At 51.1% G+C, this 51,989-nt stretch carries 49 protein-coding genes; 12 read left to right on the top strand and 37 right to left on the bottom strand.

Annotated features, from left to right (window positions below):
• Positions 1–193 precede the first annotated feature (193 nt).
• The 5 genes from narI to ACIPDS_RS05155 all read right to left on the bottom strand — a co-directional run bounded on the left by narI (position 194) and on the right by ACIPDS_RS05155 (position 8,641).
• Positions 194–871, bottom strand: coding sequence for a respiratory nitrate reductase subunit gamma (gene narI / locus ACIPDS_RS05135; protein ID WP_166513771.1), 678 nt, complete (start codon positions 869–871; stop codon positions 194–196).
• The gene (gene narJ, locus ACIPDS_RS05140; protein WP_166513770.1) at positions 871–1,581 is read right to left on the bottom strand and encodes a nitrate reductase molybdenum cofactor assembly chaperone; all 711 of its coding nucleotides are present in this window, start codon (positions 1,579–1,581) and stop codon (positions 871–873) included. The genes narI and narJ overlap by 1 nt, the downstream gene beginning before the upstream one ends.
• Complete coding sequence (gene narH, locus ACIPDS_RS05145) at positions 1,578–3,116, bottom strand: nitrate reductase subunit beta (protein ID WP_400733281.1); 1,539 nt, start codon at positions 3,114–3,116, stop codon at positions 1,578–1,580. Before narH ends, narJ begins: the two co-directional genes overlap by 4 nt.
• A complete protein-coding gene (locus ACIPDS_RS05150; RefSeq protein ID WP_400733284.1) occupies positions 3,113–6,856 on the bottom strand; it encodes a nitrate reductase subunit alpha in 3,744 nt (1,247 codons plus the stop codon). The genes narH and ACIPDS_RS05150 overlap by 4 nt, the downstream gene beginning before the upstream one ends.
• Before the next feature lie 393 nt (positions 6,857–7,249).
• A complete protein-coding gene (locus ACIPDS_RS05155; protein WP_166513767.1) occupies positions 7,250–8,641 on the bottom strand; it encodes a NarK family nitrate/nitrite MFS transporter in 1,392 nt (463 codons plus the stop codon).
• A gap of 310 nt (positions 8,642–8,951) precedes the next feature.
• On the opposite strand from ACIPDS_RS05155, the gene narX reads away from it, so the two are divergent.
• Both narX and narL read left to right on the top strand, forming a co-directional pair.
• Entirely contained in the window at positions 8,952–10,751 is a 1,800-nt protein-coding gene (narX, locus tag ACIPDS_RS05160; RefSeq protein ID WP_400733286.1) for a nitrate/nitrite two-component system sensor histidine kinase NarX, read from the top strand.
• Positions 10,744–11,394: a two-component system response regulator NarL gene (gene narL, locus ACIPDS_RS05165; RefSeq protein WP_052284392.1), complete on the top strand. Its 651-nt coding sequence runs from the start codon at positions 10,744–10,746 to the stop codon at positions 11,392–11,394. The genes narX and narL overlap by 8 nt, the downstream gene beginning before the upstream one ends.
• 41 nt (positions 11,395–11,435) lie before the next feature.
• Here the strand turns inward: narL and ACIPDS_RS05170 are convergent, their stop codons facing one another.
• Complete coding sequence (locus ACIPDS_RS05170; protein ID WP_400733289.1) at positions 11,436–12,836, bottom strand: YchO/YchP family invasin; 1,401 nt, start codon at positions 12,834–12,836, stop codon at positions 11,436–11,438.
• Positions 12,837–13,215: 379 nt separating this feature from the next.
• Here ACIPDS_RS05170 and ACIPDS_RS05175 point away from each other — a divergent pair, with 379 nt between their 5' ends.
• Positions 13,216–13,569, top strand: a complete 354-nt coding sequence (locus tag ACIPDS_RS05175) for a DsrE/DsrF/TusD sulfur relay family protein (RefSeq protein WP_400733292.1) — start codon at positions 13,216–13,218, stop codon at positions 13,567–13,569.
• A 271-nt stretch (positions 13,570–13,840) separates the two neighbouring features.
• The gene (locus tag ACIPDS_RS05180; protein ID WP_166513764.1) at positions 13,841–14,086 is read left to right on the top strand and encodes a DUF1883 domain-containing protein; all 246 of its coding nucleotides are present in this window, start codon (positions 13,841–13,843) and stop codon (positions 14,084–14,086) included.
• Between the two features lie 42 nt (positions 14,087–14,128).
• Here ACIPDS_RS05180 and ACIPDS_RS05185 read toward each other — a convergent pair whose 3' ends face one another.
• The gene (locus tag ACIPDS_RS05185; protein WP_166513763.1) at positions 14,129–14,791 is read right to left on the bottom strand and encodes a gamma-glutamylcyclotransferase; all 663 of its coding nucleotides are present in this window, start codon (positions 14,789–14,791) and stop codon (positions 14,129–14,131) included.
• A 365-nt stretch (positions 14,792–15,156) separates the two neighbouring features.
• Between ACIPDS_RS05185 and chaA the strand changes: the two genes are divergently transcribed.
• The gene (gene chaA, locus ACIPDS_RS05190) at positions 15,157–16,257 is read left to right on the top strand and encodes a sodium-potassium/proton antiporter ChaA (protein ID WP_166513762.1); all 1,101 of its coding nucleotides are present in this window, start codon (positions 15,157–15,159) and stop codon (positions 16,255–16,257) included.
• A gap of 145 nt (positions 16,258–16,402) precedes the next feature.
• On the opposite strand, the gene kdsA is transcribed toward chaA, so the two are convergent.
• From kdsA to hemA, 6 genes are read right to left on the bottom strand one after another with little or no spacing between them, the layout of a single operon-like run.
• Positions 16,403–17,257: a 3-deoxy-8-phosphooctulonate synthase gene (kdsA, locus tag ACIPDS_RS05195; RefSeq protein ID WP_112203972.1), complete on the bottom strand. Its 855-nt coding sequence runs from the start codon at positions 17,255–17,257 to the stop codon at positions 16,403–16,405.
• Between the two features lie 51 nt (positions 17,258–17,308).
• Positions 17,309–18,118 (bottom strand): invasion regulator SirB1, encoded by an 810-nt coding sequence (gene sirB1 / locus ACIPDS_RS05200; RefSeq protein ID WP_166513761.1) that lies wholly within the window; start codon positions 18,116–18,118, stop codon positions 17,309–17,311.
• A gap of 3 nt (positions 18,119–18,121) precedes the next feature.
• On the bottom strand, positions 18,122–18,514 hold the full coding sequence (gene sirB2 / locus ACIPDS_RS05205) for an invasion regulator SirB2 (protein ID WP_400733297.1): 393 nt from the start codon (positions 18,512–18,514) through the stop codon (positions 18,122–18,124).
• Positions 18,511–19,362: a peptide chain release factor N(5)-glutamine methyltransferase gene (gene prmC, locus ACIPDS_RS05210; RefSeq protein ID WP_400733503.1), complete on the bottom strand. Its 852-nt coding sequence runs from the start codon at positions 19,360–19,362 to the stop codon at positions 18,511–18,513. Before prmC ends, sirB2 begins: the two co-directional genes overlap by 4 nt.
• Positions 19,362–20,444: a peptide chain release factor 1 gene (gene prfA, locus ACIPDS_RS05215; protein WP_061281305.1), complete on the bottom strand. Its 1,083-nt coding sequence runs from the start codon at positions 20,442–20,444 to the stop codon at positions 19,362–19,364. The genes prmC and prfA overlap by 1 nt, the downstream gene beginning before the upstream one ends.
• A gap of 35 nt (positions 20,445–20,479) precedes the next feature.
• The gene (hemA, locus tag ACIPDS_RS05220) at positions 20,480–21,736 is read right to left on the bottom strand and encodes a glutamyl-tRNA reductase (protein WP_400733300.1); all 1,257 of its coding nucleotides are present in this window, start codon (positions 21,734–21,736) and stop codon (positions 20,480–20,482) included.
• A 209-nt stretch (positions 21,737–21,945) separates the two neighbouring features.
• Between hemA and lolB the strand changes: the two genes are divergently transcribed.
• The 4 genes from lolB (at position 21,946) to dauA (ending at position 26,379) form a co-directional block, all read left to right on the top strand.
• Positions 21,946–22,569 carry a lipoprotein insertase outer membrane protein LolB gene (gene lolB / locus ACIPDS_RS05225; RefSeq protein ID WP_166513758.1) on the top strand — a complete coding sequence of 208 codons (624 nt, stop codon included), beginning with the start codon at positions 21,946–21,948 and terminating at the stop codon, positions 22,567–22,569.
• Positions 22,569–23,417, top strand: a complete 849-nt coding sequence (ispE, locus tag ACIPDS_RS05230; protein ID WP_400733506.1) for a 4-(cytidine 5'-diphospho)-2-C-methyl-D-erythritol kinase — start codon at positions 22,569–22,571, stop codon at positions 23,415–23,417. Before lolB ends, ispE begins: the two co-directional genes overlap by 1 nt.
• Positions 23,418–23,625: 208 nt before the next feature.
• Positions 23,626–24,573: a ribose-phosphate diphosphokinase gene (prs, locus tag ACIPDS_RS05235; RefSeq protein ID WP_112203978.1), complete on the top strand. Its 948-nt coding sequence runs from the start codon at positions 23,626–23,628 to the stop codon at positions 24,571–24,573.
• Positions 24,574–24,696: 123 nt separating this feature from the next.
• The gene (gene dauA / locus ACIPDS_RS05240; RefSeq protein ID WP_400733303.1) at positions 24,697–26,379 is read left to right on the top strand and encodes a C4-dicarboxylic acid transporter DauA; all 1,683 of its coding nucleotides are present in this window, start codon (positions 24,697–24,699) and stop codon (positions 26,377–26,379) included.
• Positions 26,380–26,521: 142 nt separating this feature from the next.
• Here dauA and ACIPDS_RS05245 read toward each other — a convergent pair whose 3' ends face one another.
• Together ACIPDS_RS05245 and ACIPDS_RS05250 are read right to left on the bottom strand one after the other, a co-directional pair.
• The gene (locus ACIPDS_RS05245) at positions 26,522–27,985 is read right to left on the bottom strand and encodes a pyridoxal phosphate-dependent decarboxylase family protein (protein WP_400733305.1); all 1,464 of its coding nucleotides are present in this window, start codon (positions 27,983–27,985) and stop codon (positions 26,522–26,524) included.
• Between the two features lie 13 nt (positions 27,986–27,998).
• Positions 27,999–29,384 (bottom strand): diaminobutyrate--2-oxoglutarate transaminase, encoded by a 1,386-nt coding sequence (locus ACIPDS_RS05250; RefSeq protein WP_400733307.1) that lies wholly within the window; start codon positions 29,382–29,384, stop codon positions 27,999–28,001.
• A 612-nt stretch (positions 29,385–29,996) separates the two neighbouring features.
• Between ACIPDS_RS05250 and lysC the strand changes: the two genes are divergently transcribed.
• On the top strand, positions 29,997–31,358 hold the full coding sequence (gene lysC / locus ACIPDS_RS05255; RefSeq protein WP_400733310.1) for a lysine-sensitive aspartokinase 3: 1,362 nt from the start codon (positions 29,997–29,999) through the stop codon (positions 31,356–31,358).
• 85 nt (positions 31,359–31,443) lie between these two features.
• Here the strand turns inward: lysC and ychH are convergent, their stop codons facing one another.
• Positions 31,444–31,722, bottom strand: a complete 279-nt coding sequence (gene ychH, locus ACIPDS_RS05260) for a stress-induced protein YchH (RefSeq protein ID WP_400733312.1) — start codon at positions 31,720–31,722, stop codon at positions 31,444–31,446.
• Positions 31,723–32,079: 357 nt separating this feature from the next.
• On the opposite strand from ychH, the gene pth reads away from it, so the two are divergent.
• Positions 32,080–32,664, top strand: coding sequence for an aminoacyl-tRNA hydrolase (gene pth, locus ACIPDS_RS05265; RefSeq protein ID WP_062778722.1), 585 nt, complete (start codon positions 32,080–32,082; stop codon positions 32,662–32,664).
• Positions 32,665–32,822: 158 nt separating this feature from the next.
• Entirely contained in the window at positions 32,823–33,917 is a 1,095-nt protein-coding gene (gene ychF, locus ACIPDS_RS05270; RefSeq protein WP_166513752.1) for a redox-regulated ATPase YchF, read from the top strand.
• Positions 33,918–33,988: 71 nt separating this feature from the next.
• Here ychF and ACIPDS_RS05275 read toward each other — a convergent pair whose 3' ends face one another.
• The 21 genes from ACIPDS_RS05275 to ACIPDS_RS05375 form a co-directional block, all read right to left on the bottom strand.
• On the bottom strand, positions 33,989–34,543 hold the full coding sequence (locus ACIPDS_RS05275; protein ID WP_400733316.1) for a hypothetical protein: 555 nt from the start codon (positions 34,541–34,543) through the stop codon (positions 33,989–33,991).
• Between the two features lie 193 nt (positions 34,544–34,736).
• A complete protein-coding gene (locus ACIPDS_RS05280) occupies positions 34,737–35,660 on the bottom strand; it encodes a fimbrial protein (RefSeq protein ID WP_400733319.1) in 924 nt (307 codons plus the stop codon).
• An 8-nt stretch (positions 35,661–35,668) separates the two neighbouring features.
• Positions 35,669–36,223, bottom strand: a complete 555-nt coding sequence (locus ACIPDS_RS05285; protein WP_400733321.1) for a fimbrial protein — start codon at positions 36,221–36,223, stop codon at positions 35,669–35,671.
• Between the two features lie 10 nt (positions 36,224–36,233).
• Complete coding sequence (locus ACIPDS_RS05290) at positions 36,234–36,749, bottom strand: fimbrial protein (protein ID WP_400733324.1); 516 nt, start codon at positions 36,747–36,749, stop codon at positions 36,234–36,236.
• 9 nt (positions 36,750–36,758) lie between these two features.
• Complete coding sequence (locus tag ACIPDS_RS05295; RefSeq protein WP_400733326.1) at positions 36,759–37,256, bottom strand: fimbrial protein; 498 nt, start codon at positions 37,254–37,256, stop codon at positions 36,759–36,761.
• Between the two features lie 10 nt (positions 37,257–37,266).
• A complete protein-coding gene (locus tag ACIPDS_RS05300) occupies positions 37,267–37,899 on the bottom strand; it encodes a fimbrial protein (RefSeq protein WP_400733329.1) in 633 nt (210 codons plus the stop codon).
• A 5-nt stretch (positions 37,900–37,904) separates the two neighbouring features.
• Entirely contained in the window at positions 37,905–38,657 is a 753-nt protein-coding gene (locus ACIPDS_RS05305; RefSeq protein WP_400733331.1) for a fimbria/pilus periplasmic chaperone, read from the bottom strand.
• A gap of 80 nt (positions 38,658–38,737) precedes the next feature.
• Positions 38,738–41,236 carry an outer membrane usher protein gene (locus tag ACIPDS_RS05310; RefSeq protein ID WP_400733334.1) on the bottom strand — a complete coding sequence of 833 codons (2,499 nt, stop codon included), beginning with the start codon at positions 41,234–41,236 and terminating at the stop codon, positions 38,738–38,740.
• The gene (locus ACIPDS_RS05315) at positions 41,236–41,793 is read right to left on the bottom strand and encodes a fimbrial protein (RefSeq protein WP_166513744.1); all 558 of its coding nucleotides are present in this window, start codon (positions 41,791–41,793) and stop codon (positions 41,236–41,238) included. The genes ACIPDS_RS05310 and ACIPDS_RS05315 overlap by 1 nt, the downstream gene beginning before the upstream one ends.
• 51 nt (positions 41,794–41,844) lie before the next feature.
• Positions 41,845–42,378 carry a fimbrial protein gene (locus ACIPDS_RS05320; protein ID WP_400733339.1) on the bottom strand — a complete coding sequence of 178 codons (534 nt, stop codon included), beginning with the start codon at positions 42,376–42,378 and terminating at the stop codon, positions 41,845–41,847.
• 822 nt (positions 42,379–43,200) lie between these two features.
• The gene (locus ACIPDS_RS05325; RefSeq protein ID WP_400733342.1) at positions 43,201–44,748 is read right to left on the bottom strand and encodes a winged helix-turn-helix domain-containing protein; all 1,548 of its coding nucleotides are present in this window, start codon (positions 44,746–44,748) and stop codon (positions 43,201–43,203) included.
• 226 nt (positions 44,749–44,974) lie between these two features.
• Positions 44,975–45,580, bottom strand: a complete 606-nt coding sequence (locus ACIPDS_RS05330) for a hypothetical protein (RefSeq protein ID WP_400733344.1) — start codon at positions 45,578–45,580, stop codon at positions 44,975–44,977.
• Positions 45,555–45,710 carry a hypothetical protein gene (locus ACIPDS_RS05335; RefSeq protein WP_400733347.1) on the bottom strand — a complete coding sequence of 52 codons (156 nt, stop codon included), beginning with the start codon at positions 45,708–45,710 and terminating at the stop codon, positions 45,555–45,557. Before ACIPDS_RS05335 ends, ACIPDS_RS05330 begins: the two co-directional genes overlap by 26 nt.
• A gap of 31 nt (positions 45,711–45,741) precedes the next feature.
• Positions 45,742–46,455, bottom strand: a complete 714-nt coding sequence (locus tag ACIPDS_RS05340) for a hypothetical protein (protein WP_400733349.1) — start codon at positions 46,453–46,455, stop codon at positions 45,742–45,744.
• Entirely contained in the window at positions 46,436–46,975 is a 540-nt protein-coding gene (locus ACIPDS_RS05345; RefSeq protein WP_400733351.1) for a hypothetical protein, read from the bottom strand. The genes ACIPDS_RS05340 and ACIPDS_RS05345 overlap by 20 nt, the downstream gene beginning before the upstream one ends.
• Positions 46,965–47,837: an EscJ/YscJ/HrcJ family type III secretion inner membrane ring protein gene (locus ACIPDS_RS05350; RefSeq protein ID WP_400733354.1), complete on the bottom strand. Its 873-nt coding sequence runs from the start codon at positions 47,835–47,837 to the stop codon at positions 46,965–46,967. The genes ACIPDS_RS05345 and ACIPDS_RS05350 overlap by 11 nt, the downstream gene beginning before the upstream one ends.
• 2 nt (positions 47,838–47,839) lie before the next feature.
• Entirely contained in the window at positions 47,840–48,142 is a 303-nt protein-coding gene (gene sctI, locus ACIPDS_RS05355; protein ID WP_400733356.1) for a type III secretion system inner rod subunit SctI, read from the bottom strand.
• A 15-nt stretch (positions 48,143–48,157) separates the two neighbouring features.
• Positions 48,158–48,415 (bottom strand): type III secretion system needle complex protein, encoded by a 258-nt coding sequence (locus ACIPDS_RS05360; protein WP_400733359.1) that lies wholly within the window; start codon positions 48,413–48,415, stop codon positions 48,158–48,160.
• Position 48,416: 1 nt separating this feature from the next.
• Positions 48,417–49,637 carry a PrgH/EprH family type III secretion apparatus protein gene (locus ACIPDS_RS05365; RefSeq protein WP_400733361.1) on the bottom strand — a complete coding sequence of 407 codons (1,221 nt, stop codon included), beginning with the start codon at positions 49,635–49,637 and terminating at the stop codon, positions 48,417–48,419.
• 602 nt (positions 49,638–50,239) lie between these two features.
• The gene (locus ACIPDS_RS05370) at positions 50,240–50,482 is read right to left on the bottom strand and encodes an acyl carrier protein (RefSeq protein ID WP_400733364.1); all 243 of its coding nucleotides are present in this window, start codon (positions 50,480–50,482) and stop codon (positions 50,240–50,242) included.
• A 31-nt stretch (positions 50,483–50,513) separates the two neighbouring features.
• Positions 50,514–51,989: hypothetical protein (locus tag ACIPDS_RS05375; RefSeq protein ID WP_400733367.1), on the bottom strand; the 1,476-nt coding region annotated here is incomplete at its 5' end.

A 51,989-nucleotide genomic window follows, 5' to 3' on the forward strand; every position in this document is an offset into this window, starting at 1 on the left:
TTTTTTTTTTTTTTTTTTTTTTTTTTTTTTTTTCCATATGCGTCCGGGGGGGGGGGGGGGGTGTTTTGGCCACTAATTTTTTGCTTTTTTTGACGCGCCCCCCCCCCCCCCCCCCCCCCCCGCCGGGAAAGCCCCAATGCTCAGATATAAAAAAACCCCGCCGAAGCGGGGTTTAGAGCGTTATAGGACGTTATCAGTGACGCGCGCGAACAATCTGATACTTGCGGGTCAGATACTCGACCGGCACGCTCCAGATGTGAACCAGACGCGAGAACGGGAACAGCAGGAACAGCGTCATCCCCAGCACCAGGTGCATACGGTAGATAAACGCCACACCGTCCAGGTGTGCGGAAGCGCCACCGTGGAAGGTCACCACGGACTGCGCCCAACCCACCAGTTTCATCATCTCGCTACCGTCCATATGCTGAGCAGAAAATGGAATCGTCAGCAGACCCAGCGCACACTGGATAACCAGAATAGACAGCACCAGAATATCAGCACCCGTCGTCGTGGCACGCACGCGAGGGCTGAATAGACGGCGTTTTAAAAGCAGCACACCGCCGACCAGACACATCAAGCCAGCCGCGCCACCGCCAAACATCGCCATCTTCTGTTTTACTTCCAGCGGCAACCACGCTTCATACATCCAGTGCGGGGTTAACATACCCAGGAAGTGACCGGCGAACACCCCCAGGATCCCAATATGGAACAGGTTAGACGCCAGGTTCATCCCCTTACGATCCAGCATCTGGCTGGATGCCGCGCGCCAGGTGTACTGACCGTAGTCGTAGCGCAGCCAGCTGCCAATCAGGAAGACAGCACCCGCAATGTACGGATAGATGTCGAAGAAGAACATATTCAGGAAGTGCATTATTGCTGTCCTCCGTTAGAGATATTCAAATATTGCGGGGCAACGGCTCCGGCAAAACGACGCTGGTGATTCGAAATTTCCGACTCACCGCAGCCCTGGTCAGCAAAGAATTTGACCTGCTCTTCTTCCCAGACCGCATCGAGCGCCTGTGGCGTATCATCACGGGCTTCATCCGCAATTTTTTCCGCCACCTTCGCTTCATCAACCGCGCTATTGGCAAGCTTCAGCAACTGCTCAAACAGCACCGCATAACGGCTCTCACGCTGTTGCAGACGGGCACAGAGCAACGCCAGAATCGGCGCGATATCCTGCAAACCGCCAATCGCTTCGCTCTCCGGCAGCTGCGCCAGATATTCCAGATACAGCGGCAGGTGATCCGGCAGCTCGCGGCTGTCGAGCACCAGACCGTGCTGCTCATACTGGTTCAGCAGATCGACCATCGCCTGACCGCGGTCACGAGACTCGCCGTGAACGTGTTCGAACAGCAGCAGTGAGGTTGCACGGCCACGGTCAAACAGTTCGCTGTAGGCGGCCTGTGCATCCAGCGGATCCTGCGCGATTAATTCGCGCAGGAACATGCCCAGCATCTGGGCATCCCCTTTATCCAGTTTCTCTGATGAGGCCAGAACGTCGAAGAGTTCGTCCTGATGCTCCCACAAGGCAGCATCAGGGTACTCAAGCAAACGTGACACAATCACGAGTTCAATCATGCGTGCGGCTCCGTTTTGCTGCTCACATCCACAGAATCAATACGGCGGCTGTTGAACAGATTAAACTTAGTATCCGAACCGTGGCAGCCATCACCGAAGCTAAAACCACAACCGTTTTTCTCCGGGAACGCATCGCGCGCCTGCTCGCGGTGACTGCTTGGCACCACGAAACGGTCTTCGTAGTTAGCAATCGCCAGATAGCGGTACATTTCCTGCGCCTGTGCTTCGGTCAGACCGACCTCTTCCAGCGCACGGGTATCGATAACGCCATCGACGGTTTCGGTACGTTTGAAATGACGCATCGCCAGCATACGTTTGAGCGCCAGTACCACCGGCTGCGTGTCGCCTGCGGTCAGCAGGTTCGCCAGGTACTGAACCGGGATACGCAGACTTTCAACGTCCGGCAGGATACCGTTGCTGCCCAGCTCGCCCGCATCGGCTGCGGACTGAATCGGAGACAGCGGCGGCACATACCAGACCATTGGCAGCGTGCGGTATTCCGGGTGCAGCGGCAGCGCCAGCTTCCAGTCCATCGCCATTTTGTAGACCGGCGATTTTTGGGCTGCGTCAATCACGCTCAGTGGAATACCGTCTTTCTGCGCCTGCTCAATCACTTTCGGATCGTTTGGATCGAGGAACACGTCGAGCTGACGCTGATACAGGTCTTTCTCGTTCTCGGTGCTAGCTGCAGTTTCAATCGCATCCGCGTCGTACAGCAGCACGCCGAGGTAACGAATACGACCTACGCAGGTTTCTGAACACACGGTCGGCTGACCCGCTTCGATACGCGGATAGCAGAAGATGCATTTTTCAGACTTGCCGCTCTTCCAGTTGAAGTAGATTTTTTTGTACGGGCAGCCGGTGATGCACATACGCCAGCCACGACATTTATCCTGATCGATCAGCACAATGCCGTCTTCTTCACGTTTGTAGATGGCGCCGCTCGGGCAAGTCGCCACACACGCCGGGTTCAGACAGTGCTCGCACAGGCGTGGCAGATACATCATGAAGGTGTTTTCGAACTGGCCGTACATCGCCTTCTGCATGTTTTCGAAGTTTTTGTCTTTCGACAGCTTCTCAAACTCGCCACCCAGATCGTCTTCCCAGTTCGGGCCTTTGGTGATCTTGTCCATACGCTTGCCGGTAATCAGCGAGCGTGGACGGGCAATCGGCTGTGCTTTGCTATCAGCCGGTGCGTTGTGCAGCGTCTGATAGTCAAAATCAAACGGCTCGTAGTAATCATCCAGACCCGGCAGATGCGGGTTAGCGAAGATTTTACCCAGCAGCAGCGCTTTGTTACCCATGCGCGGCACCAGTTTACCGTTGATCTTACGGATCCAACCGCCTTTGTATTTCTCCTGGTCTTCCCAGTCGGTCGGGAAACCGGTACCCGGTTTGGTTTCAACGTTGTTGAACCATGCGTACTCGGTCCCTTCACGGCTGGTCCAGACGTTTTTACAGGTGACCGAGCAGGTGTGGCAACCGATGCATTTATCGAGATTCAGCACCATGCCGACTTGTGAACGAATTTTCATTTTACGCTCTCCTGTACCTGGTCATTGCCTTCGCCGTCCAACCAGTCAATGTTCTTCATCTTACGTACCACCACAAACTCATCACGGTTCGACCCTACGGTACCGTAGTAGTTAAAGCTGTAGGCCAGGTGCGCATAGCCGCCGATCATGTGAGTCGGTTTAGGCGTAATGCGGGTCACCGAGTTATGGATACCGCCGCGTTGACCGGTAATTTCTGAACCCGGCAGGTTAACGATACGTTCCTGCGCGTGGTACATCATGGTCATCCCGGCCGGTACACGCTGGCTTACTACCGCACGCGCGGTCAGTGCACCGTTGTTGTTGAAGACTTCAATCCAGTCGTTGTCTTCAATGCCGATCTCTTTGGCGTCTTCTTCGCTCATCCACACGACCGGGCCACCGCGACCTAAGGTCAGCATCAGCAGGTTATCGCTATAGGTTGAGTGAATGCCCCATTTCTGGTGCGGCGTCAGGAAGTTCAGCGCCTTCTCTGGGTTGCCGTTTGATTTCTTGCCCATCACCTCTTTCACCGAACGGGTGTCGATAGGTGGGCGGTAAACCAGCAGGCTTTCACCGAAGTCACGCATCCACTGGTGGTCCTGATACAAGGACTGACGACCAGACAGCGTACGCCATGGGATCAGCTCATGAACGTTGGTATAACCCGCGTTGTAGGAGACGTGTTCATCTTCCAGACCTGACCAGGTCGGGCTCGAGATAATCTTGCGCGGCTGCGCCTGAATATCACGGAAGCGAATTTTCTCGTCTTCTTTATTGAGCGCCAGATGCGTGTGATCGCGACCGGTAAACTCGCTCAGCGCCGCCCAGGCTTTCACCGCCACCTGACCGTTGGTCTCCGGCGCCAGGGTGAGGATCATTTCTGCCGCATCAATCGCGGTATCCAGCATCGGCTGGCCTTTTGCCGGGCCTTCCGCTTTGGTGTAGTTAAGCTTACGCAGCAGATCCATTTCGCTCTGGGTGTTCCAGGCAATGCCTTTACCGCCGTTACCGATTTTTTCCATCAATGGCCCGATGGAGGTAAAGCGCTCGTAGGTTGCCGGGTAATCACGCTCAACCGGAATAATATGCGGTGCGGTTTTACCTGGGATCAGGTCACATTCGCCTTTTTTCCAGTCCTTCACGTCTAACGGCTGCGCCAGTTCGGCCGCCGAGTCATGCTGGATTGGCAGCGTAACAATGTCCGTTTCCTGACCGAGGTGTCCCACGCAGACTTCAGAGAATTTCTTCGCGATGCCTTTGTAGATTTCCCAGTCGCTTTTCGATTCCCATGCTGGGTCGACAGCGGCAGACAGCGGGTGAATAAACGGATGCATATCCGAGGTATTCATGTCGTCTTTTTCGTACCAGGTTGCCGTTGGCAGCACGATATCGGAATACAGGCAGGTGCTCGACAGACGGAAGTCCAGCGTTACAACCAGATCCAGTTTGCCGTCGAGACCGTTATCCTGCCATTCCACTTCTTCAGGCTTCAGACCGCCCTGCTTGCCGAGATCCATCCCCTGAATACCGTGCTCGGTACCCAGCAGATATTTCAGCATGTATTCGTGACCTTTACCGGAAGAACCCAGCAGGTTAGAACGCCAGATGAACAGGTTGCGTGGGTGGTTTTTACCGTTTTCCGGCTGTTCAGCCGCGAAACGGATGGTGCCTTCTTTCAGCGCCTTAATGGTATAGTCAACCGGAGTCATGCCGGCTTTCTTCGCATCATCGGCAATGCGCAGCGGGTTAGTGCCTAACTGCGGTGCAGACGGCAGCCAGCCCATACGTTCAGCACGGACGTTGAAGTCCAATAAATGGCCGGTATAGCGGGATTTGTCCGCCATCGGTGACAGCAGTTCCTGCGCGGTAACCGACTCATAACGCCATTGGCTGGAGTGGTTATAGAAGTAGGACGTACTGTTCATGTGACGCGCTGGACGCTGCCAGTCAAGGCCAAACGCCAGTGGCTGCCAGCCGGTCTGCGGACGCAGTTTTTCCTGACCAACATAGTGGGCCCAACCGCCGCCGCTCTGACCGATACAGCCGCAGAACACCAGCATATTGATAAGACCACGATAGTTCATATCGAGGTGATACCAGTGGTTCAGGCCAGCACCGACGATGATCATTGAACGACCGTGCGTTTTATCGGCGTTATCGGCAAATTCACGAGCAATACGAATAATCTGCGCGCGTGGGACACCGGTAATTTTCTCAGCCCAGGCAGGCGTATACGCTTTGATATCATCGTAGCTGGTTGCGCAGTTTTCATCATTCAGACCGCGATCCAGGCCGTAGTTAGCCATGTTCAGGTCATAAACGGTGGTCACCAGCGCGGTGGTGCCGTCGGCCAGTTGCAGACGTTTCACCGGCAGTTTGTGCAGCAGGATATTTTCCAGCTCGACGCTGGTGAAGTGCTCGGTGCCGTCGCCGCCAAAGTACGGGAAGCCTACCTGCGCGATATCGTCGTGATTACCCAGCAGGCTTAGCTGCAATTCGGTTTCATCACCGGATTTGCCGTCGCGTTGCTCAAGGTTCCATTTACCTTTTTCGCCCCAACGGAAACCGATAGAACCGTTCGGTGCCACCATCTCGCCATCGGTATTCACCGCGACGGTTTTCCATTCAGGGTTATTTTCCTGCCCCAGTGAGTCAACCAGGTCAGCAGCGCGCAGCATACGGCCCGCAGCATAATAACCGTCACGCTCCTCGAGCATCACCAGCATCGGGAAGTCGGTATAGCGACGTACGTAGTCGGTGAAGTACTGGCTTGGTTTGTCGAGGTGGAATTCACGCAACATCACGTGGCCCATCGCCAGCGCCATTGCCGCATCGGTACCCTGTTTCGGAGCCAGCCACAGATCGCACAGCTTAGCGATTTCAGCGTAGTCCGGGGTAATTGCAACGGTTTTGGTGCCTTTGTAGCGAACTTCCGTAAAGAAGTGCGCATCTGGCGTACGGGTCTGTGGAACGTTAGAGCCCCAGGCGATGATATAGCTGGAGTTGTACCAGTCGGCAGATTCTGGAACGTCGGTCTGCTCACCCCAGGTTTGCGGAGAAGCTGGCGGTAAGTCACAGTACCAGTCGTAGAAGCTCAGGCAGGTGCCGCCGATAAGCGAAAGATAACGTGCGCCGGAAGCGTAAGAAACCATCGACATTGCCGGAATTGGCGAGAAGCCAGCGACACGGTCAGGGCCGTAGGTTTTGACGGTATAGACGTTAGAGGCGGCAATCAGTTCATTCACTTCCTGCCAGGAAGAACGCACGAAGCCACCGCGACCACGCGCTTGTTTAAAGCTCTTGGCTTTGTCTGCGTCTTCAATAATAGAAGCCCAGGCATCAACCGGATCGCTGTGCAGTTTTTTCGCTTCACGCCACATTTTCATCAGGCGTTTGCGCATCAGCGGATATTTCAAACGGTTGGCGCTATAGAGGTACCAGGAATAACTCGCCCCGCGCGGGCAGCCGCGTGGTTCGTGGTTTGGCAGATCCGGGCGGGTGCGCGGATAGTCGGTCTGCTGGGTTTCCCAGGTGACCAGGCCATTTTTGACATAAATCTTCCAGCTACAAGAACCGGTGCAGTTAACGCCGTGCGTAGAGCGCACGACTTTATCGTGCTGCCAGCGTTGGCGGTATCCATCTTCCCAATCCCGGTTGGTATCTAGAATCTGTCCGTGCCCATCGGCAAATGTTTCACCCTTTTGTTTAAAGTAGCGAAACCGGTCCAGGAATTTACTCATCGGGTCTCTCCTGTTTGGAGCCTGGCGGCTCTCTGATAAATCGACATTGCTGAATTTGCACAGAAGGTAACGCGCTGAAACATGGGGGGAATTGATAACGATCAAGATGGTCGGTCTTAAAAATCCTTCTCAAAAAGCAATCTACCACCTTAGAGGTATTAATTTTTATTTTTTAACTTATTGTAAAATAAAGCTTTTTGTTTAAATTTAGATATTACAAACTGTAAAAAACGCGGATGTCGGTATTAAGGGGTAGAGCCTTTTCTTCTACTACTAAGCCTCTACGCGCACGATGCCGATGGTGTATTCTGCGCTTAGAGTATGTTGTAACTAAGTAGATCGTAAAATAAAGGCGCGAACCCTCGCGCCTTTATTCAGAAATAACGTCTCGCGTTATTTTTTCGCTTTACGTCCGTATACCGCCCACGTTACCACCACGCAGACAATATAGAACACGAGGAACACTTTCATTGCGCCAGCCGGAGAACCGGTTAACTCAAGGGAGGTGCCGAACGCTTTCGGAATGAAGAAACCGCCAATAGCGCCAATTGCTGAAATAAAGCCCAGCGCCGCCGCTGTATCGGTTGCGGCTTCACGCATTGCTTTCTCTTCAGAACCACCTTCTGCTTTCACGCGGTCCATCGTCAGCTTACGGAAAATCACCGAAATCATCTGGAAGGTTGAACCGCTACCCAGACCGGCCGTCATAAACAGCGCCAGGAATACCACGTAGAAAGCGATAAAGTTGCCGCCCTCGCCGTTGGCTGGCAAGGTCATGAACAGCAGTGCGCTGAACAGCGCCATCAGGATAAAGTTCACCAGCGTCACGCGAGTACCGCCCAGACGGTCAGAGATCGCGCCGCCCGCAGAGCGTGCCAGTGCGCCGATAAACGGCCCGAAGAACGCATAATGCAGGATTTGAATATCCGGGAACTGGGTTTTTGAGAGCATCGCAAAACCGGCAGAGAAGCCGATGAACGAGCCGAACGTTGCCAGATACAGCAGGCTCATGATCCACAGGTGACCGCGTTTAAGCACTGGCAACTGCTCTTTTAATGACGCTTTGGAGGTAGCCAGCTCATTCATGCCAAACCAGGCAGCGATGGTGAAGATAGCCAGGAACGGCACCCAAATCCACGCGGCATTGGCCAGATACAGCTCAGTACCATCTGGCTGAGTCACACCCTGGCTGCCGAAGGCTGCAAAAATAGACAGCGACACGGCCAGTGGTGCTACCAGCTGCATCACGCTCACGCCCATGTTGCCCAGGCCACCGTTTAAGCCCAGCGCGCCGCCCTGCTTCTGTTTCGGGAAGAAGAAGCTGATGTTCGCCATGCTCGAGGCAAAGTTCGCACCGGCAAAGCCGCACAACAGTGAAATGATGATGAAGGTGCTAAACGGCGTGGAAGTATCCTGAACGGCAAAGCCCAGCCATACGCACGGAATGATAAGGATCCCGGTGCTGAACGCAGTCCAGCGACGTCCACCAAACATAGGAACCATAAAGGAATACGGTACGCGTAATAATGCCCCGGACACCGACGGCAGCGCGGTCAGCATAAAGAGCTGGTCTGTCGTAAACTGGAAGCCCACTTTGGGTAAATTGACCGCTACGGCACTGAACAGCATCCATACGCAGAACGCCAGTAGCAAACACGGTACGGAAATCCACAGGTTCCGGCTTGCAACGCGATGGCCGCGCTCCTGCCAGAAGGCCGGATCTTCCGGACGCCAGTCGGTAATGACAGCGCCGGTTGCCCTTTCGGGGGCAGTGGAGTGACTCATAGACACCTCTGATTATTAATATTAACCCTGCCACAGTAGGGTTTACTCAGCGCAGTAAGTTGATATAAATCAAAGGAAAAGTCGGCTATATCTTGCTTAAAAAAACATCATGACTCTTTATGGGTAGGGTTTTATTGATAAAAAAACCTGTTTTTTCACGTGGCTGTTACGCTGCTACTCCTCTACTCCCTACCTCTTTACTATTATGGAAATAAAGGAGTACCTCTTTAGGGGTATGGGTATACTCCAGACGATAGCCGAAAATAACGCCACTCGCCGGAGAGCCTTCCGCCAGGAGCCACATCGAATAATGTTTAGACGTTTTTTTACACCACTGACGCTCGTGAATCAACTTGCGCTGATCGTACTTCTCTCCACCCTCATCGGGGTGGCAAGTATGATGATTTCCGCACGCCTGATAAACGGCGTCCAGGGCAGCGCGCACGCCATTAACCAGGCCGGTTCACTGCGTATGCAGAGCTACCGACTGCTGGCGGCCATTCCGGTGAAAGACAGCGACCAGCCGCTGTTTGATGAAATGCAAAAAACCGTCTTTAGCCCTGAGCTTGTCCTCGCCGCCGAACGCGACGGACAGGTTAAGCAGCTTGCCTCCCTGCAACAGTACTGGCTCACGCATCTGGCGCCCGACATTCGTCAAGCGCAGAGCCAAAGCGCCGTCGCAAGCGATCTTACCGGTTTTGTTAGCCGCATTAATCAACTGGTGACGGTGTTTGATCACACCACGGAAGAACGTATTTCTCATGTAGTGTGGATGCACAGGTTGATGGCAGTATTCATGGCACTGCTGTTTATCTTCACCGTCTTCTGGCTCCGCACCCGTCTGCTGCACCCATGGCGACAACTGCTAAGAATGGCGGAAGCCATTAGCCATCGCGACTTCACCTACCGCGCACAAATCAGCGGGCGTAATGAAATGGCGACGCTGGGCATGGCGCTCAACGACATGTCCGCCGAACTGGCGGAAAGCTATTCCTCCCTTGAGCGCCGGGTGCAGGAGAAAACCGCCGGTTTAGAGCAAAAAAATGCCATCCTCTCCTTCTTGTGGCAAGCCAACCGCCGACTGCACGCCAGCGCTCCGCTGTGCGAACGAATCTCTCCGGTGCTAAACGGCCTGCAAGAACTCACCCCGCTACGTGAGATTGAAGTGCGGGTTTACGATATTGAAGATGAAGAAAATCATCAGGAGTTTAGCTGCCATTCGGGTTGGGAGTGCGATGATAAGGGCTGCTATCTTTGCCCACGCGATGTTGATATGAGCGCCCCCGACGGGGTGACGCTGAAATGGCGGCTGACCGACCCGCATAACCAATATGGTATTTTGCTCGCGACGTTGCCGCATGGCCGCGAGTTAAGCCATGACCAGCAACAACTGGTGGATACCCTGCTCGAACAGCTGACCTCCACGCTAGCGCTGGATAAACAGCTGGAGCGTCAGCAGCAGCTTATCGTCATGGAAGAGCGCGCCACCATTGCCCGCGAGCTTCACGACTCCATCGCCCAGTCTTTATCCTGCATGAAAATGCAGGTCAGTTGCCTGCAGATGATGCAAAACGAGCACTCCTCTGCGGAAAGCCGCGAACTATTGGGCCAGGTACGCAATGAGTTAAACAATTCGTGGGCCCAGCTGCGTGAGCTTCTCACCACTTTCCGCCTACGTCTGACCGAATCCGGGCTGCGTCCGGCGCTGGAGTCCAGCTGTCAGGAATACAGCAACCACTTTGGTTTCCCGATTGAATTAGATTATCAGCTGCCTCCACGCTACGTGCCGTCACATCAGGCAATTCATGTGCTGCAAATTGCGCGTGAAGCGTTAAGTAACGCCTTAAAACATTCTCAGGCAAGCGAAGTGAAGGTAAGCGTTACCCAACAGGGTAACCAGGTAAAAATGGTGGTCGCAGATAACGGCTGTGGCGTACCGCAGCATGCTGAACGCAGCAACCATTATGGTCTTATTATTATGCGTGACCGCGCGCAGAGCCTGCGTGGCGATTGCCAGGTTCGACGCCGTGAAACCGGCGGTACAGAAGTCGTGGTTACGTTTGTCCCCGAACAATCGCTTTCAACTCCCCAAGGAGAAATCCATGAGTAATCAGGAACGGGCTACTATCCTGCTAATTGACGATCATCCAATGCTGCGCACTGGCGTCAAACAGCTGGTTAGCATGGCATCGGATATTCAGGTTGTGGGCGAAGCCAGCAACGGTGAGCAAGGTATTGAGCTTGCGGAAGCGCTCGATCCCGATCTGATCCTGCTTGACCTTAATATGCCCGGCATGAACGGTCTGGAAACGCTGGATAAACTGCGCGAAAAATCCCTCTCCGGGCGCGTGGTGGTCTTTAGCGTGTCTAATCATGAAGAAGATGTGGTCACGGCGCTTAAGCGCGGCGCTGACGGCTATCTGCTAAAAGATATGGAGCCAGAAGATCTGCTGAAGGCGCTACAACAAGCCGCCGCCGGTGAAATGGTACTGAGCGAAGCGCTAACGCCGGTTTTAGCCGCCAGTCTGCGCGCCAACCGGGCGACCTCTGACCGTGATATCAATCAGCTCACGCCGCGCGAGCGCGATATTCTGAAACTTATCGCACAAGGCCTGCCGAACAAAATGATCGCCCGTCGTCTGGACATCACAGAAAGCACGGTAAAAGTCCACGTTAAACATATGCTGAAGAAAATGAAGCTCAAATCCCGCGTTGAAGCGGCGGTATGGGTACATCAGGATCGTATTTTCTGATACACCAAACTTAATTGTCGTGACAGGGCCGTCGCGCACAATTAAGGCGTAAGTTCAGACCACCCATACTGATTTGGCGCAAAGCTGACGACCGGTTCGGTTAACGCCAGCGTGATTTCATTCGAGGTGACGCGCTGCCCTTTCTTATCTTCAACAATCACCGACAGATGCCACATGTTGCTGGCCCCTTCACTGTAGTCCCATGCCGGCATAATAATGGTCCAGCCTTCGGTCATGTTGTCAGAGGACGGCGGCGTCAAACTCAATGCGGTGGTATCGCCCTGCCAGTTAATCGATTTCACGCCATACTCATCGCGCACCTGGAGCTTTAACTCAACCGTTTCATTACTGGTCAGATCCCACGGTGGCGTCGCCAGATAAACGCTCAGGCTTTTACGCTGCCGCATCTCCATCACCGGCAGATTATTGCGCTCTGGCGCATCGTAACGACTTCCGCGCAACGTCCGCGTCTGGGCGACCTCATCGGCGGCGAGCTGTTTTTTAAGCGGTACGCCAAACCGATAGTTAACCTTCATCCCAAGATTGTTCTGGTTCACCCCGCTCTCGCCCTGCTTATGCTGAGCGCTAAACGTAAGCAAAGGCACCGGGGTATAATTCAGCCCCAGCGATACCGCCACCGGATTATGGTAGCCGGTACCACTACGGAACAGGTCGACACTTTCGCCGAAATACTGCTCAACGCTCAGACTGGTATTAATATGGTTATAAGCGGGGATCCACGCCTGTGCGGTAATATCATAACCGCGCGCCATTCGCTGCTGGAGGGTGGTGCCGGTGTTTTTCCAGTCGCTAAGCGGCTGATAGTAGTTTGCGGAAAAGCGTAGGTTTTCGCCCCAGGCTTCGGCACCCAGGCCACCACGATTGAGATTATCGGACAGCAGGCTGTCATAAAAAGTGTTATATCCCAACAGCCAATGCCCGGCGACCCAGCGTTGCCCCACGCCCACATTGCCCACCAGCCCTTCTTCTTGCTGGGTAACGCCCAACTGACTCCATGTGAGATAATCCGTGTTGTCATCAAGCGGGATAAACCAGCTACCGTGGCTGCCGGTAAATTTACCGTCGCCATCGACCAGAAACTTGATATTGGCATTGCCCCAGGGGGAGAACCAGCTATCGAGCTGTCGGTTCATTTGACCGTTGAGCCTGTCCTGAAGCTGCGTCAGGGCAAACAGTCTCGCTTGCTCACCGGTATCGAGGCCGTTATCGGTCATGCTGGCTTCACCGAATGATTTTGCCATCTCGGCAAGGTGTTTTTCGGCGTCATGGTTTTCCGGTGCAATATCGAGATCCGGTAAATTATCGAAAGGATGCGCGGCCTCTTCGACAAACGACGACTGCGCGCGTGCGCTGCCACCGGCCAGAATCATCAACAATACATAAAACCCGTAAAAACGCGAAGACACCACCCACGACCTCATAGCAAGCTAAACAAGAGGAGCTGAATTGCCGCCCCTGAATAACTAGTCTAACGTCTTTAGGCACAGGCTTCAGCCCGGGAGACTGATTTCAGGAATAGACTGATAGGTCATAAAATCATCGTCTTGCGTTAACCGCAACTGCGCATCAATTTCGGTTAAGGCTGGCTTAAGCCGCACGCGGTGCCGCATTTCAGCCGTGCACCTGACGCAGCGGCACAAACGCAAGCGCATTTTTTACTCGCTGCAATGCTGCTTTTTTCACCCGCGCTGTAACAGCTGCAAACAATTTTCCCATGTGCCTAACCTGATGTTGGATGCCCTCGGCTCACGCGGTAACATATGCACGACCTGGCTTAACAGGCTATCCAAAGGAGTTCAAATGCAACGTATCGTTATTATCGCCAGCGGGGCTGCTTACGGCAGCGAATCTCTGTTTAACAGTCTGCGTTTAGCAATTGCCTTGCGTGAGCAGCAAGACGACCTGCAGCTACAGCTTTTTTTGATGTCTGACGCGGTCACCGCTGGCCTGCGCGGGCAGAAACCGGCCGAAGGCTACAACATTCAGCAGATGCTGGAGATACTCACTGCCCAGGGCGTGCCGGTGAAGCTGTGCAAGACCTGCACCGACGGGCGCGGCATTAGCGCACTGCCGCTGATTGACGGGGTGGAAATTGGCACGCTGGTTGAGCTGGCGCAATGGACGTTGGCAGCAGATAAAGTCCTGACCTTCTGATTGGCCCCGTATTAGTTAAGCAAACTAAAACCATCGCCATTTTAAGAATATTATTTCACCCCTACGTGAATATCACTACGAATCTCACGCACGCTGAATGGATTCAGGGATTTTGTCATTTTTGTTGAAGTGTTGCGACTTTTTTTGATCAAAATCAGCATCCATGTTCATCGGGTTTGGTGTTATGCCATGAGTGATTTGTGAACAACATCACAGGCAGAAGTCAGGATTCGATCGCAGGAAGCGGGTTGACTCATAGGCAGCGGGGTAGATGGGGATGGTTAAGGCAAGTTTGACATTATTTGGCGGGGATACGGTGGTGGTACGCTGCTCTGAGCGTTGCCATATTCATTTGATGAGCACACAGAAGAATGCCGGGCGCCATAATACCGATATTTTGAGCGTGCAGAACGAAGAAAAAGCCTATTTAACGGTTCCCTACAGCGGAACGTGGAACGTACTGATTGATAGTCACAGTCAGTCGCTGGAACATTCTATCAGCTACGTTGCCGCATAATGCCCTCCCCGGAAGCACGCACTTCCGGGGTTCTATTCGCGCTTATGCGCCGCCCACCAGATGACGGACTTTCCCAATCAGTTCATTCAGCCCTTCATCCGGCATGCCCAGCTTTTGCAACTCTTGTTCTAGCGAAAACAGATATTGCGCATTAGTACCAAGCGGCCCGCTGGCGCGCGCGATAAGCGGCGCGATCGCCTGCACGCTGGTATCGGACTCATAAAGGGGATGTCGCGGATCCATAATAAACACCAGCGCCGTCACCGTCCGTCCATCGTCAAGATCGAGCTGACACCAGGTTGGCAAATAGCAGCCGGTTATCATTTCGCGCTTCCACAGCAGCGACAGTTCACTTTCAACTTCATCATCCGGCAGACGATAGGCAACGCCCGTGGTGCGTCCGCCCTCTTTAAGGGCTAGCATTCGCCCTGGCTGACAGGCGCTGCCGCGTCCAGCCGTTAAGCGTAAACAAAATGCTCTGTGCCAGCCCACCAGCGTGCCGGTCACCGATTCGCAATAATTCAGCGCCGGATTCCACATCAGCGATCCGTAGCCAAAAATCCACACCGGGCCATTATCAGGCCGACAGGCGAGCATGGCGGCCTGCGACGCCGCGCGTTGTTCAGCAGACCAGAGCAACGACTCCTCAATGGCACCAAATGCCGTTGTACAATCCGCCCGCATTAAGAAATCACGTGTTAACACTCTTAACCTCCACCACCACTTCTCTTCCCTGCAACACATGCGTTCTTAGGGGAACGAATGGCGACCTCCGGAGCTGTCATTGATGAAATATTATCCAGTTTTATATCGTAAGATGCAATTTGTCTGCATCGCCAGCATCGATATTTACCCTGTAGTATTTCGAGAAAAATAGGAAAATCACAAGCAACAATGCGCTGTTATTTATAATTAATTTAGATGATATTTAATATTATAGACATCTAAACCCGAAAAAGAAGCTATGGGTAAATTTTAGTAAACATTCATATCCTGCGTCGAAAAATTTGTTAATTTATACTGCTTATTTTTTTCTATAATTATAAATACCTGCATTGATGGAGACAAACATGACCCACGCACATGAGGCGGTGAAAACTCGCCATAAGGAGTCGTCGCTTATTTTCCCGATAGCGGCCCTGGCAATCCTGTTCTTCTGGGGGAACAGCGCGTCATTGCCAGTGGTTATTGCGATTAACGCAATGGCGCTTGTCGGTATTCTCAGCAGTGCCTTTAGCGTTGTACGACACGCGGATGTATTAGCACACCGCCTGGGTGAACCTTACGGTTCTCTGATTTTAAGCCTTTCCGTGGTTATCCTTGAGGTTAGCCTGATATCTGCATTAATGGCGACAGGTGACGCTGCGCCAACCCTAATGCGCGATACGCTCTACTCCATTATTATGATCGTCACCGGCGGTTTAGTCGGTTTCTCGTTATTGCTCGGCGGTCGTAAATTCGCTACGCAATATATGAATCTGTTCGGTATTAAACAGTATTTAATAGCGCTTTTTCCGCTGGCTATCATTGTGCTGGTGTTCCCGACCGCTTTGCCGGGCGCAAACTTTACCATTGGCCAGTCGTTGCTGGTCGCCCTTATTTCCGCCGCCATGTACGGCGTATTTTTGCTGATTCAGACAAAAACACACCAGAGTTTATTTATCTACGAGCATGAAGACGACGGCGACGATGATGACCCGCATCATGGCAAACCGTCCGCTCACAGCAGCGTCTGGCACGCGGCGTGGCTGATTGTGCATCTTGTTGCGGTAATCGCCGTAACCAAAATGAACGCCAATCCATTAGAGACGTTGCTCACCAGTATGAACGCGCCTGTCGCCTTTACCGGCTTCCTGGTCGCCTTACTGATTCTGTCCCCGGAAGGGCTTGGCGCACTCAAAGCCGTGCTGAATAACCAGGTACAGCGCGCGATGAACCTGTTCTTTGGTTCAGTGCTGGCAACTATCTCCCTGACCGTTCCGGTGGTGACGCTGATTGCCTTTATGACGGGTAATGATTTGATGTTTGGTCTGGGGATGCCGGAAATGATTGTGATGGTCGCCTCACTGGTGCTGTGCCACATCTCCTTCTCTACCGGCCGTACCAACGTGCTGAACGGTGCTGCGCATCTGGCGCTGTTTGCGGCCTATCTGATGACGATATTTGCCTGAGTAAGAGTGACTGCCGGATGGCGACGCTTTGCGTCTTATCCGGCCTACGTGAGCATCTGTAGGCCGGATAAGGCAACGCCGCCATCCGGCTTAGCCCATAAAAAAAGCCGACCCAAGGGTCGGCTTTTTCATGCATCAGCAAAACTTATTTGCTGGTGTCGAGCTCATCAAAGCCTTTGACCAGGTCATCGATGGCTTTCATTTGCTTCAGGAATGGTTCGAGTTTATCCAGCGGCAGCGCAGACGGGCCGTCGCAACGCGCGTGGTCCGGGTCAGGATGCGCTTCAATAAACAGACCGGCAATACCGACCGCCATACCCGCACGGGCCAGCTCAGCAACCTGCGCACGACGACCGCCGCTCGCAGCACCAAACGGGTCACGGCACTGTAATGCGTGGGTCACGTCGAAGATAACCGGGGAGTTGTTGGACGCTTTTTTCATCACGCCAAAGCCCAGCATATCAACAACCAGGTTGTCATAACCAAAGTTTGCGCCACGATCGCACAGAATCACCTGGTCGTTACCGCCTTCAATAAACTTGTCGACGATATTCCCCATTTGGCCTGGGCTTACGAACTGTGGTTTCTTAACGTTAATGACCGCGCCGGTTTTCGCCATTGCTTCAACCAGGTCAGTCTGGCGAGCCAGGAACGCAGGCAGCTGGATAACGTCAACCACGTCGGCAACCGGCTGCGCCTGGCTGGCTTCATGAACGTCGGTGATGATTTTCACGCCGAAGGTCTGCTTCAGTTCCTGGAAAATTTTCATCCCCTCTTCCAGGCCTGGGCCACGGTAAGAGTGGATAGAGGAACGGTTGGCTTTATCAAATGAGGCTTTGAATACGTAAGGGATACCCAGCTTCTGGGTCACGGTCACGTAGTGCTCGCAAATACGCATCGCCAGGTCGCGAGACTCCAGCACGTTCATGCCGCCAAACAAAACAAACGGCAGATCGTTTGCTACTTTGATGTCACCAATGCTAACCACTTTTTCTTTCATAAGAGCGCCTTGTTAAGGTATTTCCGCGATTATAACCGCAATAATGACCAATTAGTGAAGCGTAATTTGCTTGTGCGAGATAGTGTTAATCTGCGCACGGATCATTTCGCTTATCGGATCTTCGGGACATTGCTCTACGAAATAATTTAAATCGTTCAGGGCAATGTGCTCACATTCAAGCTGTGCATAGATAAGCCCGCGATCGCGAATTTCATACGGATCTTCCGGGTTAAACTGCAACAACGTCTGGCTGGCACCCAACGCCAGCTCCATCTGACGTTCTTCCATCAGCGCCGACTTCAATGTATCGAGCAGTTTACGAATAACCTCGGCGTTATCCGCCTCATCAAGGTCTTCATTAAACAGCTCGGCCATCGGGCTGACGTTGCCTTTAAGCCAGACTTCCAGCGTATGCTCGTCGAGCGTGTCGCCGTTAAAGGGATTAATAAGCCACAGCTCCTCGTCATCCACATCGGCTCGCAACAGCAGTTGGGTCGGGAAAATCACCGGCACAACGGGAATATCAAGCTGGCTGGCAATACACAGCACCACAGCGCCCAGCGCCACCGCGCTGCCCTGACGATTTTTCAAGACCTGATCCAGCCACAGGGCGTCCGATAAACGGTAAACGCCGGAGGAGTCGCCGAAATTCCATTCATGATAAAACAGCTCAATCAGACGCTCCATCTGGCGCGTCAGCGTCCAGGAAGGGCTTATCTCTTCGCGCGCCAGTGCCACCAGGCACTCAAGCTGCTCGCGCACCTTCTGCGAAGGGAAATCATCACGAATCATTTCAGAAATAAGGATCATGCCATCGCATAACGGCGCTTTATTAAATTCAAAATCAGCCAGTGACTTCATACCCTACCCCAACAGCGGAACTTTAGTGATGGCGAGTTTAACGATGATGCACAACACCACCAGCGCCAGCAGAAAGGCGATAAATCCGCTCTGCTGACTGCGCGGACGACGACGTCCCAACGCGACAAACCCCAAAAAGATGTAAATGATAACGCCAAACAGTTTTTCCGTCAGCCATGTCCCCTCTTCGGTGAAGGGAAAATAGCGCGTCATTACCATCAGCGCGACGCCGCTTAGCAGCAGAATGCTGTCAACGGCGTGCGGTAATACACGCACCCAGCGCGCATCAAGCAAGGCATTCTGGTGATGTTTCCACCAAAAGCGTAACGCAAAAAAGGTGACGGAAAAAATGGCTGACCCAATATGTAAATAGAGCACCCACAAAAACAAACTCATCTGCAAACCTCTGGCTTATCCAACCATTGCGCCAGCGTCAGGCGATCGTTATCGCCGTAGTCACGGCAGGTTTGTGCATGCTGATATCCCGCGGCGCTGAACAGTTCACGCACCGCCGCGCCCTGCTTCCAGCCGTGTTCCAGCAGCATAAATCCGCCTGACTCCAGATAATGGCGCCCCATATTGATGATATGCGCAAGATCGGCCAAACCGTTGTCGGCCGCCACCAGTGCGGTTTTCGGTTCAAAACGCACGTCGCCCTGAGCGAGATGTTCATCTTGTTCGTCAATATACGGCGGATTACTCACAATCATCGCAAAACGCTGTCCGTCCAGCGCGCTGAACCAGTCGCTTTGCAAAATCGTAATATTCGTGATGCCAAGATTAGCCGCATTACGCTTAGCCAGCGCCACCGCATCGGCAATAAAATCAACCGCGGTCAGCTGGCAATCAGGCCGTTCACTGGCCAACGCAAGCGCCACCGCGCCAGTGCCGGTGCCTAAATCGAGGATCTGACAGGCGCTTGACGGCAGATGTGCCAGCGCTTGTTCAACCAGACATTCGGTATCCGGGCGTGGAATAAGCGTCACAGGAGAGACAAACAGCGGCAGTGACCAGAATTCACGCGTCCCCACCAGGTGCGCCACCGGCTCACCGTTGACTCGACGAGCTAATAGCCCCGCCAGCGTCTCCAGCTGCGAGGCATTCAGCGGTGTCTCATCAAAGGCCAGAATATAGGTGCGCGCCTTACCGGTCACATGTTCCAGCAGGATTTCGGCGTCACGTTTCGGGCTTTCGCTCGATGCCAGCGCTGATACAGCCTGCTGTAACCACTGTCGAAAAGTCATCATTCCGTGTCGGACAACGCCGCCAATTGATCGGCCTGATATTCCTGAACGATAGGCTCAATCAGCATATCCAGCTTACCTTCCATCACTTCATCCAGGCGATACAACGTCACGTTGATGCGGTGATCGGTAACGCGCCCCTGCGGGAAGTTGTAGGTACGATTGCGATCGCTACGATCGCCGCTACCCAGCAGGTTACGGCGTTCAGAGGCTTCAGCCTGTTGGCGACGCGCAATTTCAGCCGCACGGATACGCGAACCCAGCACCGACATCGCTTTCGCTTTGTTTTTATGCTGTGAACGTTCGTCCTGGCACTCCACCACAATACCGGTTGGCAAGTGGGTAATACGGATTGCCGAGTCGGTGGTGTTAACGTGCTGACCACCAGCACCGGAGGAACGGAAAGTATCAATACGCAGGTCTGCCGGGTTGATATCCGGCAGTTCCGCTTCCGGGACTTCTGGCAGTACCGCGACGGTACAGGCAGAGGTGTGGATACGGCCCTGCGATTCGGTTGCCGGCACGCGCTGCACGCGATGGCCGCCGGATTCAAACTTCAGTCGACCGTAAACACCTTCGCCGCTGATTTTGGCAATTACTTCTTTAAAGCCACCATGCTCGCCTTCGTTAGCGCTCATGATTTCAACACGCCAGCGGCGGGATTCCGCATAGCGGGTGTACATACGGAACAGATCGCCAGCAAACAGGGCCGCTTCATCCCCGCCGGTACCGGCACGGACTTCGACAAACGCATTGCGTTCGTCGTCCGGGTCACGCGGCAGCAGCAGTACCTGTAACTGTTGTTCAAGCTGCTCTTCGCGAGCTTTGGCTTCCTGTAATTCTTCCTGCGCCATTTCGCGCATTTCAGGATCGTCGAGCATCATCTGCGCGGTTTCAATATCTTCCTGAACCTGGCGCCAGTCGGTATAACAACGAGAAACGTCGCCCAACTGCGCGTACTCACGCGACAGCGCCCGGAAACGGTCTTGATCGGCGATAGTCGCCGCATCTCCAAGCAGCGCCTGAACTTCTTCATGGCGCTCGTAGAGAGCTTCCAGTTTAGCAACAATAGAAGGCTTCATTGGCGTAAATGCACCTTGTAATAAAAAGAGTTGTGCTACTCCAGCCCGAGGCTGTTGCGCAGAATATGCAGGCGTTCATCATCCCCGTCACGGGCGGCCTGCTGAAGAGATTTGGTTGGCGTGTGGATTAAGCGGTTGGTTAACTTACGCGCCAGATCCTGCATGATAGCCTGTGGATCGCCGCCGTTTTCCAGCGCAGACATCGCTTTTGCGGTAAGTTCTTCACGCACGCTTTCAGCCTGAGCGCGATATTCACGAATGGTATCACTGGCGCTTTGCGCGCGCAGCCAGGCCATGAATTCGCTCGCTTCCTGCTCCACAATGGTTTCAGCCTGCACCGCGGCGGCTTTACGCTGCGCGAGGTTGTGCTGGATGATATTTTGCAGGTCATCGACGCTGTAGAGGTAGGCGTTAGCAAGCTTGCCCACTTCCGGCTCAACGTCGCGCGGTACGGCAATATCCACCAGCAGCATCGGCTGGTTACGTCGTGCTTTGAGCGCGCGCTCGACCATCCCTTTACCAATAATCGGCAGCGGGCTGGCGGTAGAACTGATAATAATGTCGGCTTCTTTCAGCCGTTCGTCGACGTCGCTCAGGGCGATGACTTCTGCCCCGACTTCATCTGCCAGCACCTGCGCGCGTTCACGCGTGCGGTTGGCAATCAGCATTTTTTGTACATGGTGCTCGCGCAGATGGCGCGCCACCAGCTCAATGGTCTCCCCTGCGCCAACCAGCAGCACGGTGACCGTTGAGAGAGATTCAAAAATCTGTCGCGCAAGCGTACAGGCGGCAAACGCCACCGACACCGCACTGGCGCCGATATCCGTTTCGGTACGCACACGTTTTGCAACAGAGAACGATTTCTGGAACATGCGTTCCAGCGAGCTGGCATTAAGATGCCCACGGCTGGAATCGGCAAAGGCTTTTTTGACCTGACCTAAGATTTGCGGTTCACCCAATACCAGCGAATCCAGCCCACTGGCAACGCGCATCAGATGGCTGACGGCATCGTTGTCCTGGTGCCAGTACAGGCTCTGGCGCAGTTCTTCTTCATTCAACCCGTGATAATCACACAGCCAGCGGACGATAGCCTCGTGGAGGTTATCCTGCTCTTCTACGCTTAGGTAAAGTTCAGTGCGGTTACAGGTCGACAGGACCACGCCTCCCTGGACCATTGGCTGAGCCAGCAGGCTCTCCAGCGCCTGGTCAAGCGAATCCGGCGAAAACGTCACTCGTTCTCGCAGCGCTACCGGGGCTGTTTTGTGGTTAATGCCAAGAGCTAAAAGGGTCATTGTGCGGGAATAGTACCAGCGTTGATAAGGTTAGTCTGAGCGCATCATACAGGATGCGCGAGATCAATAAAAGGGAGGCTCCCCTTTTGGAGTAATAGCCGAGCTCGGTTAATTTTATGATTTAAGACAACTTGAGCGTAGACGCTGCCCCCCGGCAACGCTAGCATTAAGCGTAATAACTGCAACGCATTTCAAGGATTGTCATCATTATGACCCTGTCTGATTTCCGCACGTTTCGTTTACTGCCGCTGGCAGCCCTGGTGCTTACCGGCTGTACCCTTACCGCTCCACAAGGCCCCGGTAAAAGCCCAACCTCACCTCAATGGCAGCAGCACCAGCAGGACGTGCGTAAGCTAAGCCAATACCAGACGCGCGGCGCATTCGCGTATCTTTCCGACCAGCAGAAAGTTTACGCCCGCTTCTTCTGGCAACAGACCGGTCAGGATAATTACCGCCTGCTGCTGACCAATCCACTGGGCAGCACCGAGCTTGAGCTGATTGGCAAGCCGGGCTCCGCGCAGCTGACGGATAATAAAGGCCAGCACTATACCGCCGCCGATGGTGAAGAGATGATAGGCAAACTGACCGGTATGCCGATTCCGCTTAACAGCCTGCGTCAGTGGATCCTCGGTCTGCCGGGCGATGCGACGGATTATAAGCTTGACGATCAATATCGTCTGAGCGAACTCAATTACACCCAGAACGGGAAAACCTGGAAAGTCGTCTACAGCGGCTACGACACTAAAACGCAGCCTGCCCTGCCTTCTAATATGGAACTGACGCAGGATTCTCAGCGCATTAAGCTGAAAATGGACAACTGGATCGTGAAATGATGACCCGCTGGCCTTCTCCCGCAAAGCTGAACCTGTTCTTGTACATCACCGGCCAGCGCCCGGATGGTTACCACACTTTACAGACGCTGTTTCAGTTTCTCGACTACGGCGACACGATTACGATTGTTCCCCGCCGTGACGGGCAATTACGTTTGCTGACGCCGGTTGCCGGTGTGCCCGATGAAGATAATCTGATCGTGCGCGCGGCGCGGCTACTCATGAAATCGGCTGCCGAAAGCCATCGGCTACCTGAAGGCAGCGGTGCCGATATCAGTATCGACAAGCGTTTACCGATGGGTGGAGGTCTGGGCGGCGGTTCGTCGAACGCCGCCACCATACTGGTTGCACTCAATCATCTTTGGCAATGTCAACTGTCCGAAGATGAACTGGCAGCGATCGGTTTAACCCTCGGGGCGGATGTGCCGGTATTCGTGCGCGGTCACGCGGCCTTTGCTGAAGGCGTAGGTGAGATACTGACGCCGGTTGATGTGGCGGAAAAATGGTATCTGGTTGCCCATCCCGGTGTCAGTATCCCCACGCCGATCATTTTTGGCGATCCCGAACTGCCGCGAAATACCCCTGTCAGGTCAATAGAGACGTTATTAAATGGTGAATTCGCTAATGATTGCGAGGTTATCGCAAGAAAACGTTTTCGCGAGGTTGATGATGTGCTTTCCTGGCTGTTAGAATACGCGCCGTCGCGCCTGACTGGAACAGGAGCCTGTGTCTTTGCTGAATTCGACACAGAACTCGCTGCCCGCCAGGTGCTTGAGCAAGCCCCGGAATGGTTGCAAGGCTTTGTGGCGAAAGGTGTCAACCGTTCGCCATTGAAGCAAGCCCTACTCTGAATCATTCGGATTTCCGCCAGTTTTGCTGACGAACGAAGAATGTGAATGCGTAAACCCTGCCGGGCAAACTGAGCTCCGGTGACAACGTCACCCCGTTCCAGACGTTGCATCGTGCTCTTTAATACACCGCCTGGATGAAATCGCGCCTGGCCCGCACAGTTTTTGGCCCGTTTCATCCACCACTGGACGCATGCCTGAGGTTCTTCTCGTGCCTGATATGAAGCTTTTTGCTGGTAACGCCACCCCGGAACTAGCACAACGTATTGCCAACCGCCTGTACACTTCTCTCGGCGACGCCGCTGTAGGTCGCTTTAGCGACGGCGAAGTCAGCGTACAAATCAACGAAAACGTACGCGGTGGTGATATTTTCATCATCCAGTCCACTTGTGCCCCTACTAACGACAACCTGATGGAATTGGTTGTTATGGTAGATGCCCTGCGTCGTGCTTCCGCAGGCCGTATCACTGCCGTTATCCCTTACTTCGGCTATGCCCGTCAGGATCGTCGCGTACGTTCTGCGCGTGTACCTATCACCGCTAAAGTTGTCGCTGACTTCCTGTCAAGCGTTGGCGTTGACCGTGTACTGACCGTTGATCTGCACGCTGAGCAGATTCAGGGCTTCTTCGATGTTCCGGTTGATAACGTGTTTGGTAGCCCGATTCTGCTCGAAGATATGCTGCAGCTGAACCTGGAAAACCCAATCGTGGTTTCTCCAGACATCGGCGGCGTAGTTCGCGCACGTGCTATTGCTAAACTGCTGAACGATACCGACATGGCTATCATCGACAAACGTCGCCCGCGTGCGAACGTTTCCCAGGTTATGCATATCATCGGTGATGTTGCCGGTCGTGACTGCATTCTGGTCGATGACATGATCGATACCGGCGGCACGCTGTGTAAAGCGGCTGAAGCATTAAAAGAACGTGGTGCGAAACGCGTATTCGCCTACGCCACCCACCCGATCTTCTCTGGTAATGCGGTGAATAACCTGCGTAACTCCGTCATTGATGAAGTTATCGTATGCGATACCATCCCATTAAGTGATGAGATCAAAGCGCTGCCAAACGTCCGTACCCTGACGCTGTCCGGGATGCTGGCAGAAGCGATTCGTCGTATCAGCAACGAAGAATCTATCTCTGCCATGTTCGAGCATTAATCGGATTTGGTTAAAAAACCCGCTGCGGCGGGTTTTTTTGTCTATAGTGTTTATTTGTATGATTTATGCCAACTTCACTGCCATTCACCTGACAGATGATGCGCTCATGGATGAAACAGTATTGTGAATAAATTATTCTCCCCTGATGTGATGCCTTTCCGCGCACTGATTGACGCCTGCTGGAAAGAGAAATATTCCACCACTCGCTTTATGCGTGACCTGATTGCCGGGATAACCGTCGGTATCATTGCCATTCCACTGGCGATGGCGCTGGCCATTGGCAGCGGCGTCGCGCCACAGTATGGTCTGTACACCTCTGCCGTCGCTGGGATTATTATTGCCCTGAGCGGTGGCTCCCGTTTTAGCGTCTCCGGGCCGACTGCCGCTTTTGTGGTGATCTTGTATCCGGTCTCGCAACAATTTGGCCTCGCCGGTTTACTGGTCGCCACGCTGATGTCCGGCCTGTTTTTGATCCTCTTTGGCCTTGCCCGTTTTGGTCGCCTGATTGAATACATTCCGCTGTCGGTCACCCTCGGTTTCACCTCAGGGATCGGCATCACCATCGGGACCATGCAGATTAAAGACTTTCTTGGCCTGCAATTAACGCACGTCCCGGAACACTATTTACAGAAAGTTGGCGCACTGGTGATGGCGCTGCCAACCATTAATTTTGGCGATGCTGCCATCGGTATTGCCACACTCGCCACGCTGATCCTCTGGCCGCGCCTTGGTCTGCGCCTGCCGGGCCACCTGCCGGCACTCATTGCCGGTTGCCTGGTGATGGTGATTGTTAATCTGCTCGGGGCCCACGTTGCGACCATCGGCTCGCAGTTCCATTACATTCTGGCCGACGGCTCACAGGGCAACGGGATCCCACAACTGTTACCGCAGTTTGTTCTGCCGTGGGACTTACCCGGTTCGACGTTCACGCTCAGCTGGGCATCGCTGCACGCCCTGCTGCCCGCCGCCTTCTCGATGGCGATGCTCGGAGCAATTGAATCACTGCTGTGCGCGGTGGTACTTGACGGCATGACCGGCACCAAACATAAAGCCAACAGCGAACTGATTGGTCAGGGGCTTGGCAATATCGTTGCGCCGTTCTTTGGCGGCATTACCGCCACCGCTGCGATTGCCCGTTCCGCCGCGAACGTACGCGCGGGCGCAACCTCCCCGGTTTCCGCCGTGATCCACGCCATTCTGGTGATTCTGGCGCTGCTGATTCTGGCACCGGTACTCTCCTGGTTACCGCTGTCGGCGATGGCCGCCCTGCTGCTGATGGTGGCATGGAACATGAGCGAAGCACACAAAGTGGTGTACCTGCTGCGTAAAGCGCCAAAAGACGACATCATCGTGATGCTGATCTGTATGTCGCTGACCGTCTTGTTCGATATGGTTATCGCCATTAGCGTGGGTATCGTGCTTGCGTCGTTACTGTTTATGCGCCGTATCGCCCGCATGACGCGCCTGTCCGCGGTAAACGTTAGCGTGCCGGATGATGTGCTTGTGCTGCGCGTAATAGGCCCGCTGTTCTTTGCCGCCGCCGAAGGATTATTTACCGATCTGGAAACGCGTATTGAAGGCAAACGGATTGTAGTGCTGAAGTGGGATGCGGTGCCGGTGCTGGATGCCGGTGGTCTGGATGCCTTCCAGCGCTTCGTGAAGAAACTGCCAGAAGGCTGCGAACTGCGCGTTTCTAATCTCGAATTCCAGCCGCTGCGCACCATGGCGCGCGCCGGTATTCAGCCAATCCCTGGCCGTCTGGCATTCTTCCCGAATAAAGATGCCGCATTAGCCGATATCATTTAAACCGTATCCCCGTAACCCGGCCAAGCGAAGCGCCGCCGGGGAGGTTACGGAGCTTTTCCCGGCGGCGCTTCGCTTGGCCGGGCTACAGACTACAGACAAAAAAATGGCTCCCGAAGGAGCCATTTTTATCACGGGCAAATGCTTACGCTTTCAACAACTGTTCAGCGGTCGCTTTCACGCTTGCCAGCAGAGTTTTCACATCGTCCAGGCATACCGTTGGGTTCAGCAGCGTCAGTTTCAGGCAGGTTACGCCATCGGCTTCCGTTACGCCCACGTTCGCACTGCCGGATGCCAGAAGCACGTCGCCAATACGCTGGTTCAACAGCGCAACAAAGGCCATATCGGTGCTATCTGGACGGAAGCGGAACAGCACGCTCGCCAGCTGCGGTTGCATCACCAGCTCAAGAGACGGCTGAGATTCAACGTATTGCGCCACTTCGCGCGCCAGCGTAACGCCGTTATCAATGATTTCGGCATACTGCTTTTTACCCAGCGCTTCGAGGCCCATCCACAATTTCAACGCATCAAAACGACGGGTCGTTTGCAGAGACTTCGACACCAGGTTCGGCACGCCGTGCTCTTCATCAAAGTCAGAGTTCAGATAAGCGGCCTGGTAACGCATCAGTTCATAATGGCGAGCGTCTTTTAGCAAGAACGCGCCACAGCTGATGGTCTGGAAGAACTGCTTATGGAAGTCCAGCGTGACGGAATCAGCCAGCTCAAGTCCGTTAAGGAAATGACGATACTTCTCAGACAGCAGTAACGCCCCGCCCCATGCCGCATCGACGTGCATCCAGATCTGATGCTCTGCGGCCAGTGCGGCGATTTCCGTCAGCGGATCGATAGCGCCCGCATCGGTTGTACCGGCGGTTGCCACAATCGCCATGACCTGCTCACCGTTGGCTTGCGCCTGCGCCAGCTTCTCTTGCAGATCGTTAAGATCCATACGAGAGAAAGCGTCAGTTTTCACAAGCGTCACAGAACGGTAGCCCAACCCCATCAGTGCCATATTTTTTTGCACAGAGAAGTGAGCATTTTCAGAGCAGAACACTTTGATCTTACTCAGATCACCGGTTAGACCATCCTGCTGGATAGAGTGCCCAAGACGCGCGAAATACGCATCACGCGCCAGCATCAGCCCCATCAAATTGCTCTGGGTACCGCCACTGGTGAAGACGCCCGCGTCGCCAGCCCCGTAACCCACCTGCTCGCGCAGCCATTCAATGAGCTTAATCTCAATGATGGTGGCAGAAGGACTCTGATCCCACGAGTCCATACTCTGGTTCGTGGCGTTAATCAGCACTTCCGCCGCCTGGCTAATCACCAGACTTGGGCAATGCAAATGCGCCACGCACTGGGCATGGTGAACAGACAAGCTGTCTTTTAAGAAATACTCAACCGCACGCTCAATAGCGGCCTGGTTGCCCAGGCCCCCGGAGGTGAAATTCAGGCTGATACGAGAACGCAGCTGTTCAACGGTTTTGCCCTGATACATCTCAGGCTGCTTTAACCATTCGACAACGGCTTGAGTACTCTGCTCGATAGCGTCCTGATAGGCAGCAATGCTTTGCGGCGAACCGGACAGAATCGGGTTTACATCAGACATTCGATCCACTCCGTTAAACCGGCTTCACGCCAGCGCCCAGCAAGGCGTTTTCGAATTTATCGAGGAAGATTTCCAACTCAGCGTTGGTGATAAGCAGCGATGGCAGTAAGCGCAGTACGCAACCGTCGCGACCGCCGCGCTCCAGAATCAGCCCATTTTCGAAGCATTTTTTCTGCAGCAATGCAGAAAGCGCGCCATCGGCCGGGTAGCAGCCCATGTGATCCTGAGCTTCATTTGGCTTCACAATTTCAAGACCGATCATCAGACCTAAACCACGCACCTGGCCAATCACCGGATAACGTTTTTGCAGGTCAGCCAGCTTCCCTTTCAGCCACTCGCCCTGGGCGGCAACTTTATCGGCAATCTTATCGTCTTTGAGGATTTTCAGCGTCGTCAGACCGGTGGCCATCGCCAACTGGTTGCCGCGGAAAGTCCCGGTGTGGTGGCCTGGAGACCATGCGTCGAACTGCTTTTTGATACCCAGCACGGCCAGCGGCAGACCGCCACCGACAGCTTTGGACATCACGATGATGTCCGGCTCGATACCCGCGTGTTCGAAGGCAAACAGCTTACCGGTACGGGCGAAACCAGCCTGTACTTCATCAATGATAAGCAGAATACCGTGTTCCTGGGTGACTTTACGAATACGCTGCAACCACTCAACCGGAGCCGGGTTAACGCCGCCTTCGCCCTGAACGGCTTCAAGGATCACCGCCGCAGGTTTACGCACGCCACTTTCAACGTCGTTAATCAGGTTTTCGAAGTAGTAGGACAACGCCTTCACGCCCGCTTCGCCGCCGATACCCAGTGGGCAGCGGTACTGGTGCGGATACGGCATAAACTGCACTTCGGCCATCATGTTGCTGACGGCTTCTTTTGGCGACAGGTTACCGGTGACGGACAAGGCACCGTGGGTCATCCCATGATAGCCGCCGGAGAAACTTATCACGCTGGAACGGCCGGTCACTTTTTTCGCCAGCTTCAGCGCAGCTTCCACCGCATCGGCGCCGGATGGGCCGGTGAATTGCAGGCAATACTCTTTGCCTTCGCCCGGTAACAGGGAGAGCAAATAAGATGAAAATTCATCTTTTAATGGGGTAGTCAAATCGAGCGTATGTAACGGTAAGCCGCTGGTGATGACACTTTGAATACTTTGAAGCACATCGGGATGATTATGACCAAGCGCCAGGGTTCCAGCACCTGCCAGACAATCAAGATATTGATTATTTTCTACATCAGTTATCCAGACGCCCTGCGCTTTGGCGATAGCCAATGGCAGTTTACGCGGATAGCTCCTGACGTTAGATTCAAACTCGGCTTGTCTTGCTAAAAAGGTATCATTGGTTTGTGTTAATGAATTAGCACGTAAAGTATCAATACGGACTTTATCCGTCATCATATCACTCCTACAACCAGGTGTAGTTTAACGCCTGATTGAATAAAGGGTTTAAGGATTACCTATAAAAAAGCGCGGCTAATATATGTTGTTTTAGCGAAGGGCTCAATCATTTATTTTTAGCCAATTAAAAAAACACATCAACCCTTTTAATATCAACCACTAACAACACCACAAACTGAGCCGACCACTTCGCTTTTGTTACCTTTTATCGCTAAAATCCACACTTAGATACATGAACAACAATGCAATGAAGTCCATCAGATTTTCAGGGTTTTATTATTTATTTACACGTTTTTACCGTTAATAACACGGCGTACTTTCGTTTAAAGGACGATCATTCACTGTTTGCCGATAAATAAAATAAAACAGTCGATTCATAAGAATAAATCACTTAGTATGGCGCGCTTATTTACACCGGCTGTAAATAAAGAGCGCAAGTGCATTACCGGTAACGATTGGCAGGCAAAACACGTTATCGACAACAGGATTGATTCCTGGGTTGTCATCAGAAATGTCCGCGGGCGGATGTTTCGTAAGGCGAAGACTCTTCCCTTATGCCGAGAATGAAAATTTTCTAGCCATCATGTGATGGCGCCCTGATATGAGATTGTTATGACTCGCATTTATCCACAATTCATCGTTGCCAAATTTGGCGGCACAAGCGTCGCTGATTTTGATGCGATGAACCGTAGCGCCAGCATTGTTCTTGCTGATCCCAACGTTCGTTTAGTCGTTTTGTCTGCATCTGCAGGCGTTACAAACTTGCTGGTTGAACTTTCAGAAGGTCTGGAAAGTCCTCAACAATTAGACAAGCTTGAGACTTTACGCACCATCCAGTACAACATTATTTCTCGTTTAAAGCAGCCATCCGTTATTCGCGCGGAGATAGATAATCTTCTCGATAATATTGGTCAACTGGCTAAAAGCGCAATGACATCTCCCTCCACCGCGTTAAGCGATGAATTGGTGAGTCATGGAGAATTAATGTCCAGCCTGCTGTTCACCGAGGTTTTGCGTGAGCGTCAGGTTGAGGCCAGTTGGTTTGATGCACGAAGCGTGATGCGAACCGATGCGAATTACGGCTGCGCAGAACCCGATGTCAACGCGCTGGCGGAGTTAGCGGAGCTGCATCTTCGTCCACGGATTGAACAAGCGGTCATGGTAACCCAGGGCTTTATTGGTCGGGATAATGCCGGTCATACCACAACGCTTGGACGCGGCGGCAGCGATTACACCGCCTCATTGCTGGGTGAAGCGCTTCACGCGGCGCGTGTGGATATCTGGACCGATGTTGCGGGGATCTACACGACCGATCCACGCATCACCCCTACCGCCAAACGCATCGACAGCATCTCATTCTCTGAAGCCAGCGATATGGCCGCCTACGGGGCAAAAGTTCTCCACCCAGCGACCCTGCTGCCTGCCATGCGCAAAAATATTCCGGTTTTTGTCGGCTCCAGCAAAGATACCGCCGCCGGAGGAACGCTTGTGTGCTGCACAACGGAAAACCCTCCGCGTTACCGTGCAGTTGCGGTGCGTCGTAAGCAGACGCTGCTGCGTTTGCACAGCCTGGACGCCCAGCCAACCCACCGTTTTCTGGCGCAGATATTTGCCATTCTGGCGCAGCATGCGGTTGCCGTTGATCTGATAACCACCTCAGAAAACAGCGTTGCGCTGGCGCTCGACTCCACGCATGCCACCTCTGGTGATGAGGGAGCGCTGACCAGCGCGTTATTTACCGCACTCTCATCACATTGCCGCGTAGAAGCGGAAACCGGGCTGGCGCTGATAACGTTAGTGGGTAACCAGCTCACTCACGCGGCCGGTGTTTGTCAGGATGTGTTCAGCCGTCTCGAAGAACAGGCGGTACGCATGATCTGTCACGGTGCCTCTAACAATAATCTTTGTTTCCTGCTGCCAGGCGACGTCGCAGACAGCGCGGTTAGCGCATTACATCGCCGTTTATTCGAATAAATGGCGCAGTAATAGAAAAACAAAGCCCTGGTCTTATTGGCCAGGGCTTTATTCTTTGTGAACCACGATGAAAACGCGGTGCGGCTTAACTATGATTGTGATTACCGTTGCGACGGCAGCGTTTGTCATAATGGCGAACCCACCAGTATCTGTCACAAACCTGCTCACGTCCGCCTACGCGCGCGCCGGTTAACCAGAGAACAGCACCGACAAAAATGCTGAGAATGGCACCATGAGCAAAGAACTGCGGCAGATTAAGCTGCGGCAACTGGTTTAAAATTGAGTAACCAACGCCGACGACCATAACGGCCAGACCTAATCCCATGAGCACATTACCGAGTAACGAAGCGTTTTTGCGTTTCATAGTGTCACCTCCGTAGATTGGCTTGGGTTTCGGGTTATCGACTCTCTGGATTGCGCGTTGCAGGAAGGCAGTGAACGAATACGGCCAATGTATCTGCAACGAGAAACACGTTGAGTATATCCCTATTCCTTATGTGTAAAGTATAGACAACACCGCCAGGTATAATTGCGTGAGCGATCACAAATGGACACTTATGGTGAACAAAACTTTACATTTAAGTTACTGAAATACATTAAATCCACATTATATCGCTGTTGAACTATTCGGTTTTCACCGCTTTCGGCGCTTATTTTTGTCAACAGCGTCATCACGACGTAAACTAGCCGCCGTTAAGATTGACCACTCAGGAATAAATACGTGACGATTAAACTGATTGTCGGCCTGGCGAATCCCGGCGCAGAGTATGCGGGAACGCGCCATAACGCTGGCGCCTGGTATGTCGATTTGCTGGCAGAACGTTTTCGCGCGCCTTTGCGTGAAGAGAGCAAATTTTTTGGCTACACCTCCCGCATCAATCTTGCAGGAGAAGACATTCGTCTACTGGTGCCAACCACCTTTATGAACCTCAGCGGTAAAGCCGTTGCGGCGCTGGCAACCTTCTATCGTATTAATCCAGATGAAATTCTGGTGGCTCACGATGAGCTCGACCTGCCGCCAGGGGTAGCTAAATTTAAACTCGGCGGCGGTCATGGTGGCCACAACGGGTTAAAAGATATCATTAGTAAATTGGGCAATAACCCTAATTTTCATCGCTTACGTATCGGAATCGGTCATCCGGGCGATAAAAGCAAGGTTGTCGGTTTTGTATTAGGTAAGCCCCAGTCGGCCGAGCAGAAGCTCATTGATGATGCGGTAGACGAAGCGGCGCGCTGTACCGAGGTCTGGCTAAAAGACGGCCTAACCAAAGCGACCAACCGTTTACACGCCTTTAAAGCACAATAAGTGCTCAGGTATCCGTTAGCCTACCCTGTTTCAGCGGGAAGGATGACGTGCATACGGTAATTTTTCCGTATCACGTGTATAATAGGCAAAGTTATTTACTTTTCTACAATCTGTTTTATATAACAGGTTGAAAATCAAAAGATTAAGGTGATTTAAACATGGGATTCAAATGCGGTATCGTTGGTTTGCCAAACGTAGGCAAATCCACCCTGTTCAACGCGCTCACCAAAGCGGGTATTGAAGCGGCAAACTTCCCGTTCTGTACTATCGAGCCGAACACGGGTGTTGTCCCGATGCCCGATCCGCGTCTGGATCAGCTGGCTGAAATCGTCAAACCACAGCGTATCCTGCCAACCACCATGGAATTCGTTGATATCGCGGGCCTGGTTAAAGGTGCATCGAAAGGTGAAGGTCTGGGTAACCAGTTCCTGACCAACATCCGTGAGACCGAAGCGATCGGCCACGTTGTTCGTTGCTTTGAAAACGACAACATCATCCACGTAAATAACAAAGTGGATCCGGCTGACGATATCGAGGTTATCAATACCGAGCTGGCGCTGTCCGACCTTGATACCTGCGAACGTGCTATCCACCGCGTACAGAAGAAAGCCAAAGGCGGTGACAAAGACGCTAAAGCTGAGCTGACCGCGCTGGAAAAATGCCTGCCACACCTGGAAAACGCCGGGATGCTGCGTTCTTTAACTACGTTGACCGATGAAGACAAAGCCGCCATCAAATACCTGAGCTTCCTGACGCTGAAGCCGACCATGTATATCGCCAACGTCAACGAAGACGGTTTCGAAAATAACCCGTATCTCGACAAAGTGCGTGAAATCGCAGCTAAAGAAGGTTCCGTAGTGGTAGCCGTTTGCGCCGCCGTGGAATCTGATATCGCCGAACTCGACGATGCCGACCGTGACGAATTTATGGCTGAGCTGGGTCTTGAAGAACCGGGCCTGAACCGCGTTATCCGCGCCGGTTATGAGCTGCTGAACCTGCAAACTTACTTCACCGCTGGCGTGAAAGAAGTCCGTGCATGGACTATTCCTGTTGGCGCTACCGCACCACAGGCAGCCGGTAAAATCCACACTGATTTCGAAAAAGGCTTTATCCGTGCTCAGACCATCGCGTTTGAAGACTTTATTACTTATAAAGGTGAGCAAGGCGCGAAAGAAGCCGGCAAAATGCGTGCGGAAGGGAAAGATTATGTCGTTAAAGATGGCGATATTATGAACTTCTTGTTCAACGTCTAAATATCCGTTCTCTCATGAGATTTCACGCAATCTCATGAAAACAAAAAATCCACGCTAATGCGTGGATTTTTTTATACCCCCGATAACCGCGAAACAGAGTCTCTGCGTCTGGTTTGAGAATATGTATATTTAGCCTCAGGCTTTAGCTCTGGACGAATGCAAGGCCAGTACTCTTTCCATGCCTGTATCAGCGAATGAAGTAAATTAATATTCCTGGCCCCAAGCTTACGTAAAGCATTAACCTTATGCGCACTGAACGTTTTTCTGTTAATACACATCAGCACTTTCAATTCGTCTTCATTAGGTTCGCCAAACATTATCTTAATTACCCATTCATCTTTGGGGCTTAAACGCAGGCTTAATGTTTTATTGATACGTTGGGTTGACAGGCATTTAATATATTCATTTATGGATGCATCACGCGCAATACGATAATCACAACAGTACAACATGGCACGATAGGGATCTGATATCCTGTACTTTTGTAATTCACTGGCGTAAAAGATATAAACATAATGCTGCCCAGCATCAAAAACGATAAGATCATCAGCATTAATAATAGATATCTGCTTAGTAAGGGATTCCATCGCAGAGATAAAGTAATTATCCTTAGAAATAATCTTCACACACCCATCCATTTTTGAATACAAAAAGTCGACATCCTTGTCCGTTCAAAAGCAATTTCCCACGCTACATGAGTGATTACCACTTTCTGGAGGTAATTTGATAACAAAAGTTATCAATCTTCCTACGCAATCTTTGCTCAGAATTTAGCATAGAGCAATGAACACTCTCTATCAAAAAACGCCACTCACTCTATTAGTACTGTGTCAAAATTAAAGTAGCTGAGGCAGTAAATGCCCCCGTTGAAACATCCTCAAAACTTAATGAGGCCGGTTTAACGGGAGTAAAACTTAATGGTACGGTAGCGCTACCGTTGGTCACACTCAGCCTCTGGCTGGCGCCGTTGCTGACCGCCTGGCCATTCCAGAGCATTTCTACGCCCAGATTATCATTGCTGGTTTTAATCGCCTTATTATTCCATGAGGGCGATACCAGACTCATTTTGACATCAAAATCCACCGCATGTGCAGCATCGCAAATAATATTGAAATCCTTAACTATCGTTTGCGATGATGTGCCACCGGAGACAATATCCCCGCGCTCTATCTGCCCCAAATTCACATTGAAGGTTGAGCCTGATAAAACACTACAAGTCGAGGTATTAATATCCGCGTCATTTGCCGCAAAGAACGTCCACGTATAGTCGCGTCGATCACCGTGGTTATTCGTTTGTACAAATCGTATGCTGCCAAGATTATCACCCGCTTTGATATGAATTTCCTCCCCTAATGAGGTCAATTCAAAGTAAAGCACCACCGGTAATTGCCGTGATTCACCGTCGTCTAAATCAAAAATCTTTGTCTCAGATACCGGAGCAAGATGATCAGTGCCCGAAATCGTCACGCCATATTTAAGGTTTTTAAAAATACTGCTATTCAGCTTTACCCCATCGTTCGCCAGCCACATGGTATCTATCCATCCTCCCTGCCCCGCCGTATTTTTACAGGTAATTTGCGGAGCCAGATCGACAATTCTATTTTTCCCAGTGCTGACATCTGAGCTAATATTAACGTTGATATCGGCATTTCCACCTTGCCAGTCAATAGACGCACATTCATAGGCCGACGCGGTCATGCTTTGCAGCAGCAGAATCGTCAGCCACGGCCATTTCATCTTCATGTGATTTCCTAAGGATAATTAAGCTCGAAAGTCGCCAGCGCACTAAAAGTTCCGCGACGTAAGGTATGGTTTGCTAACGCACTCGGTTCCCCCATCACGTAGCCATTAAGTTCCAGGACGCTATCGCCGCTTTGCAATGAGAACGCGGGCACCGTCTTATTAAAAGGCAAAGGCGTGCCGTCCGGCAGCGACATGCCAATAGCCAGCCCGCTGTTGGCAGGAGAAGTCACGGCTAACAGGCCGGTAAGCTCCGTGCTTTCGGCCCCCTTAAACGTCACTTCCACCTGGGAACCCAGCGTGAGGTCGCACTCTTTGAGTTTGATAACAAAGGGCTGTGCATGGGTACGGGTATGCAAATAAAGATAGGTGTCTATCACCGTGCCAAAATCGAGGGTTATCGCACTTGAGGTGGGGTCGAGTTCGCAAGGATCGGCAACCAGTTGCCCGTCAAAGTGCAGATTATTGCTAACCTCTTTTACTGTACCTCCCACCGCTTGGGTCGCTTGCGCCGCCATAAGCAGTAATAGGCCCAACGCAACGCGTCGCTTGCTGATGGTATTCATGCCGCTCTCCTTATAGATATTCCGCCAGCAACGTCGCGGTGGCGCTGAACGCACCTTCCCCCAGCTCGCTGACATTGGGATCTTTCACCGGCACCGCTTCAAGCGTGGGTGGATTTTGATAGGTGATATCCAGCGCTTTGTTAATCTCAAACGGTTGGCCATTCTGGAGAATCTGGATAGCCAGTCCCGTGGCGTTGGTACTGAGCGCGCTGGTATCAAACGAGGCGGCATTGCCTTTCACGATCATGGTTAACCGCCAGGTCGGGTCGATATCATCGCAGACCAGCTGATAGCTAATGGTCTGTTTATAACGCTGCCCATCGACCTTATGGACGCCAACATTATCGAAATGAATACTCAGATCACGGTCGTTATTGATATGACAGGGGTGGATTTTCAAGGTGCCATGAAATGCGATGTCGCTGCTGTCTCCCGTGGCCACGGCAAGCGCTGGCCCCGCGCTGCTCAGGGCCAATACAAAAAGTGCACCGCGCAGAGACCGTCGATTGATGATGGTGTTGTTCATCTGTTCGCCTCAGTTATAGGCCACTTTCAGGGTTGCAGTCGCGTTAAACTCTTGACCATCCTGAAACCGGGCGCCGTTTTGTTTAACCAGTACCGCATACAACGAAGGCGGACTCGCATTATTAAAATCAAACCACTGGTTAAGCTGCAGGGGCGCACTGCCATTTTGCAATTGTATGGTCAGTCCGCTGACATCCGTTATAAGCTTGCTGTTATCTCCGCTCGCTGCGGTACCAGCCATCTGCATCTGTATGGTTTTTCCATCCGGGTCGCCCTTACAGCTCACCTGATAAGGGATCATCTGGCGATAGGCCGTCCCGACGATCTCATTGATGTAAACATCGCCAAATTCGACCTTAATAGGATCGCCGTTTGAGAAAGTGCAGGACGCTGTGGCGATGACCTCACCGGTCAGGCTAATAGTGACATTGCTGGCCCCCGGCCCGGCAACCGCGTTTGTGGCCGCCAGCAGCATCAACATGGCCGTGCTGTGGGAAAGGGACTTCATAAACCGTTCCTTAGTCATAATTAAGTTCGAACCCCACCGTTGCGCGCCATTCGCCCGAGGTTAATGCTTGCGCCGTGCGTTCCGGCTGCACGCGGTAGATCAACGCATCGTTACCCGGGACAGCGAATTGCGGCGCACCGCGCTGCCCGAGACGAATATCGCGGCCAGAACTGTCGCTGATACGCAGCCCCATCCCGGTGATGCCCTCCACCTTAATCAGCTCAGGCGTATCCGCATCTGCGGGGGCGATAAACGTCACACTGACCATGGGTTGATAACGGTCCCAGAGGTGATTGCCCGTGCGTTGATCGAGCATATCGCCACCGATATGAACGCAATCACGCAGACGCAGGACGAAGGTTTTTGCCTCACCTCGTGAACCAACCTTGCTAAGAACCTGTGTCGGGACCCGCCCAAGCGTGACTTCCTGATTTTGCGAAGCCATATCAAGGCGGCACGCCCCCTCTACGAACTCGCCGTATACGTACAGCTCGCCATGCTCCCCTTCCACATTCCAGTTGTCCGGGTCAGCACAGGCCACTGAGGGCAGCCCCATGGCGCAGGTGATAAGCAGCGCCGCAATCCCTTTTCCCGGCCTCACCCTCCGGTGTCCTTTACCATTAATCGTTTCGATCATCGTCATCGCGCTTATCCGGCCTTACTGTCCGCAACACGGCACACGCTCTGCTGGCAGCTAAATATCAACTTTGGCCGGCCGCCATAATCGTTAATCCAGGTCAAAACCGGCTTATCACCGAGCGTTCCTGCCTTCACGCTGAGCGGTGATTCGCTGAACGGCGCAATCATCACCGGATCGAATCCGGTCACCGGTTTACCGCCGAGTTGGGTGTAAGCGGCGGCCAGCGTCACATAATAGGGACTGGGATTACTGACGCGATAACCATCACTCTTGCGGGTTAAAAGCAGTTTTTTCTGCCATAGATCCTGGGCGTTACCGCGACTGAGCTGGAGCGCGGCAGGACGATAGAAAAGTTTAATTCGCGTTTGCAGCGCTATCTGAAGGGTATTGGCTTTGCTGCTCTTAGGTGGAATTTCCCTTAAGTTAAAATAAAAAATTGACTCTCTATCCTGCGGCAAGGACTTTGCATCATCGGTAAGCTGCAGTTTTACCTGGCCTTTAGCCAAGGATTCCACCCGCTGTAATGGCGGTAACGCCGCGATCGGCCCGTTGATTTTGTTACCTGATTCATCTTCAATCCATGCCTGCGCCAGATAAGGCAACGCTTTGTTTTGGTTGGTGATGTTCAGACTCATCGATTTGTTCCCGCCGTCAAAAACCGCACGCGTGCGATCGAGCGTAACGGCAGCTTGAGAACCGTGGCTTACCAGTGCGCAGCTCAGGGCCGCGCCTGCCATTTTGGGCAATAAATGATATTTCATACAGAGATACTCACTATTATTGGCCCGCCGAAAATACGCCGGGCCACTTGTTGTCTCCACGGTTGCGGAGAGTTGAGGTGTTATATTTGCGGCGCGCAGGTTAACGGCATAATACGGTTACCTGTTGGTAAAGGTTTTGGCAGCACGATTGCGCACTGCGTTTGCCCATCCCATATCACCTTCATGCTGTCTCCGGCCACCATCCCCGTTAGCCATACCAGTCCATCGTCGTCAACGATCCCCGCCTGACTATCGTGGCGGCTGACCACAGCCGCGCCAAATGGCACTGCGCTGCCATCCGGTAGACGCAATCGCACCATCGCCTTTTGTCCGGCGATCATGCCAAAACGGCGGAATCCGATAGCCCCTTCCGTGAGCGTTCCCTGCACAACCGAACGGGTGGCTTCAACGTCATCAGCAAGATCGTTAACATCTACGCTGACGCTGCTGCGATAGCCATTGCTGATGTCCGCCACTACCGCCTTACCGAAACGGTTGGTCTGGGTGCCCGCGCCATATCCGCGGATGGGTACCCCGGCTATGCCGCCGGTATCGACCATCATGCGCGTCCCGCCCATACTGCTGACCCGATGCATCGCCACACCTTCTGCCGTCGCCGTGAGCCCTCCCTGGATAGCGCCCCCCAATGAACGGTAGCGCCCCTGTTCATAGGTGGTATTGACTGTGAGTTCCGCGACGTCACCTTTATGGGTAAAGTACCCGCTACTGGTTCCCCGTCCCTGCGGGGCTACACCGGCTTTAAGTCGATAACTGTTGTTCAGATCGATGCTGTCGAAATAACCGACCGTTGCGCCATTACCAGAACTTCCCGCCTGACCATCGACGCTAAATGTTCCGCTATTCCCCCACGGCACCGTGAGGCTAAGATAAGCGCCATCGTCACGAGTATGGTTATAGAAGGTGCGATAGGCCGATAAATTCAGGCCGAGATTTTTCAATCGTCCCACATCAAAAAAGCGGGATACCGAAAAGTTGTAGGTTTCGTTATCCGGTCGGTCCCAGTAGGTCTGATGGCTATAGTTCATGTAGGCACTTAGCCCGAGCTGACGAAACTGTTTATTGAAGGCAATGGTGTACAGCTCCTTATTGTTATTACCTGCAATACCGTGATAACGCGCGTTGAGAAACTCAGACATATTCATAAAATTACGCTGCGAAAAGCGATAACCCGCAAAGGTGACCTGGCTGTCATATTCATCAAAGCGTTTGGAGTAGCTAAGACGCCATGAGCCGCCGGTTTTACTACCATCGCGTGGCAGCACGGCGCGCGATTCCGTCAAATCAAATGAGACCGCGCCGAGCGCCAGCAGATCGCGCCCGATCCCTGCAGACAGCGCATTATATTCATCTGCCAACAGGCTGCCGCCGTACAGTGACCAGCCGTTATTCACGCCCCATGAAAATTCACCCGTCACAAATCCCGGTCCAAGGCTGTTGTGGCGGTAGTCAGACGGTTTACCCATTGCCAGCTTGTAACGCACCATTCCCGGTCGGGTTAAATAGGGAATATTGGCGGTATCCACCTGGAAACGGCGAACGGTGCCATCTTGTTCCTCAATGGCGACATCCAGCGTCCCTGAGACCGCCGTATTCAGATCCTGAATACGAAACGGCCCTGCCGCGACGGTGGTTTCATGAAGGATCCGTCCCTGCTGGCTGATAGTGACTTTGGCGTTGGTTCTGGCGACACCCACCACCTCCGGCGCATAGCCGCGGAGGTTGGGCGGCAGCATGGTGTCATCCGATTCCAGGCTGCCTCCCGTATAGCGAAAACTGTCAAACAGACCGGAGCTGAGATAGTTTTCGCCAAGCATCAGTTTCGCCTTCAGCGCAGGCAGCGCGCGCCAGGCGTAATATCGACTCCACGCCCACTCTCGCTGCTCCTCCTTATAGGTTCCATCGCTATGGCTATAGCGTCCCTGCCAGTCGGCACGTACCCGCCAGCCACCGAGGTTGAAGCCGGTCGTTCCATTTCCGGTCAGCGACTTCATCTCACGACGATTTCCCGTCGCATAACGAGAGGATTGTCCGTTGAGGTTATAATCGAAAATCGCCCCACCGATGCCCTCATCCCAACTCCCCGGTGGATCCCAGTTCTCGGCGGTGTACTCGAGATACGCCTGGGGAATACTCAAGTAAAGCGTGTTACTGCCAAGATCCGCGCGCGCACTCGCTCCAGGCAGACTGGCCAATATTAGACAGGTATCCTGGTGCCACCACGTCAGCGAGTTCTGCACGGATGATTTAAGTCCAAACTGCAAAACCAGTTCAGGAGTCAGGCAAATTTCACTGCCCTTTGGGTCATCATCAGGGGCCAGAAAGGTCAACGGCTGTTCCGGCAACTCTGTTTTATTCAGGCGCACGACCATCTGGTACTTTCCCGGCATAATAAAACCCGCGCGAGAAAACTGACTCAGATCGATTTTCGCCCGATCGCCCACATCCAGTACGTCGGTATTGAACTGGATAGCTTCAGCTGCGCTTGCTGTGCCAGACACGCCCTGTACAGCAAGCGCGACCAGCATCGCAATGCCCGAATAGTTAAAAACTTGCCTCATCAAAAATAATCCAGTTTGAAGCGCACCGTCGTCTGATAGGCTCCAGCCCGCAGCTTTTGATGGTTGCCCACCAGACGTAGACTGTAATCAAGACGCATGGTGCCCGGCTGTATCAGTCCCTCAGAAGAGGCGATACCCGGTTGTATGCGGTTGCCCGCTGCATCCATAATTTCCAGGCCAATACCCCGAGCTTCTCCGCGTAGCGCGAACAACGAACCATCGGTGATAGCCCCATCGAATGTGACGCGAAAATGTGACCAGTCAGGATGGTTTGGCAACATCGGCTCCAGCGCGCAGTTCTCGAGATGAATGCTGAACGTTTTGGATGGCCCAACGCCGGTACTGATAATTTGATCCAGCGGCAGCGTGATAAGATCAATAACTTGATCGCGGCTATCGACCTTAATGGCACAGGGCGTATCAATAATTGCCCCCTGCATGCTGACCTTTCCATGCCCCTGATCGCCAACATCGGCCGCCAGTGTGCTTACGGAGAAAAAAGACAGCGTCAGCCACAACAGCCGCAAAGGCGTGACAAATGAAGCACTACGATTCATAGATATCCCGCGTGTAAAATCGTACCGAAAATGCGTAAGGCCAGACTCGGCTTACTGGTAGGCCAGGGTAAAGTTAGCCACCGAGCTAAAGTCGCCCGGCACTACGGAGGCGGAAGCGCCGTTTCCTTGCAAATAGGCGGCATAGGTCAGAGTGTTATCACCCTGCTGTGTTTTCGTGGCGGAACTCGGTGTCCCAAGCGGAATATTGGTACCTTCATCATTGGTAATAGCGATTGCCGCACCTTTAGCTGTACCAATCAGCGCCAGGTATCCCGGCTGGGCGGTGGACTCTGGTCCGGTGAAGGTGATCGTGACCGTTTTATCTGTGAGGCCAGAGAGATCGCAGCTTTCCAGTTTGATATCAAAGGTTCGTGGACGAGACTTCCCGCCATTCATCAGTGCCTTATTAGAAATTTCGCCAAGCTCAACTGTTTGCTCTATGGTCTCAGGGGTAATTGAACACGGGGCATCAATAATTGCTCCGGTAAATGTGATGTTGCCATGCCCCTGGTCTCCCGCTTGTACATGACCGGCAAGCACTGTGGTCGTAAGGCCAACAGCTAAAGCCCATTTGGTTAATTGCATCTTTGTTCATTCCAGCAAAAGTAAATAGATATCACTAATACTTGCCTCGTCCGCATAGCATTAGTGACCCATATAGAATTATGTGGGCTTAATCTACTTAATTTTTAAAACCACAACTTTCAAAAAACGATACCAATAATATATCTTCACTTGGTAAAAATCGTTTTTTACAAGAGATACCCAGGATTTTTCATTTTATAATTCAGGGCCTGGCCAGGTGATAACAAGAGACAAACTGCAATAACGCCATACTAATATGGCTCACCATACAACAATTGGGATGACAATCTTGATAAACGTCGAGAAGATAATACTGGAATTGTTTTAAAGAAAGGAGGGCAAGAGAATACATTGTGCTAAAGCACAGTCGGTATACTTTGGTTTTGTAACCTTTTTTCAGCGCTTCCGCTGTCTTCTGGCATGCGTAAGTAAAAGAGGAGCCGTTTTAACCAATTCCTTTTGACAACAGCCGTCAGAAGGAGAACTAATGGTTTAATATCTAAGTATCTTTATGTGTTTATGAGGCCTCAAAATTATTGAGACCCCATAAATAACATAGTATCATTTATACATTGTAAATAGAATTAATCGAAATTTTTAGTTCTCTCTTTTACAGTGCCAACTATAAATACATCTAATATTATTATGAATAACCTCTAACTCAACCAATATAATGGCAGTCTGCTTTATAATATGTCAAGCTTAACGACAACCAACATGAAGTTGAATGTTAATTATATAGAGGGACAAGCATCATCATTCATAATTATAAATTCACATCATCACGATACCATCATAATAACATTGAGAAATTAATAATCATTATAGGTTACAAGCAATGAATTTAATTTCCTGAGGTTTTCTCTCCACTGCATTAGGTATATGTACTGGGCGATTATCATTCAATGTTGACTGAACCTCATCATAGCAGTAAGCAATAAAATCACACTCCCCCTTCATTTTTTCAAAGGTATGAGTAAAATTCTGAGCTTTTTTTAGCTCCCCTCTGCTGACATAAATTAAAGCGAGTACGCCCTTCACAATTGATGTAAAGCAAGAACGTGTCAACAATAGTCTATCACCAATTTCAAAAACATTAGAATAGTCACCCATCAGATAATAAATAATAAGTGATAATATCTTCGCAGAAGAGGACGTCTTGTTTAGGTCAATACAGATATTATTCATGCGCAATGCATTATAATAATCACCATTGATGGCAAGATAACAGGCGTAATAGTAATAGACCTCCGCCATCCCCGGGTATAGTAGCAGCGCGAGTTTGAATTTTTCCGCAGCCGTATCCCTATCGTCAAGCACTCCCTGCAATGCTAAAGCAATAGCTTTATTTGGCTCCCGGGATGCCATCTCCTTAAAAATATAGTTTATCTCATCACGTAAATACGAATATTTTATAATTCCAAGATTAGCAATTGAGAAGTAAATTGCAATGGCCTCATGAAAATTATTTACATATTGCTTTCGATGCCCATCATCCTGACAGATAATATCCAGATGTTTTCTCAACAGATGAGTGGAGTATTGCTGCTGCATTTCTCCTGCTATTATTTCACTGCCGATGTCAGATGCAGGAGTTGGGATATTGTCATCTTTTATTACTATACCAATCTCGGAGAGCAGAATGGTGATCATCTTAAAGATAGCGTGAAAATTAAGATGATGATCCCCTGTCAGCGTGACGCCCTCACGACCCAACACAGAATGATCGTGAGCTCTGACGAGTTCCAGTCTGATAATACAGTTATCATCAGAATAGACTTCTGCACCTGTGATGTAAAAATCGGCATTTGATTTTTCAATAGCTAATAAAAAATCACTATAGTCCCGATAAGCTCGTGTAACGAATGATGAAATCACATGCATTGATGCAGAACTGTCCATTTTTATTCGTTGTAATCTTTCTACCAGCATATCATGAAGCGATATAGATAATTTATTATTCTCCATTTCAAATGGAAATAACGCAATACTGGGGTTACCTGAATTATCAGCTCTTGGCACTGGCGCAGGTGCGTCATCGTAGCAGGCATCATCATCAACTACCTGCACATCAGCGACAAAACGATATCCTTTGCCATAGACTGTCTCAATAAAACGTTTGCTATCAGAGTGCCCTAAAATGCGTCGCAGAACATAAATACAGCGTGTCAGTGACTCATCAGAAACAATCCCCCCTTTCCATACCAGCTGAACGAAATCCTCCTTAGTGACAATATCATTCGCACGTTCCAGCATTAGCCTTAGCACCGCACTCTCCTTTGGGGCCAGGGTAATCTCATTCATTTCATTGTTGATAAGACGTCCATATCGAAACTTAAACCCTTCAAATTTGTAACATACAGAATCCATAAAAATTCCTTTTACTGTGAAGATAAAAATCCCAATATAGTCTAAAGTTAATCTAAAAAGATTTGATTGAAACAATAACTCTCGTTATTACAAGCGTTTTATAACAGATAAAAGGACAGCTCAATTCGTCATGTGTGTTGTTTTTTAACATACCCATATAATAAAAGAAAGGGAAGAAACACATTAAATGATAAAACTTGAGTCAATATTTAAGAATTCCGTGTAATTATGGAGTATAGATATCAGGCGATTTCTCGCTCCCGCAGCCAACATATGAATAAACGGCTTTTTCCCAGTTCTTCGCTATTGGAAAGCCTCTCTCTGCATCCTTAGAAGCAGAAAGCAGCATATAATCTGGCCGATAGGTTGGAGCACCAGAGGCAATGAGAACCTCACATAATTTTTTCTTTTTAGCAGCATCTGACATAGTAGCCTGAAGGTGCCGCCAGAAATTATTTCGTTGGTTATTATCAAGTGCATCAATACTTTCTTTGAGCAATCGGCTGTGCATAGAACGCGCATACTGCGTTTCAACCTGAACAGCATCATACCATGTTGAACTCCCTGCCCGAGCGTATAGATATATCGCATCACTCCATGATTCCCTGGCAATGCAAGTATTCATATTCTCATACAGGGCCGCCGGCAATACGCTATTAATTTCCCCTTCACTGCTGACGCAACGATATACCGGGACAACAATTTTTTTCTGATGCTTATCTGTTAGCGTTCTATTGTGTGAGAGTGATTGACAGCCGCCCAACAAAATAACACTAGCAGCAATACTGAGTCTTATACACCACAATTTACCATTCGGCATTTTCATCTTCATTAATTCCATCGGATAAGAGAATGCTTTGTTTCCACTCTTCATACATCATCAGGAAGCCGAGATTCATGTCAGTCTTCGACTCACCCATCGTTTCATCGAGGCTTTTAATTTGCTCGGCGTAGCTTTGCAACTCCACTCCTTTGTTGTTACTACTAATTCCATTAATATTGTTCATCTGATAATTCCTCCAAATCTTCTTCGGGTAACGATGGATATAATAAACTCAACTGCTCATGGAGATACCTGACGGCTTCATTAGATATTTCACGTGTTCGCTCAGCAAGTGTATATTTTGATGTCAGCGTCTCAATAGTGTCATTAACAAACTCTTCAGGATAAAACTCTGCCAGTCTGTTATTATATTTAAATACAAACCGAGGTTCTTCGTGAAATTCAAAAATCACGGCCCCGGAGTACTGTTTTTTAATCGCCTGTGCAAACCTCTCCTTTAGTCTTCGATTGGCGTAAGGCATAAGTATATGCAATGGTAAAGATTGATCACTTTTATCAATCCCTTCGGCCCAATGCTCAACCACTTTAATATTAAAGTCATCTTCACTGATGATGTCAGATAAAAGTGTTCTTAAATCATTTCGTAACTTAATCTCCATTTCATGAGCATTTTGTTCACTGTTATCAATGTATTGACAAACCGAACCAAGAGACATCACGAGCCCCTGTTCGAAGCCCGCCATGTATGATTCACGGCGAATCCGTTCGCATTCCGCTTCAGCCTCTTTAATTATCCTGCTGGCATTATTTTTTGCCTGCGCAATAATGTCACGTGACCGTTTGATCAAGGATAATTTAGCTGCAGGCAATAACACTCCTTCAGCAACATCTCGAAAAATAATATCATGCGGCTCGTTTTGCATGCTGAATAGCCATCCTTAATAGCAGTTCATCACTTTCGTTATAAATTTCATAATCTGAAGTCGACGGTGAGGAAGAAAAAAGCAATGGGATCCTTTCACGTATTGATAACGATAATGAACAACTGAATTTCATTGCTTCCTGGCAGGCCAATTGGGCTAACTCCTCACCAGTTAATCTCTCATGACCATGACTTTCTGACTCGGTAAGGCAAGACAACGCAAATTGCTGAGTCACCTTATCCAGTTTTGCAATCAAACCACTACGCGCCAGCTTTGCCCGATGACGATGGCAGGCAGCCATTAATGCCGCACCGGGCAACAACGCCCAGTGCGAAATAATAAAACGTTCACGGCTATTATTAAGATCGACACAACCCGTCGATAACTTAAACTCCTTTAAAAGTATGTCATTCAATACAGATTGACATCTCACCGACGAAAAATTCTCTATTGCCGGAAATCGATGGGGATTAATCCAGGATACAGGGTCATAAAGTATCCGCTGTGCTTCAGCGTACATTTTCCTTCCCTTCAGCCCTTGAAGACGTTTGTTCTGAAACCGCTACAGCGCTCTGAGCTTCGGGGTTTACTTTAGCCTGCTTTCCACCAGTTTCCTGATGCTCGCCTCTATTCCCATTGAGCATAGAATGCTTGCCTAAAGCCGAGGCCAACGTATGACCTTTCCTTTTGAACATCAACGCAGCAATTAATACAAAACTCACTGCCAGCATGGCCACGATAAATAACCAGGATATCAATGATGGCGAGCGATCGGGCGCAATGCCCGGCGCTATCCGTTGAACGCTATCGACCTTAGATAAAATGACCGAAATATTATCGTATTCCACATCTTCGAAGCTGTTCTTCAAAAAACGTTTCACATCCCCAACTAAAAGCGAGGTATCCGTGATCTGATCATCGTAATTGAGCAAAGACGATAAATGGATAGGTTTTTTCCTGCTATTTCCCTCCCCTGCGTCGATATCATAGCTAACGTGGACCCGGGCTGAAACCACTCCTCTAATGGCTAACAGCGACTGGGCCAGACGTTGCTCAATCCCAGAATACAGTCTGACCTTTTCCGCTCGCGGAGACGACACAAGAGAATCAGCAGGGAACATCTGTGCAATTTCGATCTCCGGTTGTCTGGGCAGACCATACATTGCCATAAGATCAACTGCCGCTGCGAAATCCCGAGCATTTACAGAAACGGTAAACCCCTCTTTGGCCGTGCTGATTTTATCCGCCATAATATTATTACGCTGTAATAGAGCAATAACCTCATTAGCCTGATTCTGCTCAAGGCCTTTGAGTAATTGCTCATCCTTACAACCTGTAAGAAGCAAGACTGTTAATGGCAAAAACAAATATGATTTTTTCATTATCAAGAACGCAGTAGAGTCTCAACCGCGCTAACGCCTTTGCGAGTTAAGGTGCTGATCATAGAAACCTGCAGGTTATAATCTGATGTCCGCTGCTGTAGCCTGAATAACTCTGCAGGATCTGATGTCACTTTCGATTGCTGTAGTTGGTTAATCACATCATTTTGTTCATTTTCAAATGTCGTTGACGTTTTTGCATAGGCTTGAATCATCCGAGCTTCCAATGTCACAGATGTCGGATCCGACATAGAAATATCTTTTGATTGTCCAGCGAAAGCCTCGATAGGATTAACAGTGATGCTCATAACATTAATCTCTTATTAACGGAAGTTAGTAATAATTGCTGAAGCGACATCTTTATATACTTTAACCACGTTGGACTGAGCATTACGATAAAGTGTATACTCTGACAAGCGTGACTGATATTTCGCCAACAGTTCAGGGTTTGACGGATCGCCAGTCAGGTTTTTAAGCGCTTCGTCCAGTTCAGTATTCAGATTAATTACGCCGGTATCAAACGTCCCTGACATGTCGGATAAAAAGCCATCCCAGTTGGTAACCGGATTTACATCACTCATTTCATAGTTCCTTTTTTATATTACGTGGAAAATACCAATGCCCTGGAGATAACTTAACATAGCCGCGATCTCCATATTTGTATGACTTGCCTTTAAGCCAGTCATCTTTAAGCTCCATAGCAAACTGTACATACTCCCCTTTCCATATTTGAGAGTAGTGGGTGATAAATATTTTTAATCTTTCAAATTCGCCATCGTCGAGCGCTCCACGAATAACCAGCGTCACACTATTGCTATTTTTAACTTCCGTAAAGGAGAGCGATAATTTTTCCAGACCATCGATGGCGAGGCGGCGAATGCTTTGATCTGAAATACTATTAACTGAAACACCAGTAGCATAATTAATATTTTTGGCAATTGAATCAGTAAACCTTTTCATTTCTGCTGGCGACAGTTTCGTTCGCTCCGCGCTCACCTCTACAATAGGATGTTCGGGATTATCAAGTCTGACACGATGGATCTTGACCTGTGGCCAGTTGCTTTCTATCCATTTACCGATACGTTGTGCTTCATTATCAGTAGTCAGAATCTTAGTGCGATACGGCGAAGGTGTTCGAATCATACTCTGAATGGCCCATTGTGCGGCACTTTCGCTTTCAGAGAGGATATAGATGATATTGTCCTTGCCATAAATAATATGATAGTCACCTATCTTATTATCTAAAAATTCAGCGACGGAAGTAATTTGACGCTGAGTTTCGTTAAGATAAGAATATCCGGCAGCAGAGACGCAGCCAATAATGACTAAAGCCGCAGCCAGTTTCCACCAAGGGCTTTTGCCGTTGGTTATTTTGACATCATCTTTTTGGGTATCATCATCATCGTGAGACTGTTGGTGCGTATAATCTGTTAACAGCTCGTCGGCAAAAATATCCTTTTCATCTCTCCAGCATACCTTTTGCTCACCGATAACAATCAGTTTATTCGCAGAAATTTCTTTTTCAGTCGTACCTTCAGCCTCTAATGTATGTAAAATTAAGGGCTTATCTTTATCCTCTGGTACAAAGATCTCAAAATTTGGCGATGGCACACTACACGGGATATAAATCGTGTTGTCGGGGGTAATGGTTCCCTGATGTTGCTGCTTAATATCATCTGCAGGACAGACGATGAATATAGTTCTCCCCGTCGTGAGTGTGAACTCACAGCCACGTAGAGAACCATTAATCAAACGAACTACAACTTTTCGCGCAGAAATATCGTTTTGTTTTTTTTCCAGCATAATAAGTTTTTATGACCCTGTGAAAAATGACAGGCAACTAACCCATCAATCATGTCACGATAGTACTGTGAGAACCCATAAACATCATGATTCAATTGTGATGGAAACATAATCAAATAACGATAAATACGATCATTTTTTCATAAAAAAAGGCACTATGCAGAACTGCCATAGTGCCTTTTGATTACGCGATAAAATATAATTACAAAGCTGTCTTAGATATTTTTTCGCCTTCTGACAGTGTAACCACGATGACGTCCTTTAAGTAAAGCTCGTCTACCGTACTGGAAAGGTAAATAATACGTCAATAAATGGCTTTCAACTCCGGAAACCGACCGAATGACAGGTATCACGTGCAGTAGCTTTTCTTTGCGTAATGGCGGAAGCGCATGCTCATCGATAAGTTCATCATCATCTATCTTATAATTAACCAGATTCTGATAATCACATACGTTCTTCCTGAACATATTAGTAGGAATCCCTCCTTTTACGCTTTCTAATTGCGTCAAAAAATACCGACACGAATACGAAAAAACATTCACTGAGCTGTGATAGCGATAATCGGCAGAGGTGACTGCATTGATATTCATCCTCCCCCCTATTTAAACGTTAGCACTCACAAAACGATATATATCTTCCACGCGTTCTACTTTGCTAATGTCTTCTTCTGTATACGCAATGGAATAGGTCTGTTCAATTGCAACAAAGATATCAAGCATTGATAATGAGTCGGCCAAAAGGTCATAATACATATCTTTATCTTTAGTCACCTGATCAATATCGCAACATAATGCTTGCGCAATAATATTATTGACAGTACCTACAACGTCTTGTTCAATTTTCATAGTTGTCTCTTTCAAAATGGCGCGAAGTGAACTATTTTTTCACCGTGGTTTTTGAAACCCCGTTGAAATTTGGCATCGCCTGCGAGGAACCGCGACTCCCTATAAACGATGACGAATTGTTCATCTTCTCAGGAGTCATTTTGCTAGCCTGTTTTCCATCCAGACCCTGCCAGTACGTACCCTGACGATTCAGCTGGCCTGGTACATCCTGATTTGAACGGCGAACTTCCGTCGGATTCGCGGGATCAATCGAGGATCCAGCCCCACCGATAGACGAAGAGCGTGTAGTCGCCGATGGTGCAGAATTAGTCGTCACACCGCGAGTTTGCTCACCAGCTATGCCCCGCTGCAAACTCAGATCGTTCATTGTTTCTGAACCATCTGGAGCCGTGCGAGGCGATTTGGTAGCGGCTGTCTGCATGCTGTTACCCCGCAACGCGGCCCCAGCTATCCGTCCACCGTTCATCCCCTGGAATGGTGTCCCCAGGCTGTTCAGCGCTCCCGGGCCACTCTGTGTCGTACGTCGGGCCTGTGCCGGGTTAGCACGTGCGCCAGAGGATCCTGGCCCGCCAATAAATGGCGATCCCGAAGATACGGAAGGTGCAGCGCGCGCGGACACGCCACGGGCCTGTTTGCTATCAGTTCCACGTGACGATGCGTTCTCACGGTTTTGCGTCGTTTTTCCAACCGGAGCCGTGTGTGTTCCGACTCTCTGCGACGCACCAGATGTACCCGCTGACACCGGAGTACCACTTGGCCGACCACCGTTCATCCCCTGGAACAGCGTTCCCTGGCTGTTCAGTGCCCCCGGACTCCGCTGCGACATGCGTTGGGCCTCAGCCGGATTTGCGCGTGCCCCCGAAGAGCCAGGTCCACCAATATAAGACGAGGCTGGAGTGGCGGAACGCATAGCGCTCCCTGTCACCCCGCGAGCCTGTCCGCCAACGGAGCCCTGAGATGGGCCTTCGGTGCCCGTAGCGCGCGATGTCCCGCCTGCGACCGTATTGCTACCGCCGCTCTGTGACGAACCCGGAGTCGTATTGATTGCGATGCCCTGTGACGAGCGCGAAGCACTGGTAAACGCGGGAGTCCCAGTCGTCTGGCCACCGTTCATCCCCTGGAACGGTGTCCCCTGGCTGTTCAGTGCCCCAGTACCCTTCTGTGCCGTACGTCGGGCCTCAGCCGGGTTCGCGCGGGCGCCCGAAGAGCCCGGACCGCCAATATACGATGAAGCTGTAGAGGCAGAAGGTGCAGCCTCCCCTGTCACACCGCGGGCCTGTCCGCTATCGGAGCCCTGAGACAATGTGCGATCAGGGTTTTGTGACCCCGTACTGCGCGATGTCCCACCCGGAGCCGTATTGATTCCGACACCCTGCGACGAGCGCGAAGTACTGGTAGACGCCGGAGTCCCGGTCGTCTGGCCACCGTTCATCCCCTGGAACGGTGTCCCCTGGCTGTTCAGTATCCCCGGACCACCCTGTGCCGTACGTCGGGCCTCCGCCGGGTT

Origin of the sequence: Kluyvera sp. NPDC087067, assembly GCF_044745165.1 — a bacterium.
Classification (GTDB): Bacteria; Pseudomonadota; Gammaproteobacteria; order Enterobacterales; family Enterobacteriaceae; genus Kluyvera.

Coding starts and splice junctions, on each gene's coding strand:
- narJ (WP_166513770.1), bottom strand. CDS start 1,581: ATGATTGAACTCGTGATTGTGTCACGTTTGCTTGAGTACCCTGATGCT.
- ACIPDS_RS05250 (WP_400733307.1), bottom strand. CDS start 29,384: ATGATGACGGATAAAGTCCGTATTGATACTTTACGTGCTAATTCATTA.
- ACIPDS_RS05290 (WP_400733324.1), bottom strand. CDS start 36,749: ATGAACAACACCATCATCAATCGACGGTCTCTGCGCGGTGCACTTTTT.
- ACIPDS_RS05340 (WP_400733349.1), bottom strand. CDS start 46,455: ATGCAAAACGAGCCGCATGATATTATTTTTCGAGATGTTGCTGAAGGA.
- ACIPDS_RS05350 (WP_400733354.1), bottom strand. CDS start 47,837: ATGAAAAAATCATATTTGTTTTTGCCATTAACAGTCTTGCTTCTTACA.
- lolB (WP_166513758.1), top strand. CDS start 21,946: ATGACCCTGTCTGATTTCCGCACGTTTCGTTTACTGCCGCTGGCAGCC.
- ACIPDS_RS05320 (WP_400733339.1), bottom strand. CDS start 42,378: ATGCAATTAACCAAATGGGCTTTAGCTGTTGGCCTTACGACCACAGTG.
- ACIPDS_RS05150 (WP_400733284.1), bottom strand. CDS start 6,856: ATGAGTAAATTCCTGGACCGGTTTCGCTACTTTAAACAAAAGGGTGAA.
- ACIPDS_RS05175 (WP_400733292.1), top strand. CDS start 13,216: ATGCAACGTATCGTTATTATCGCCAGCGGGGCTGCTTACGGCAGCGAA.
- ACIPDS_RS05170 (WP_400733289.1), bottom strand. CDS start 12,836: ATGAGGTCGTGGGTGGTGTCTTCGCGTTTTTACGGGTTTTATGTATTG.
- prfA (WP_061281305.1), bottom strand. CDS start 20,444: ATGAAGCCTTCTATTGTTGCTAAACTGGAAGCTCTCTACGAGCGCCAT.
- ACIPDS_RS05245 (WP_400733305.1), bottom strand. CDS start 27,985: ATGTCTGATGTAAACCCGATTCTGTCCGGTTCGCCGCAAAGCATTGCT.
- ACIPDS_RS05325 (WP_400733342.1), bottom strand. CDS start 44,748: ATGGATTCTGTATGTTACAAATTTGAAGGGTTTAAGTTTCGATATGGA.
- hemA (WP_400733300.1), bottom strand. CDS start 21,736: ATGACCCTTTTAGCTCTTGGCATTAACCACAAAACAGCCCCGGTAGCG.
- ispE (WP_400733506.1), top strand. CDS start 22,569: ATGACCCGCTGGCCTTCTCCCGCAAAGCTGAACCTGTTCTTGTACATC.
- narH (WP_400733281.1), bottom strand. CDS start 3,116: ATGAAAATTCGTTCACAAGTCGGCATGGTGCTGAATCTCGATAAATGC.
- narI (WP_166513771.1), bottom strand. CDS start 871: ATGCACTTCCTGAATATGTTCTTCTTCGACATCTATCCGTACATTGCG.
- ACIPDS_RS05155 (WP_166513767.1), bottom strand. CDS start 8,641: ATGAGTCACTCCACTGCCCCCGAAAGGGCAACCGGCGCTGTCATTACC.
- sirB1 (WP_166513761.1), bottom strand. CDS start 18,118: ATGAAGTCACTGGCTGATTTTGAATTTAATAAAGCGCCGTTATGCGAT.
- ACIPDS_RS05315 (WP_166513744.1), bottom strand. CDS start 41,793: ATGAATCGTAGTGCTTCATTTGTCACGCCTTTGCGGCTGTTGTGGCTG.
- ychF (WP_166513752.1), top strand. CDS start 32,823: ATGGGATTCAAATGCGGTATCGTTGGTTTGCCAAACGTAGGCAAATCC.
- narX (WP_400733286.1), top strand. CDS start 8,952: ATGTTTAGACGTTTTTTTACACCACTGACGCTCGTGAATCAACTTGCG.
- ACIPDS_RS05370 (WP_400733364.1), bottom strand. CDS start 50,482: ATGAAAATTGAACAAGACGTTGTAGGTACTGTCAATAATATTATTGCG.
- ACIPDS_RS05295 (WP_400733326.1), bottom strand. CDS start 37,256: ATGAAGTCCCTTTCCCACAGCACGGCCATGTTGATGCTGCTGGCGGCC.
- ychH (WP_400733312.1), bottom strand. CDS start 31,722: ATGAAACGCAAAAACGCTTCGTTACTCGGTAATGTGCTCATGGGATTA.
- kdsA (WP_112203972.1), bottom strand. CDS start 17,257: ATGAAAGAAAAAGTGGTTAGCATTGGTGACATCAAAGTAGCAAACGAT.
- ACIPDS_RS05280 (WP_400733319.1), bottom strand. CDS start 35,660: ATGAAGATGAAATGGCCGTGGCTGACGATTCTGCTGCTGCAAAGCATG.
- ACIPDS_RS05330 (WP_400733344.1), bottom strand. CDS start 45,580: ATGAAGATGAAAATGCCGAATGGTAAATTGTGGTGTATAAGACTCAGT.
- ACIPDS_RS05365 (WP_400733361.1), bottom strand. CDS start 49,637: ATGCTGGAAAAAAAACAAAACGATATTTCTGCGCGAAAAGTTGTAGTT.
- ACIPDS_RS05345 (WP_400733351.1), bottom strand. CDS start 46,975: ATGTACGCTGAAGCACAGCGGATACTTTATGACCCTGTATCCTGGATT.
- sctI (WP_400733356.1), bottom strand. CDS start 48,142: ATGAGCATCACTGTTAATCCTATCGAGGCTTTCGCTGGACAATCAAAA.
- ACIPDS_RS05360 (WP_400733359.1), bottom strand. CDS start 48,415: ATGAGTGATGTAAATCCGGTTACCAACTGGGATGGCTTTTTATCCGAC.
- ACIPDS_RS05310 (WP_400733334.1), bottom strand. CDS start 41,236: ATGAGGCAAGTTTTTAACTATTCGGGCATTGCGATGCTGGTCGCGCTT.
- prmC (WP_400733503.1), bottom strand. CDS start 19,362: ATGACTTTTCGACAGTGGTTACAGCAGGCTGTATCAGCGCTGGCATCG.
- lysC (WP_400733310.1), top strand. CDS start 29,997: ATGACTCGCATTTATCCACAATTCATCGTTGCCAAATTTGGCGGCACA.
- sirB2 (WP_400733297.1), bottom strand. CDS start 18,514: ATGAGTTTGTTTTTGTGGGTGCTCTATTTACATATTGGGTCAGCCATT.
- narL (WP_052284392.1), top strand. CDS start 10,744: ATGAGTAATCAGGAACGGGCTACTATCCTGCTAATTGACGATCATCCA.
- ACIPDS_RS05300 (WP_400733329.1), bottom strand. CDS start 37,899: ATGACGATGATCGAAACGATTAATGGTAAAGGACACCGGAGGGTGAGG.
- chaA (WP_166513762.1), top strand. CDS start 15,157: ATGACCCACGCACATGAGGCGGTGAAAACTCGCCATAAGGAGTCGTCG.
- ACIPDS_RS05285 (WP_400733321.1), bottom strand. CDS start 36,223: ATGAATACCATCAGCAAGCGACGCGTTGCGTTGGGCCTATTACTGCTT.
- ACIPDS_RS05180 (WP_166513764.1), top strand. CDS start 13,841: ATGGGGATGGTTAAGGCAAGTTTGACATTATTTGGCGGGGATACGGTG.
- ACIPDS_RS05305 (WP_400733331.1), bottom strand. CDS start 38,657: ATGAAATATCATTTATTGCCCAAAATGGCAGGCGCGGCCCTGAGCTGC.